This window comes from Planotetraspora sp. A-T 1434, assembly GCF_025420585.1.
Classification (GTDB): Bacteria; Actinomycetota; Actinomycetes; order Streptosporangiales; family Streptosporangiaceae; genus JAOEGB01.
Map to the genome: position 1 here is coordinate 1 of NZ_JAOEGB010000039.1, position 54,335 is coordinate 54,335.

At 68.8% G+C, this 54,335-nt stretch carries 54 protein-coding genes and 1 tRNA gene; 12 read left to right on the forward strand and 43 right to left on the reverse strand.

Annotated elements, in window-relative coordinates; genetic code table 11:
• From N5079_RS32700 to N5079_RS32755, 12 genes are all read right to left on the reverse strand, one after another.
• A partial coding sequence (locus tag N5079_RS32700) for a hypothetical protein (RefSeq protein ID WP_261588066.1) occupies positions 1–237 on the reverse strand: 237 nt, incomplete at its 3' end.
• A 423-nt stretch (positions 238–660) separates the two neighbouring features.
• Positions 661–1,167 (reverse strand): hypothetical protein, encoded by a 507-nt coding sequence (locus tag N5079_RS32705; RefSeq protein ID WP_261588067.1) that lies wholly within the window; start codon positions 1,165–1,167, stop codon positions 661–663.
• Positions 1,164–1,652, reverse strand: coding sequence for a hypothetical protein (locus N5079_RS32710; protein ID WP_261588068.1), 489 nt, complete (start codon positions 1,650–1,652; stop codon positions 1,164–1,166). The genes N5079_RS32705 and N5079_RS32710 overlap by 4 nt, the downstream gene beginning before the upstream one ends.
• Positions 1,653–1,751: 99 nt before the next feature.
• Complete coding sequence (locus N5079_RS32715; RefSeq protein ID WP_261588122.1) at positions 1,752–2,759, reverse strand: ABC transporter ATP-binding protein; 1,008 nt, start codon at positions 2,757–2,759, stop codon at positions 1,752–1,754.
• Positions 2,760–2,903: 144 nt separating this feature from the next.
• Positions 2,904–3,293, reverse strand: coding sequence for a 50S ribosomal protein L7/L12 (rplL, locus tag N5079_RS32720; protein WP_261588069.1), 390 nt, complete (start codon positions 3,291–3,293; stop codon positions 2,904–2,906).
• Between the two features lie 80 nt (positions 3,294–3,373).
• Positions 3,374–3,898 carry a 50S ribosomal protein L10 gene (rplJ, locus tag N5079_RS32725; RefSeq protein WP_261588070.1) on the reverse strand — a complete coding sequence of 175 codons (525 nt, stop codon included), beginning with the start codon at positions 3,896–3,898 and terminating at the stop codon, positions 3,374–3,376.
• A gap of 233 nt (positions 3,899–4,131) precedes the next feature.
• Positions 4,132–4,965, reverse strand: a complete 834-nt coding sequence (locus N5079_RS32730; protein WP_261588071.1) for an LppX_LprAFG lipoprotein — start codon at positions 4,963–4,965, stop codon at positions 4,132–4,134.
• A gap of 295 nt (positions 4,966–5,260) precedes the next feature.
• On the reverse strand, positions 5,261–5,974 hold the full coding sequence (gene rplA, locus N5079_RS32735) for a 50S ribosomal protein L1 (RefSeq protein ID WP_261588072.1): 714 nt from the start codon (positions 5,972–5,974) through the stop codon (positions 5,261–5,263).
• 191 nt (positions 5,975–6,165) lie between these two features.
• Positions 6,166–6,597 carry a 50S ribosomal protein L11 gene (gene rplK, locus N5079_RS32740; protein ID WP_261588073.1) on the reverse strand — a complete coding sequence of 144 codons (432 nt, stop codon included), beginning with the start codon at positions 6,595–6,597 and terminating at the stop codon, positions 6,166–6,168.
• A 112-nt stretch (positions 6,598–6,709) separates the two neighbouring features.
• The gene (nusG, locus tag N5079_RS32745) at positions 6,710–7,486 is read right to left on the reverse strand and encodes a transcription termination/antitermination protein NusG (RefSeq protein ID WP_261588074.1); all 777 of its coding nucleotides are present in this window, start codon (positions 7,484–7,486) and stop codon (positions 6,710–6,712) included.
• A 55-nt stretch (positions 7,487–7,541) separates the two neighbouring features.
• A complete protein-coding gene (secE, locus tag N5079_RS32750; RefSeq protein ID WP_261588075.1) occupies positions 7,542–7,799 on the reverse strand; it encodes a preprotein translocase subunit SecE in 258 nt (85 codons plus the stop codon).
• A gap of 75 nt (positions 7,800–7,874) precedes the next feature.
• Positions 7,875–7,947 (reverse strand) — tRNA-Trp (locus N5079_RS32755).
• 201 nt (positions 7,948–8,148) lie between these two features.
• Here N5079_RS32755 and N5079_RS32760 point away from each other — a divergent pair.
• Complete coding sequence (locus N5079_RS32760) at positions 8,149–9,354, forward strand: pyridoxal phosphate-dependent aminotransferase (RefSeq protein WP_261588076.1); 1,206 nt, start codon at positions 8,149–8,151, stop codon at positions 9,352–9,354.
• 108 nt (positions 9,355–9,462) lie between these two features.
• Here N5079_RS32760 and N5079_RS32765 read toward each other — a convergent pair whose 3' ends face one another.
• The 5 genes from N5079_RS32765 to N5079_RS32785 all read right to left on the reverse strand — a co-directional run bounded on the left by N5079_RS32765 (position 9,463) and on the right by N5079_RS32785 (position 13,964).
• A complete protein-coding gene (locus N5079_RS32765) occupies positions 9,463–10,704 on the reverse strand; it encodes an ATP-binding protein (protein WP_261588077.1) in 1,242 nt (413 codons plus the stop codon).
• Between the two features lie 67 nt (positions 10,705–10,771).
• Positions 10,772–11,872: a hypothetical protein gene (locus N5079_RS32770; RefSeq protein WP_261588078.1), complete on the reverse strand. Its 1,101-nt coding sequence runs from the start codon at positions 11,870–11,872 to the stop codon at positions 10,772–10,774.
• Complete coding sequence (locus N5079_RS32775) at positions 11,859–12,359, reverse strand: SigE family RNA polymerase sigma factor (RefSeq protein WP_261588080.1); 501 nt, start codon at positions 12,357–12,359, stop codon at positions 11,859–11,861. The genes N5079_RS32770 and N5079_RS32775 overlap by 14 nt, the downstream gene beginning before the upstream one ends.
• A gap of 145 nt (positions 12,360–12,504) precedes the next feature.
• Positions 12,505–13,467 carry a PASTA domain-containing protein gene (locus tag N5079_RS32780; RefSeq protein WP_261588081.1) on the reverse strand — a complete coding sequence of 321 codons (963 nt, stop codon included), beginning with the start codon at positions 13,465–13,467 and terminating at the stop codon, positions 12,505–12,507.
• A complete protein-coding gene (locus N5079_RS32785) occupies positions 13,464–13,964 on the reverse strand; it encodes a SigE family RNA polymerase sigma factor (protein ID WP_261588082.1) in 501 nt (166 codons plus the stop codon). Before N5079_RS32785 ends, N5079_RS32780 begins: the two co-directional genes overlap by 4 nt.
• A gap of 74 nt (positions 13,965–14,038) precedes the next feature.
• On the opposite strand from N5079_RS32785, the gene N5079_RS32790 reads away from it, so the two are divergent.
• Positions 14,039–15,067, forward strand: coding sequence for an adenosine deaminase (locus N5079_RS32790; protein ID WP_261588083.1), 1,029 nt, complete (start codon positions 14,039–14,041; stop codon positions 15,065–15,067).
• Between the two features lie 47 nt (positions 15,068–15,114).
• Here N5079_RS32790 and N5079_RS32795 read toward each other — a convergent pair whose 3' ends face one another.
• Both N5079_RS32795 and N5079_RS32800 read right to left on the reverse strand, forming a co-directional pair.
• On the reverse strand, positions 15,115–15,993 hold the full coding sequence (locus N5079_RS32795; protein WP_261588084.1) for a hypothetical protein: 879 nt from the start codon (positions 15,991–15,993) through the stop codon (positions 15,115–15,117).
• A complete protein-coding gene (locus N5079_RS32800) occupies positions 15,977–16,519 on the reverse strand; it encodes an RNA polymerase sigma factor (RefSeq protein ID WP_261588085.1) in 543 nt (180 codons plus the stop codon). Before N5079_RS32800 ends, N5079_RS32795 begins: the two co-directional genes overlap by 17 nt.
• 128 nt (positions 16,520–16,647) lie before the next feature.
• Here N5079_RS32800 and N5079_RS32805 point away from each other — a divergent pair, with 128 nt between their 5' ends.
• Complete coding sequence (locus N5079_RS32805) at positions 16,648–17,379, forward strand: class I SAM-dependent methyltransferase (RefSeq protein ID WP_261588086.1); 732 nt, start codon at positions 16,648–16,650, stop codon at positions 17,377–17,379.
• A gap of 153 nt (positions 17,380–17,532) precedes the next feature.
• Positions 17,533–19,407, forward strand: coding sequence for an acyl-CoA dehydrogenase family protein (locus tag N5079_RS32810; RefSeq protein ID WP_261588087.1), 1,875 nt, complete (start codon positions 17,533–17,535; stop codon positions 19,405–19,407).
• 129 nt (positions 19,408–19,536) lie between these two features.
• On the opposite strand, the gene N5079_RS32815 is transcribed toward N5079_RS32810, so the two are convergent.
• The 4 genes from N5079_RS32815 to N5079_RS32830 all read right to left on the reverse strand — a co-directional run bounded on the left by N5079_RS32815 (position 19,537) and on the right by N5079_RS32830 (position 23,795).
• The gene (locus tag N5079_RS32815; RefSeq protein ID WP_261588088.1) at positions 19,537–19,701 is read right to left on the reverse strand and encodes a hypothetical protein; all 165 of its coding nucleotides are present in this window, start codon (positions 19,699–19,701) and stop codon (positions 19,537–19,539) included.
• Positions 19,702–20,488: 787 nt separating this feature from the next.
• Entirely contained in the window at positions 20,489–21,634 is a 1,146-nt protein-coding gene (locus N5079_RS32820) for an acetyl-CoA C-acetyltransferase (protein WP_261588089.1), read from the reverse strand.
• 147 nt (positions 21,635–21,781) lie between these two features.
• Positions 21,782–22,813 (reverse strand): hypothetical protein, encoded by a 1,032-nt coding sequence (locus tag N5079_RS32825; RefSeq protein WP_261588090.1) that lies wholly within the window; start codon positions 22,811–22,813, stop codon positions 21,782–21,784.
• A gap of 82 nt (positions 22,814–22,895) precedes the next feature.
• Positions 22,896–23,795, reverse strand: a complete 900-nt coding sequence (locus N5079_RS32830; RefSeq protein WP_261588091.1) for a class F sortase — start codon at positions 23,793–23,795, stop codon at positions 22,896–22,898.
• A 250-nt stretch (positions 23,796–24,045) separates the two neighbouring features.
• Here N5079_RS32830 and N5079_RS32835 point away from each other — a divergent pair, with 250 nt between their 5' ends.
• Complete coding sequence (locus tag N5079_RS32835) at positions 24,046–24,579, forward strand: hypothetical protein (RefSeq protein ID WP_261588092.1); 534 nt, start codon at positions 24,046–24,048, stop codon at positions 24,577–24,579.
• Positions 24,580–25,297: 718 nt separating this feature from the next.
• Here N5079_RS32835 and N5079_RS32840 read toward each other — a convergent pair.
• The 3 genes from N5079_RS32840 to N5079_RS32850 all read right to left on the reverse strand — a co-directional run bounded on the left by N5079_RS32840 (position 25,298) and on the right by N5079_RS32850 (position 28,806).
• Positions 25,298–26,053: a DUF559 domain-containing protein gene (locus tag N5079_RS32840; protein ID WP_261588093.1), complete on the reverse strand. Its 756-nt coding sequence runs from the start codon at positions 26,051–26,053 to the stop codon at positions 25,298–25,300.
• A 285-nt stretch (positions 26,054–26,338) separates the two neighbouring features.
• Positions 26,339–27,184, reverse strand: coding sequence for a class F sortase (locus tag N5079_RS32845; protein ID WP_261588094.1), 846 nt, complete (start codon positions 27,182–27,184; stop codon positions 26,339–26,341).
• Positions 27,185–27,471: 287 nt separating this feature from the next.
• Positions 27,472–28,806: a hypothetical protein gene (locus tag N5079_RS32850; protein WP_261588095.1), complete on the reverse strand. Its 1,335-nt coding sequence runs from the start codon at positions 28,804–28,806 to the stop codon at positions 27,472–27,474.
• Between the two features lie 314 nt (positions 28,807–29,120).
• On the opposite strand from N5079_RS32850, the gene N5079_RS32855 reads away from it, so the two are divergent.
• Complete coding sequence (locus tag N5079_RS32855) at positions 29,121–30,266, forward strand: acyl-CoA dehydrogenase family protein (RefSeq protein WP_261588096.1); 1,146 nt, start codon at positions 29,121–29,123, stop codon at positions 30,264–30,266.
• Between the two features lie 50 nt (positions 30,267–30,316).
• On the opposite strand, the gene N5079_RS32860 is transcribed toward N5079_RS32855, so the two are convergent.
• The 4 genes from N5079_RS32860 to N5079_RS32875 form a co-directional block, all read right to left on the reverse strand.
• Positions 30,317–30,478, reverse strand: coding sequence for a hypothetical protein (locus N5079_RS32860; protein WP_261588097.1), 162 nt, complete (start codon positions 30,476–30,478; stop codon positions 30,317–30,319).
• Between the two features lie 39 nt (positions 30,479–30,517).
• Complete coding sequence (locus tag N5079_RS32865; protein WP_261588098.1) at positions 30,518–31,294, reverse strand: alpha/beta fold hydrolase; 777 nt, start codon at positions 31,292–31,294, stop codon at positions 30,518–30,520.
• A 239-nt stretch (positions 31,295–31,533) separates the two neighbouring features.
• On the reverse strand, positions 31,534–33,759 hold the full coding sequence (locus N5079_RS32870) for a SpoIIE family protein phosphatase (RefSeq protein ID WP_261588100.1): 2,226 nt from the start codon (positions 33,757–33,759) through the stop codon (positions 31,534–31,536).
• A gap of 123 nt (positions 33,760–33,882) precedes the next feature.
• Complete coding sequence (locus N5079_RS32875; RefSeq protein ID WP_261588101.1) at positions 33,883–34,587, reverse strand: metal-dependent transcriptional regulator; 705 nt, start codon at positions 34,585–34,587, stop codon at positions 33,883–33,885.
• 108 nt (positions 34,588–34,695) lie between these two features.
• Between N5079_RS32875 and N5079_RS32880 the strand changes: the two genes are divergently transcribed.
• Positions 34,696–35,274 carry a UdgX family uracil-DNA binding protein gene (locus N5079_RS32880; RefSeq protein ID WP_261588102.1) on the forward strand — a complete coding sequence of 193 codons (579 nt, stop codon included), beginning with the start codon at positions 34,696–34,698 and terminating at the stop codon, positions 35,272–35,274.
• An 84-nt stretch (positions 35,275–35,358) separates the two neighbouring features.
• Here the strand turns inward: N5079_RS32880 and pdxH are convergent, their stop codons facing one another.
• Positions 35,359–36,003, reverse strand: coding sequence for a pyridoxamine 5'-phosphate oxidase (pdxH, locus tag N5079_RS32885; protein WP_261588103.1), 645 nt, complete (start codon positions 36,001–36,003; stop codon positions 35,359–35,361).
• Between the two features lie 171 nt (positions 36,004–36,174).
• On the opposite strand from pdxH, the gene N5079_RS32890 reads away from it, so the two are divergent.
• Entirely contained in the window at positions 36,175–37,281 is a 1,107-nt protein-coding gene (locus N5079_RS32890) for a citrate synthase 2 (protein ID WP_261588104.1), read from the forward strand.
• A 24-nt stretch (positions 37,282–37,305) separates the two neighbouring features.
• Here the strand turns inward: N5079_RS32890 and N5079_RS32895 are convergent, their stop codons facing one another.
• Complete coding sequence (locus tag N5079_RS32895) at positions 37,306–40,071, reverse strand: ABC transporter substrate-binding protein (RefSeq protein ID WP_261588105.1); 2,766 nt, start codon at positions 40,069–40,071, stop codon at positions 37,306–37,308.
• A 151-nt stretch (positions 40,072–40,222) separates the two neighbouring features.
• On the opposite strand from N5079_RS32895, the gene serC reads away from it, so the two are divergent.
• A complete protein-coding gene (gene serC / locus N5079_RS32900) occupies positions 40,223–41,335 on the forward strand; it encodes a phosphoserine transaminase (RefSeq protein ID WP_261588106.1) in 1,113 nt (370 codons plus the stop codon).
• A gap of 87 nt (positions 41,336–41,422) precedes the next feature.
• Here the strand turns inward: serC and N5079_RS32905 are convergent, their stop codons facing one another.
• The 8 genes from N5079_RS32905 to N5079_RS32940 all read right to left on the reverse strand — a co-directional run bounded on the left by N5079_RS32905 (position 41,423) and on the right by N5079_RS32940 (position 48,942).
• Entirely contained in the window at positions 41,423–42,043 is a 621-nt protein-coding gene (locus N5079_RS32905; RefSeq protein WP_261588107.1) for a rhomboid family intramembrane serine protease, read from the reverse strand.
• A gap of 291 nt (positions 42,044–42,334) precedes the next feature.
• Complete coding sequence (locus N5079_RS32910) at positions 42,335–43,099, reverse strand: crotonase/enoyl-CoA hydratase family protein (protein ID WP_261588108.1); 765 nt, start codon at positions 43,097–43,099, stop codon at positions 42,335–42,337.
• Between the two features lie 14 nt (positions 43,100–43,113).
• Positions 43,114–43,887, reverse strand: coding sequence for an SDR family NAD(P)-dependent oxidoreductase (locus tag N5079_RS32915; protein WP_261588109.1), 774 nt, complete (start codon positions 43,885–43,887; stop codon positions 43,114–43,116).
• A 33-nt stretch (positions 43,888–43,920) separates the two neighbouring features.
• The gene (locus N5079_RS32920) at positions 43,921–44,265 is read right to left on the reverse strand and encodes an STAS domain-containing protein (RefSeq protein ID WP_261588110.1); all 345 of its coding nucleotides are present in this window, start codon (positions 44,263–44,265) and stop codon (positions 43,921–43,923) included.
• 58 nt (positions 44,266–44,323) lie between these two features.
• Positions 44,324–45,064, reverse strand: a complete 741-nt coding sequence (locus tag N5079_RS32925; protein ID WP_261588111.1) for an energy-coupling factor ABC transporter ATP-binding protein — start codon at positions 45,062–45,064, stop codon at positions 44,324–44,326.
• Positions 45,061–45,825, reverse strand: a complete 765-nt coding sequence (gene cbiQ / locus N5079_RS32930; RefSeq protein WP_261588112.1) for a cobalt ECF transporter T component CbiQ — start codon at positions 45,823–45,825, stop codon at positions 45,061–45,063. Before cbiQ ends, N5079_RS32925 begins: the two co-directional genes overlap by 4 nt.
• Before the next feature lie 67 nt (positions 45,826–45,892).
• A complete protein-coding gene (locus N5079_RS32935; protein ID WP_261588113.1) occupies positions 45,893–46,930 on the reverse strand; it encodes an energy-coupling factor ABC transporter permease in 1,038 nt (345 codons plus the stop codon).
• A 74-nt stretch (positions 46,931–47,004) separates the two neighbouring features.
• Positions 47,005–48,942: a glycosyltransferase family 2 protein gene (locus N5079_RS32940; protein ID WP_261588114.1), complete on the reverse strand. Its 1,938-nt coding sequence runs from the start codon at positions 48,940–48,942 to the stop codon at positions 47,005–47,007.
• Between the two features lie 175 nt (positions 48,943–49,117).
• Here N5079_RS32940 and N5079_RS32945 point away from each other — a divergent pair, with 175 nt between their 5' ends.
• On the forward strand, positions 49,118–49,402 hold the full coding sequence (locus N5079_RS32945; RefSeq protein ID WP_261588116.1) for a YiaA/YiaB family inner membrane protein: 285 nt from the start codon (positions 49,118–49,120) through the stop codon (positions 49,400–49,402).
• A 13-nt stretch (positions 49,403–49,415) separates the two neighbouring features.
• Here N5079_RS32945 and N5079_RS32950 read toward each other — a convergent pair whose 3' ends face one another.
• Both N5079_RS32950 and N5079_RS32955 read right to left on the reverse strand, forming a co-directional pair.
• Positions 49,416–49,919, reverse strand: coding sequence for an ester cyclase (locus tag N5079_RS32950; protein ID WP_261588117.1), 504 nt, complete (start codon positions 49,917–49,919; stop codon positions 49,416–49,418).
• A gap of 39 nt (positions 49,920–49,958) precedes the next feature.
• Positions 49,959–50,387 carry a nuclear transport factor 2 family protein gene (locus N5079_RS32955; protein WP_261588118.1) on the reverse strand — a complete coding sequence of 143 codons (429 nt, stop codon included), beginning with the start codon at positions 50,385–50,387 and terminating at the stop codon, positions 49,959–49,961.
• Positions 50,388–50,631: 244 nt separating this feature from the next.
• On the opposite strand from N5079_RS32955, the gene N5079_RS32960 reads away from it, so the two are divergent.
• A complete protein-coding gene (locus N5079_RS32960) occupies positions 50,632–50,991 on the forward strand; it encodes a DUF1801 domain-containing protein (protein ID WP_261588119.1) in 360 nt (119 codons plus the stop codon).
• Positions 50,992–51,055: 64 nt separating this feature from the next.
• Here N5079_RS32960 and N5079_RS32965 read toward each other — a convergent pair whose 3' ends face one another.
• Complete coding sequence (locus N5079_RS32965) at positions 51,056–51,934, reverse strand: SCO6745 family protein (RefSeq protein ID WP_261588120.1); 879 nt, start codon at positions 51,932–51,934, stop codon at positions 51,056–51,058.
• Between the two features lie 270 nt (positions 51,935–52,204).
• Between N5079_RS32965 and N5079_RS32970 the strand changes: the two genes are divergently transcribed.
• Positions 52,205–54,064, forward strand: coding sequence for an FAD-dependent oxidoreductase (locus N5079_RS32970; RefSeq protein ID WP_261588121.1), 1,860 nt, complete (start codon positions 52,205–52,207; stop codon positions 54,062–54,064).
• Positions 54,065–54,335: the final 271 nt, after the last annotated feature.

Here is a 54,335-nt window from a genome sequence, read left to right on the forward strand (position 1 = left end):
AATGGGACTGATCTCCTCGAAGATCTCTTCGAGACCAGACTGGGCCGGAACGTCCTTGCGCCCGGCCTGGCGAGCCGCCTCGACCCGGCCCTTCCATTTCTCGTTGCCGAGCAGCCAGTCGAAGGACTCGGTCTGCAGGGCGAGAAGGTCGGGAACTTCGAGCGGCTCCTCAATACGTGCGAATGACACGGTACGGGGACCGGCGGGTACGGCGGAGGCGTTGCGCGAGGCTGCCAACAGATGTCCTTCCGAGGGCTCGCGGACTGACTACACGCACGCCAGACGACCAGGACCAAGCATTACTTAGAGAAGCGGTCGTCAAAGGGCAGCGCAAAGGGGCAGTGTAGCCGATCGGCATACACCTGTCCACTCCGCTCTCGCTCTGCGCTCCACGTTGGTGGCAGCATCACCCGTCCGCGCCGAAACGTCAAGCCCGAGAGCCCACATTTCGCCTAACTGACGGGCACCACGCTGGGTGTTTCCCGTCCGCGCCAGCCATGAACATCACTGGATCCAGTCCCTACCCGGGAGCCGGTCCGGGTAACGCTCTGTCACACGGACGGCCCAACGCTGACCGTCGGTCGACGCTGCCGTGCCATGGATATGCCACCTACCCAAGATTCCTAAACCCACTCTTTACTAACAATTGGGTAACGCGAGCTACCGAGCGGGCGTGTCACCGAGGAGCGTGGACAGGCCGGAGACCTTCCAGCCGTCGCCGTCCGTGACCATGACGAGCCGCGCCCTCCCCCGGCTGACCTGCTGTTCCGGAGATCCTTGACCCGTGGCCGCCCTGCTCGTGACCATGTTGACGAAGACGAGGACCCTGACCTCGTCAGGCGTCGCCGACTCCACCCCGGCAGCCGCCACGACCGCCTCCTGGACCGTCTGCCGGCTCCGCGCCTCGGGCGCGAGCGTGGCGGCCAGCCGGCGGTAGTGCCCCGACAGCGCCCCCGTGGCGTGGCTCTCCGCCCGCGCGAGATCCTGGTCGATCGTACGGTAGTCGTACGACAGCATGTCGGCGGCGAAGGTGCGGGCGGCGGCGAGGGCCCCCGAGGCGGCCTCCTGACCGCTCTGGAGGCGGCGGAGGTCCGCGTAGGCCGAATAGACCATGACGGCCAGAACGACGGCTGAGAGCGCCAGCACGGCGATGAGGACCCGTTTCACGGCACGGACTCCGACTGCGAGACGAGCCAGAGGCCGCCGACCTTGCTGACCTTCATGCGCCAGCGGTAGAAGCGCTCCTCGGGGGCGGCGTTCTTGCCGTCCTCCCAGTGGATCACCGCGTCGGCCACGATCAGCACCTCGGCGCTCTGCCGGTCGGCGCCCATGGAGGCCAGCCCGGTCGCCCGGAGAACGCCGGTCTGCACCACCTTGTTCTTGAGGGTCGCCTCCTTCAGGGCCGCTCGATCAGCGGTGTACCGCTCGCGTTCCGGCCCGGTCGAGGTGGCGATGACCCGGTTCATGTCCTCGTCGACGGTCCGGTGGTTCAGCGACAGCATGTTGACCGCGTGGGCCGCCGCCGCACGCACGGCCGCCTGCCGGTCGTCCTCGGCCGCCCGCGCCGAGTCACGGCTCTTTCCCACCAGGACCAGCGCTCCGGCCAGAGCGGCCACCAGGACGGCGAGACCGATGATCAGCGCGCGCCGCACGGTGGCCACCCCCGATCATGTCGCCGGACGCCGGATCCTATCCCGGACCATAGATCAGCAGGCCTGCTCTGCCCATAGGGTCTCAATCCCCGTACGGCTCTAGCCTGCCTGTCCCGGTTCATCGTGGGAGGCGGCGAGACGGGGAGGGCCGGACAGCCAGTCGCGTCCGTGCTCGTCCACGAAGGACCCGGGCGGCGGCGTCACCCCGTTGGCGGACAGCCAGGATCCGGGCGCCCTCTGGGTCCGCCGGACCCGGTCGCCGGTCGGCATGAGCTGCGGCGGGATCGGCGGGAGCACTCCGGGGTCCTGGCCCATCCGGGCCTCGGCCTCCAGCTCGGAGACGTCCTTCTCCTCGGACATGCCGATCGGTCCGTGCCTGCGCGCGTTGAGGAACTGACGCACCACCGGTTCGTCACTGGACAGCAGCATCTCGCGCGGCCCGAACATCACCAGCTCGCGCCGGAAAAGCAGGCCGATGTCGTCCGGAACCGTCCTCGCGGTGTTGATGTCATGGGTCACGATCAGGAAGGTCGCCTCGGTCTCGGCGTTCAGGTCGACGATGAGCTGGTTGAGATAGGCCGTACGGACCGGGTCGAGGCCGGAGTCCGGCTCGTCGCACAGGACGATCTGGGGGTCGAGGACGAGCGCGCGGGCGAGGCCGGCGCGCTTGCGCATCCCGCCGGAGATCTCCCCGGGGAGCTTGGCCTCGGCCCCGGTCAGGCCGACAAGCTCCATCTTCTCCATCACGATCCGGCGGATCTCGCTCTCGCGCTTACGGGTGTGCTCGCGCAGCGGGAAGGCGACGTTGTCGTAGAGGCTCAGCGAGCCGAACAGCGCCCCGTCCTGGAACAGCACGCCGAACAGGCGGCGCAGCTCGTAGAGGGTGCTCTCCCGGCAGTTCGCGAGGTCATGTCCGCCGATCCAGATGTGCCCGCGGTCGGGGCGGAGCAGCCCGACCAGCGTCTTGAGGAACACGGACTTGCCGGTGCCCGAGGGCCCGAGGAGCACCGAGATCTCCCCCGCCGGGAGCGTCAGCGTGACGTCCTCCCATACGACCTCCCGCCCGAACGACTTCGTCAGCCCCTCGACCACGACCTCGACGCCCACGGCCGTCACCTCCCGGACACTCACCGTAGCCGTGCCGTACCGGCCGGGAAGTGGTCTCGCGGTTTCCGGGCATGCGAAAGGGGCGGGCACACCCGGCACCTGGGTGGACCCGCCCCTTCGATGAAGCGTTCGCCTGCGCGCGCGTTACTTGACGGTGACGCTGGCGCCGGCGCCCTCGAGGGCGGCCTTGGCCTTCTCGGCCTGCTCCTTGTTGACCTTGCCGTCGAAGACGGACTTGGGAGCGCCGTCCACGAGGTCCTTGGCCTCCTTGAGGCCCAGGCTCGTCAGAGCGCGGATCTCCTTGATGACCTGGATCTTCTTGTCGCCGGCGGCCTCGAGGATGACCTCGAACTCGTCCTGCTCCTCGGCCTCTTCGGCGGGGGCGGCAGGGCCACCCGGGGCGGCGGCGACCGCGACCGGGGCGGCGGCCTTGACGTCGAAGGTCTCCTCGAAGAGCTTCACGAAGTCGGACAGCTCAAGGAGGGTCATCTCCTTGAAGGTCTCGAGCAGCTCGTCGGTGCTGAGCTTCGCCATGATGGTGTTCCTCCAGTGGATCTAGCAAAACGTGAAAAGGGACCGCGGTGCGCGCTTTCCCCCGCCCGCCTGCGCGGGACCTACTCGCCGGCCTCTTCGCGCTTGACGCGCAGAGCCTCGGCCAGTCGAGCCATGGTGGTGGGCAGCGCGGCGAAGGTGGCGGCAGCCTGGGACTGCTTGGCCTTCAGCGCACCGGCCAGCTTCGCGAGGAGCACCTCACGGGACTCAAGGTCGGCAAGCTGGGTGATCTCGGCCGGGGTCATCGACTTGCCGTCGAGGACACCACCCTTGATCACCAGGAGGGGGTTGGCCTTGGCGAAGTCACGCAGACCCTTCGCCGCCTCGACGACGTCACCCTTGACGAACGCGATGGCGGTCGGGCCCTGGAACAGGTCGTCCAGGACGGTGATCCCGGCACTGTTGGCCGCGATCTTGGTCAGCGTGTTCTTCGCCACGGCGAACTTCGCATTCCCACCGAGAGAAACGCGCAGCTGCTTGAGCTGAGCGACGGTGAGACCGCGGTATTCGGTCAGAACGGCGGCGCTGGAGCCCTCGAACTCACTCTTGAGTTCGGCTACCGCACCGCTCTTCTCCGCCTTCGCCATGGGCCTCCTTCCAGATGTGCCGCCGGCGAAGGCCCAGAAAAACGGACAAGCCCCGGCGCAGGCGCACGGGGCTTGGAAGGACGCGGACGTCCCAAGCTCTCTTCACACCTACGCGGGCCGTCCACTCACGTGGATCCTTCGGTCACCCGGCTACGAACAGCCCGGCGACGACCGGCGGTCTTTGGCAGAAGACAGAATACGTGTCAATCCCTAGGACGCCAAATCAGGCGGCGTCAGCCTCCCAGGCTGATGTTCTTGGGGATCTCCCCGACCTGGTCGGCCGGAGGCGTCTGGATCGTGACGGGCTCGTTGAACGCCTTGAACAGCGCGGTCGCCTTGAACGTGCCCTCCTCCGCCTTGCCGCCGTTCAGCGCGACCTTGCGGGGCAGCCCCTGCGCGTCGATCCACGCGTCGAACTTGACGTCCTTCACGCCCGACAGGCCGCCCTGGAGCCGCGCCTGAGCCTCGGGAGCCAGCAGCTTGACCGCCTGCTCGGTGTCGAACGTGCCCGTGTAGTGCGTGGTGTCCACACCGCCGACCTTCTCGGCGCCGACGGCCTTGGCGTCCTTGGAGGCGGTCAGCAGGGCGACGCTGGTCTTCAGGTCGATCTGCTGCGCCTGGCCGAGGAGCTGGTCGACGTTCACACCCGAGGAGGAGCCGAGCTGCTTGAGGTCCAGCTTGATCCACGGCTTGGTGGCGCCGACGAGGGTCTTGAGCACGTCGAGCTTCACGTAGGCCACATCGCCCTGCAGGACGACCCGGACGCCTCCAGGCAGGCTCTGGCCGCCGAACGTGACCTGGTTGAGCGTGATGTCGGAGGCGAGCTGCGGGGTCTTCTGGTACAGCATGGTGCCCTGAACGTTGCCCGCCCCTCCCCCCTTCGGGCTGGAGAAGTCCACGACCAAGTCGGCCGAGTACGTGTTGACGTCGTCGGCCTTCTGCGCGGTCTGCTGCAGAACCTCGGCCGCCGAGAGCTTCGCGTTGCCGAGAGACGGAGCAGCGGTCGTGCCGCATCCCGCCACCGTTATCGCGGCCACCGCCCCGGCGGCCACCAGAAGTCGGCGCATGTTTTCATCCCTTCGTGTCCCCGAACAAGTGCCCTCGACACTATGCGGCTAACACCCGGGCCGTGCCGATCCAGGAAAACCCGCATCAGGTATGCACAAGCCGTACACATCCGCGTGGCGGGAGCCGTTCATGTGAATTGAGGAAACCTGTGGGCGGGTAAGCGGCGCGGGGCATGGGTGGAAACCGAAAAACCCCTGCCCAGACGGGGCAGGGGTTTTTCAGAGACCTAAATGGCCGTAATAGCCAGATTGGCGGTATTGGCCGCACTGACCGGATTGGCCGTATTGCCGTTGATCAGGCGTCGATCTCGGCGGTCATCGCACGCGTCACGTTCGGGTCCACCGGGATGCCGGGGCCCATGGACGTGGTGAACGTGACCTTCTTCAGGTAACGGCCCTTGGCCGCCGACGGCTTGAGACGCAGCACCTCGTCGAGAGCGGCGGCGTAGTTCTCCACGAGCTGACGCTCGTCGAAGGACGACTTGCCGATGATGAAGTGCAGGTTCGCGTGCCGGTCGACCCGGAACTCGATCTTGCCGCCCTTGATGTCGGTGACGGCCTTGGCGACGTCCGGCGTGACAGTGCCGGTCTTCGGGTTCGGCATGAGACCACGCGGACCGAGCACGCGGCCCAGGCGGCCGACCTTGCCCATGAGGTCCGGCGTCGCGACGACCGCGTCGAAGTCGAGACGGCCCTTGGCCACCTCGTCGATCAGCTCGTCGGAGCCCACGATGTCGGCGCCCGCGGCGCGGGCCTCCTCGGCACGGTCACCGGTCGCGAAGACCAGGACCCGGGCGGTCTTACCGGTGCCGTGCGGGAGGTTGACGGTGCCACGGACCATCTGGTCGGCCTTGCGCGGGTCGACGCCCAGCCGCAGGGCAACCTCGACGGTGGCGTCGAACTTGGTGGTCGCGGTGGTCTTGGCCAGCCGGACACCGTCCAGCGGGCTGTACAGGGCGTCGCGGTCGACCTGCGCGGCCGCGTTCTTCCAGCTCTTGCTGCGCTTCACTTTCGCTCCTCATGGAGTTCGTGGTCCGGGCCGGCGCATTGACCCTGCCACTGTGTCTAATTTGCCTCTTTGCCTCGCCTTCGGCGAGGCGGGCTCGGGCGCCCTTTAGGCCGCGTCTTGCCTCGTCGCGCTTGGTCGCTTCGCTCCCGCGCGCTTCTCAGTCCAGACACGGCCGCGCCCGTCGCGTGTGCCTAGTCGGCGATGGTGATGCCCATGGAACGGGCGGTGCCGGCGATGATCTTCTCGGCGGCCTCGACGTCGTTGGCGTTGAGGTCCTGCATCTTGGTCTCGGCGATCTGCCGCAGCTGGTCGCGGGTGAGCTTGCCCACCTTGTCCTTGTGCGGGTTCGCGCTGCCCTTCTGCAGACCGGCGGCCTTCTTGATCAGCTCAGGCGCCGGAGGCGTCTTCGTGATGAAGGTGAAGCTGCGGTCTTCGAAGATGGTGATCTCGACGGGGATGATGTTGCCCCGCTGGGCCTCCGTCGCAGCGTTGTACTGCTTGACGAATTCCATGATGTTGACACCGTGCGGACCGAGAGCGGTACCGACCGGCGGCGCGGGCGTGGCCTGTCCAGCGGGAAGCTGGACCTTCACCAGCGCCGCGACTTTCTTCTTAGGAGGCATTTGTCCTTCTCCGGGTCTTTTGTCCTACAAAACCCTCACAGGCGGGAAAGCCGGCGCCTGGACCGGCTTCCCTGATGCGTGTGAGGACGACTAACGAGTCTATGCGAGCTGCTCAGATCTTCGAGACCTGGTTGAACGACAGCTCCACCGGGGTCTCGCGGCCGAAGATCGAAACGAGCACCTTCAGCTTCTGCGACTCGGCGCTGATCTCGCTCACCGTCGCCGGAAGCGTGGCGAACGGGCCGTCCATGACCGTGACGGACTCGCCGACCTCGAAGTCGACGGTCGCGGCCGCGGCCTTCGACGTCGCCTTCTTGACTTCCTCGGACGGCTCGGGCGCGAGCAGCTTGGCGACCTCGTCGAGGTTCAGCGGGCTCGGCTTGTTCGACAGGCCCACGAAGCCGGTCACGCCCGGCGTGTTGCGGACCGCGGCCCACGACTCGTCGGTCAGGTCCATGCGGACCAGCACGTAGCCGGGCAGCACGCGCTCCTTGATCGGAGTCTTCTTGCCGCCCTTGAACTCCGTGATCGTGTGGGTCGGCACCTCGACCTGGAAGATGTAGTCCTCCATGTTGAGGGACCCGGTGCGGCTCTCGATGTTCTGCTTCACGCGGTTCTCGTAGCCGGCGTAGGAGTGGATGACGTACCACTCGCCGTACTGGCCGCGGAGCTGACGCTTGAACTCCTCGATCGGGTCGACGTCCGGGAGGACATCGCCGTCCTCGTCGACGACTGCCTCTTCCGCTGCGTCTTCCTCGGTCGAGTCGACGTCACCGTCAACACCGTCCGAGTCGACGGCGGCGGTGTCGTCAACCTCTTCTACGGCCTCGTCCGGCTCGGTCTCCCACTCATCACGGGAGCCATCGACCGGCAGCGGGGACTCGGACACGGGACTCTTCCTCTTTCGATCGGTGACATGACGTGCTGAGACGCCTCGGGCTGGATCAGGATCCGCCGAAGACCGCCAGCACACCCTTCGTCAGCAGGAAGTCTAGTCCGGACACGATCCCGACCATGATTACAACGAAGACGAGGACCACCGTGGTGTAAGTGATCAGATCGTTCCGCCGCGGCCAGATGACCTTGCGCAGTTCGGCGACGACCTGCCGGTAGAAAAGTGCGGGAGAGGTGCGCTTGGCCTTCTTCTCACCGCTTGGCTTGCCTGGCTTTCCAGCGGTCTCGCCGCGGGTGTCGATCGCCACAGTCCTCACCTGATCCGTCGTGTCCATCGCAACTTGCGGCGCGCTTGACGCCATTGGTGCGCGGACCGCACTCCGCAGGGCACGAGGGACTCGAACCCCCAACCGCCGGTTTTGGAGACCGGTGCGCTACCAATTGCGCTAGTGCCCTAAGCCGTGCACCACAATACCCGAGAAACGCGTGGGCTAAGCCGTACGTTCCCCGTCGTGGTCCACTAGTCGGTGAAGTGTACGTGGGAAAGACCGCTTCGTCGAACCGTGCTTTCCGCGCTGGTCAAAGGTACCGCGTGGGACTGTCCGAATCATGGATACCGAGAGGAAACCGATCGGCGGGTCTGGAACGATGGGGGGCATGACCCGACCTCGCATCTCCGCGCGTATCTCCGCGATCTCCGAGTCCGCGACGCTGGCCGTGGACGCCAAGGCCAAGGCGATGAAGGCCGCCGGTCGCCCGGTCATCGGATTCGGCGCCGGCGAGCCCGACTTCCCGACACCCGATTACATCGTCGAGGCGGCCGTCGAGGCGTGCCGGAATCCCCGGTTCCACAAGTACACGCCGGCCGGGGGCCTGCCCGAGCTCAAGCAGGCGATCGCCGACAAGACGCTGCGCGACAGCGGGTTCCAGGTCGACGCGTCCCAGGTGCTGGTGACGAACGGCGGCAAGCAGGCCGTCTACGAGGCGTTCGCCACGCTGCTGGACCCGGGTGACGAGGTCCTGGTCATCGCTCCCTACTGGACGACCTACCCCGAGGCGATCAAGCTGGCGGGCGGCGTCCAGGTCGACGTCGTGACCGACGAGACCACCGGCTACCTCGCTTCCGTCGAGCAGCTCGAAGAGAAGCTGACCGACCGCACCAAGGCCCTGCTGTTCGTCTCGCCCTCCAACCCGACCGGCGCGGTCTACACCCCCGCGCAGGTGGAGGAGATCGGCCGCTGGGCGCTGGACAAGGGCCTCTGGGTCGTCACCGACGAGATCTACGAGCACCTCGTGTACGGCGACGCCACCTTCTCCAGCATCGCGACGGCCGTACCGGAGCTGCGGGAGCGCGTCGTCGTGCTGAACGGCGTGGCGAAGACCTACGCCATGACCGGCTGGCGGGTGGGCTGGCTCATCGGCCCGTCCGACGTCGTGAAGGCCGCGACCAACCTGCAGTCGCACGCCACGTCGAACGTGGCGAACGTGTCCCAGGCCGCCGCGCTCGCGGCCGTCTCCGGCGACCTGTCGGCCGTCGCCGAGATGCGGGCCGCCTTCGACCGCCGCCGGCAGACGATGGTGCGGATGCTCAACGACATCCCCGGCGTCCTGTGCCCGGAGCCGCTGGGCGCGTTCTACGCGTACCCGTCGATCAAGGCGCTGCTCGGCAAGGAGATCCGCGGCAGGCGTCCGCAGTCTTCCGCCGAGCTGGCCGAGCTCATCCTGGAGGAGGCCGAGGTCGCCCTCGTCCCGGGCGAGGCGTTCGGCACTCCCGGATACTTCCGCCTCTCCTACGCGCTGGGCGACGACGACCTGGCCGAGGGCGTCAGCCGCCTGGCCAAGCTCCTCGCCGAAGCCCACTGATCACGCGCCCGTGAGCCAAGGCTTCCAATGCCTGCTGATCACGTCCGAAGGCCCGGGCCACCACTGGCCCGGGCCTTCGCGTGTCCGTACGGCTCCGGGCCCGCCGCGTCAGCCCCACATCACGCAGATCGGCGCGGCGATGATCCTCTCTCCGAGCTCGTAGAGCCGCGAGCCGGTGTGGAGGACCACTCCGGCCACGAACCGATCGCCCAGCTCGTCCCGCAGCCACGCCAGGTGCTTGGCGGCATCCATCCGAGGAGCGGCGCCCGCTTTGACCTCGATGGCGATGACCCGTCCCATGCCGAGCTCGAGAACGATGTCGACCTCGTGCCGCCCTTGGTCCTGCCGTAGGTGATAGATCCGCGGCTTGCTACGACATGTCGGCACTTCGGCACGGAGCTGCTGGGCCACGAAAGTGTCGATCACGCGGCCGAGCAGATCACTGTCACGCACGACGGCCTCGGGACCGGCTCTAAGTAGCGCGGCCACCAGCGCGGGGTCCACGACGTACCGCTTCGGCGACCGGACAAGGCGCTTCAGGCGATTACTGAACCAGGCTGGGATCTTGTCCACGAGCAGCAGGTCCCGGAGAAGCCTCTCGTAGGCCTCACCCGTCCGCGCGTTGACAGCGGCGGATTCGTAGAGCGTCTTGTCGGTCACCACGCCGGCCGTGTTCAGCGCCATCGCCTCGAAATACGCCCTGAGCCGGACGGGGTCACGCCGCCCGTCCAGGCTCTCGATATCGCGAGTGAGCGTCTGCTCGATATAGCTGGCCAGCCACCGCTCCCGTACGACAGGTTCCATGTGGTGCGCCTGCGGAAAGCCGCTCTGGAGGGCCAGATCGATATAGCCGCCCAGGTCGGGCGGCGCCGGCGGCACCACGAGGTCGGTTATGCGACCCTCCGCCAGAAGATCCGCGAACGGCGGGCGCGCGGTGTTCCTGTGGATCTCCTTGACCGCCAGGCCGGACATGTCAACGCGGACCACTCGTCCCGTGCCGGGCCACGTCCGGCCGCCGGAATCGGACCATACGGAGCCGGTGAGAATGAACCGCCCCGGGCTGTAGTCAGCGTCCACGGCCCTCTTCACAGCGCCCAGAACTTCGGGGACGACCTGCCACTCATCGAGAAGCACCGGCTCGCGCAGCCGCCGGAGGGCCGCGTCCGGATCCGCGGCGAAAGCGGCCGTCTCCTGTTCCCGGTCGAGCCGCACGACGGTCTTGACGTGCCGAGCGGCCGTCGTGGTCTTCCCCGTGGCGCGCGGCCCCACCAACATGATCGCCGGGAGGGCCGCGAACGTCTCCTCGATCAGCGGATCCACCAGCCGGGGGATGTAGGGATCATGGCCCACGACCAGCACATTACCAAGATGACCCAGGGTCGAGTACAAAGATGACCCAGACCCGCGGTGCGTACGGCTAACCCGGGTGGATGCTCTGGACGCTCCAGTCATGGCCCAGAGCGGTCTTCTCGTGCTTTCGGTCCAGTCGCAGCGGCGTGAACTCGACCCCGTCCACGGACTGGCTGTACCTCTGCGGGACCGGCCGGATGCCCTCCGCGATCCGCGTCATCTCGCCGGCGAGTGGGGTGGACGCCCAGATCCGCACGCCGAGACCGGGTCTGATCAGCCACATGAGCACCCGTCCCTCATCCCTGTTCGGGTCGTCTGCGACGATCTTGCCTTCATAGGCGGGGAGTCCTCGCACGGAAGCGGGACGCAGGTCCAAGGCCATGTCCTTCGCCGGCCAGGAGACCTGGCGCAGCGTCGTGAAATTCTTCGCCCGGAGCTCATGGACGAACTCCACCCTGACCCTTCGGCCGCCTTCCCCCGTCCATACCCGGCTGAGACCGTCGGGGCCCAGTTCTGTCTTTCCCGACGCGTCACGGAGGCCGTCCGGAATGTAGGTCACGCGCATCCCGTCGAACTCCGGGTCCCACGGCACACGCAGGCCCATCGCGACGCGTTCGAGATCCGCGCCGGCCGGGCCCGAGGTCGTCACCCGCAGGATCAGGCCGTCGTATTCGATCCACATCAGGTCGTCATGCCGGGGCGACATTAGGCCGCTGGACCCCCGGCGGAGCCAGAGCCTGCCCTCCTTGAGATAGCCCCACGCCTGCAGCTCCGTCCAGTCCGCCGGCGATTGGTCCGGGCGGTACACCGTCACCTTGATGGAACTGTCGCCCCGCGCCCATCGGATGGCTTTGCCGCGCAGGCGGCCATCGACGACGTCGAGATTTTCGGGCTCCCCGAGCCCGGAGGGCAGGTCTCGCACCTCGATGCCGTCCACCACGGCACCGACCGTCGCCGACACGACCTGCCGCCGCTCCTGGATCGCGCGATAGGCCGGTACGGCTCCCGCCCCCAGGATGACGGCGACGACCGCGGCGGCCAGGCTCACGCGGGTCGACCTGCGGCGGCGCGAGAGCCGTACGACACGGTCGACCAGGTCAGGAGCCGCCCGCAGGCCGTCGGTCTCCTCGGACATCGCCCGGCGCAGCTCGGTCTCAAGATCCGACATTGCTGATCATCTCCTCGCCGAGCAGCGCGCGAAGCCGTACGAGCGCCTTGGACGCCTGGCTTTTCACCGTGCCGACCGAGCACCCGAGCACCTTGGCGGTCTGGGCCTCGGTCAGGTCCTCCCAGTACCGCAGCACCACCACGGCACGCTGGCGCGGCGGCAGCGCGCGCAGGCCGTTCATGAGCACCTGCCGCAACTCGACGTCGGCCCCCGCGGTCGGCGTCTCAGGCGGCGAGTGTGTCGGGATGACGCGGAGCAGCGAACGGCGCCGCGCCCGGCTGATCGCGAGGTTGACGATGATCCGCCGGACGTAGGGCTCCGGGTCGGCGTCGGCGCGCAACCTGTGCCAGCTCCGGCAGGCCCGTTCGAGCGCGCTCTGCAGCACGTCCTCGGCCTCGCCCGTCGAGCCGCAGGTCAGATATGCGGTGCGCAGCAGGCTCGTGCCCCGGGCCGCGACGAACTCGGCGAACCCGTCCGGGGGGCTCACGCGCTCCCATCCAATGTCATGCCCTCACGTACGCCTGAGGCGGGCGGATGGTTGCCCGCGACATCTCCGGAAGACGCGTGCCGAGCCCGGCACGCCCGTGCGGTCAAGCACAGCCGCGCCAGGCTCGGGCGTCACGCTCAGGAGGTCACCGGGTGGGAGCGACCCCTTCGGCGATCTTCTTGAGCTCGCGGCCGGCCGCGTCCTTGCCGATCTTCTTGGCGTAGTCGGGGCTGATCGCCACCTCGACCGCCAGGCCCGTGCGCTCGGTCCACACGATCGTCAGCGTGCCGCCCTCGGTGATCTTGTCGGGCGCCTCGCCGAGGGGGACCAGGTAGGCCGTCTTGCCGCCCACCTTGATGGCCTCGGCGCCCTGGCCGCGGTAGCCCTTCATCCGGTCGGCGAGCCGGTCCGCGGCGTCACCCTTGTAGACGATCATCTGGACGCTGTACATGCCGGGCTCGAGGCCCGGCTCGACCCACGTCGTCGTGTAGCTCGTCTTGCCGAACCCGTCCTTGCCCGACCACTTGCCCCATTCGAGGCCGTCGGGCAGGTAGCCGACGTGGATGCCGCCGAAGTCGCGCCCGTCGCCCAGGTCGCCGAGATCCTGCGGCAGCGGGTCGGCGGAGGGAGTAGCCGACGGGCTCGCCTCAGGACTGTCCGACTCCACGATGGTGACGGTTATGACCGACCCGGCCGGGGCCTCGGTGCCCGCGGCCGGCTCCTGCGCGGTCACGACCCTGAGTCCCTGACCTTCGGTGAGGGCCTCCTTGAACTCCACCGTGAACCCGGCGTCCTCCAGGATGGTCCGTACGCTCGTCGCATCGGTCCCGATGACGTCGGGGACCACGACCCCGGAAACGGCGGCGGTGTCGGCCGAGCCGTCCCCTGCTCCCGCTGCCGTTTGCCCGTGTCCCGCCGCAGGCGCGTGGCTCAGATACACCGGTACGGCTCCCGCCACGGCCACCGTCAGCAGGGCCGCGCCCGCCGTACGAAACCGGACGACGTTGCGGCGGCTCCGCCGCCTCACGGCCTGCCCCATCGACGGCGACGCGTAGACGCCGGCGACCTGGGACGCCATCGCGTCCTTCAGCGCCTCTTCGACCTTCATGCGGACGCCCCTTCCAGATTTCCCATGCGTGCGCGGACTCTCGCCAGGCCACGGGCGGCCTGGCTCTTGACGGTTCCGACCGAGCAGCCCAGCAAGGCCGCCGTCTCGGCCTCGGACAGGTCCTCCCAGTAGCGGAGGACGAGGACGGCCCGCATCCGGGCCGGGAGTTTCCTGAGCTCCGCGAGCAGGGCGTCCCGCAGGCCCAGATCGGGCGACTCCACAGGCGTGTCAGGCGGATGGGCGAAGGTGATCTCCTGGATGACCTTCTTCCTCCGGGACCGGCTGATCGCGCCGTTCACGACGACGCGGCGGGCGTACGCCTCGGGGTTGTCGTGCCGGATGCGCGGCCAGTGCCGGTAGACCTTCTCCAGGGCGCTCTGCACCATGTCCTCGGCGTCGATCGTGGAGGCTCCGCAGACCAGGATCGCGGTGCGGAGCAGAGCGGTGCTGCGCGCGGCCAGGAACTCATCGAAGGCCGCCTCGTCTTCTTCCGTCATGGGCTCCCCTTTCGCCCGTCCACAACGCGTAAGGCGGGCGCGAGGTTGACAGGCGGATACGGCAGGATATGGAGATGCCGCGCCCACTCGACAAGCTCCCCAAGGCTCATCTGCACCTGCACTTCACCGGCTCGATGCGGCACTCCACGCTCATCGAGCTCGCGCGGGAGCACGGCGTCCACCTGCCCGACGCTCTGGTGCAGGACTGGCCGCCCCAGCTCCACGCGACCGACGAGCGCGGCTGGTTCCGGTTCCAGCGGCTGTACGACATCGCGAGGTCCGTGCTGAAGCGGCCCGCCGACGTCTACCGGCTGCTGCGGGAGGCCGCCGAGGACGAGGCCCGCGAGGGCTCCCGGTGGTTGGAGATCCAGGTGGACCCGTCGGGGTACGCCCAGCGGTTCGGCGGGCTCACCGCGACGCTGGAGCTCGTCCTCGACGCCACGGAGCAGGCGGCCAAAGCCGCGAATATCGGCATAGCTGTGATCGTGGCCGCCAACCGCACACGGCACCCCCTCGACGCCCGGACCCTCGCCCGCCTGGCCGCGCAGTACACCGGGAAGGGCGTCGTCGGCTTCGGCCTGTCCAACGACGAACGGCGCGGACGTGCCCGCGACTTCGACGGCGCCTTCCGGATCGCCAAGCGCGCCGGCCTGCTCGCCGTGCCGCACGGGGGCGAGCTGCTCGGCGCGGCCAGCGTGGCGGAGTGCGTCGACGACCTGGAGGCCGACCGCGTCGGCCACGGCGTCCGCGCCGCCGAGTCGCCCCGCCTCATGGAACGGCTCGCCGACCGGCAGATCGCCTGCGAGGTGTGCCCGCTGTCCAACGTCGGCCTCGGCGTCGCCGAGCGGCCCGAGGACGTGCCGTTGCGGAAGCTGTTCGAGGCGGGCGTCCCGATCGCGCTCGGCGCCGACGACCCGCTGCTGTTCGGGGCGCGGCTGCTGCCGCAGTATGAGCTCGCCAGGCAGGTGTACGGCTTTCGCGACGCGGAGATCGCCGAGCTGGCCCGCCAGTCGATCCGGTCGTCGGCCGCCCCCGATCCCATCAAGAAGGAGCTCCTGGGCGAGATCGACGGCTGGCTCACCGCACCGGAGCTCACCGGCTGAGGGCCGCCCCCGCTCGCCCGATCGGCCAATGACCCGGCGATGGGGTTTCACCGCGCCGAGGCGGCGATGCGGAGCGCCTGATCCCGGCTGGGGCCTTCGAGGCGCAGCCCCACGGCTCCCCGCTGCCAGATCAGCGTGGGAGCGGCGACCCGCTCCTCGCGAGGCGCGCCACCGTGCCGGGGCACGTAGGACAGGCGGTGCGGCTGCTGCACCCACCAGGCCCGCAGGCGTGGGATCTCCTCCGGCCAGGGCTCCCCGAGATCCTTGCGGAAGACCACGCCGAGCGTCCCGTCGAACTCGTCGAGCCGGGCACCGGGCCAGAAGAGGGAAACCACGCGACCGCCGTCGGCCACCCGGACGTCGGCGGGATCGCCGAGCGCGAACGGCACCACGATCGGGAACGCGACGGCGCGCCGTGCCTCGTCCAGCGTGACCCGCCGCTCTCCCGGCAGAGGGCTCGGCACACCGGCTGGCAGAGGTCCGGGCGCGCCGACGCCGATCTCTACTCCGGCGAATCTGAGGACCGATGCGACCGCGGCCCGTCCCTGCGGGGTGGCTCCGATCAGGACGGCCAGAAAGACCGCCAACGCGGCGGCCACCTTCCGCCGCGAGAGCCGTACCCGACGAGACCGCCCGTCGCGCCGCGGCGAACCGAGCGGCCGTGCCTGCCCCGCCCGCGAACCCGATCCGTCGCGCCCTGGCCGGCCGAACCGCCTTCCCGGCCGCGCTGGGCTCTCCGTGTGTGCCGGGCCTTCGAGGCGGGCTCGGACGGCGCGGGCGACGCCGGAGGGAGGAGGCGCGGGGCTGTGCAACGTGTCGCCGAGCGCCCGCAGCTCCGCCTCCAGATCCCCGAACCCGTCACCGGGGCGACCGGTTCCGGAGTGGGCCTGGAAGTCGTCGCCGGGGTGGTCATCGGAGGAGCTCACGGCCCACCTCCTCTCGCAGGCGCCTGAGGCCGCGGAACGTCCGCGACTTCACCGTGCCAAGCCGTACCCCGAGGACCTCCGCGGTCTCCGCCTCGGACAACTGCAGGAAGTACCGGCAGACCACCGCCTCGCGTTCCCGGTCCGGGAGCCCGCGGACGGCCTCGAGCAGACGGGACCTTCCATCCGCGGCGACGGCGACGCCCTCCGGGTCCTCGGGTTCGTACGGCTCCCGCTCCAGGCCGAGCCGCATCGCCAGATCGGCCCGGCGGCCACGCGACCGGGTGAGATTGTGCGTCTCGTTGGCGACGATCCGCAGCAGCCAGGGTTTGAAAGCCGACTCGCGGCGGAAGCTTCCCAGATGGCGGAAGGCTTTGACGAAGGCCTCCTGGACCACGTCCTGGGCCTCTTCACCCGCGCCGAGCAGGCCGGCCGTACGATGCGCGACCGCGCTGTAGCGGGTGACCAGCACCTCGTAGGCGTCAAGGTCACCGGCCAGGGACCGCGTTATGGCCTCGTCGTCGTCCATCACCTGGGTCCATCACCTGGAGGTGAAGCCTAGGAGTGGACGGGCATGCCGTCCAGAGAACGGAGCACCCGCCGGCAGGGTGGGCACTAGACTCTCCAAGACCGTCAGCGCGCGTAAACGAGGATCGTATGTCTGGGTATGACCGTGTAGTCCAGCCGGCGGCTGGAGACGAGGCCCTGGAAAACCACCTGGGTGGGGACGAGGCCAAGAACTACCGGCAGTACGAGTTCGACATGGTCGCGCCGCATGTCGGTCGGTCGATGCTGGAAATCGGCTCCGGCCTCGGCCACTTCGCCGAGCAGTTCCTCCCCCGGCTGGACCGGCTCGTGGTGAGCGACTTCGACCCCTACTGCGTCGAGCAGCTCGAGAAGCGGTTCGCCGACCGCGACGACATCTCGGTGCTCCAGTTCGGCCTGCCGACGGAGATTCCGCTGGCCGACCCGGTGGACACCGTCGTGCTCATGAACGTCCTGGAGCACATCGAGGAGGACGTCGAGGCGCTCCGGTCCCTCGCCAAGGTCACCGCGCCCGGTGGGCGGATCATCATCTGGGTGCCCGGATACATGCAGCTGTATGGAGACTTCGACCGCAAGGTCGGGCATGTCACCCGATACACCCCCGCGACCTTGCGCAAGACGGTCACCAGCGCCGGGCTCGGCATCCAGGTCCTCAAGCCGATCAACTTCCTCGGCGGCATCGCCTGGTGGGCCGCCGTCCGGCGGGGCGGAGTCGGCTACCCGGACCCGAGGCTCGTCAAGATCTACGACAGGACGGTCGTGCCGACGACCCGGCTCATCGAGCGCTTCATCCGGCCGCCCTTCGGCCAGACCGTCTTCTGCGTCGCCCGCGTCCCCCAGTAGCCGCCCGCGTCCCAGCGGTACACCGTGATGTCGAGCCGACCGCGCAGGTCGCAGGCGTGGCCCCGGCCACCCGGCTGTCCGGCCGGGGGCAGACTACTCACGAGTAATAACCCGGCGTAACGTCGAAGTCATCCACCGCCTCAGGAGGCCGCGATGACCGATTACGCCAAGGCACGGGATGTCGCCGAGCAGGCCCGCGAGAAGGAATGGGCCCGCCCCAGCTTCGCGAAGCAGCTCTTCCTCGGAGACTTCAGGCTCGACCTCGTCCACCCCGCGCCGCAGTTGAGCGAGGAGGAGACGAAGAAGGGCGAGGACTTCCTTCGCGCGCTGCGGAAGTTCCTTCAGGTCAAGGTCGACCCGGCGGTCATCGAGCGGTCAGCCGTCATCCCTGACGAGGTGATCAGGGGTCTCGCCGCCATCGGCGCGTTCGGCATGACGATCGAGGAGGAGTACGGCGGGCTGTGCCTGAGCCACCTGTACTACTGCCGGGCGCTCCAACTCACCGCGTCGTACTCCCCCGCCCTGAGCGCGCTCCTGTCGGCTCACCAGTCGATCGGGGTCCCGCAGCCGCTGCGGCTCTTCGGGACGCCCGAGCAGAAGCGGAAGTTCCTCCCGCGATGCGCCCGTGGGGAGATCTCCGCGTTCCTCCTCACCGAGCCCGACGTGGGCTCCGACCCCGCCCGGCTCGCGACGACGGCGGTCCGTGACGGCGACTCCTACGTGCTCGACGGCGTCAAGCTCTGGACCACCAACGGCGTCATCGCCGATCTGCTCGTCGTGATGGCGAGGACAGGTTCGAAGATCTCCACCTTCGTGGTCGAGGCCGACGCTCCGGGCATCACGGTCGAACACCGCAACGCGTTCATGGGGCTGCGCGGCATCGAGAACGGCGTGACCCGGTTTGACCAGGTCCGCGTGCCGGTGGAGAACCTCATCGGCCGCGAGGGACAGGGCCTGAAGATCGCCCTGACAACCCTGAACACCGGCCGCCTCTCGCTCCCCGCGACCTGCGCAGGCACGGCCAAGTGGGCGACGAAGATCGCCCGCGAGTGGGGCACGGAACGCATCCAGTGGGGCCGCCCGGTCGGCGAACACGAGGCGGTCGCCCGCAAGGTCTCCTTCATCACCTGTACGGCTTACGCCCTCGAAGCCGTCGTGGACCTCACCGGACGTCTGGCCGACGACGAGAGCAACGACATCCGCATCGAGGCTGCCCTGGCCAAGCTCTACGGGTCGGAGATGGCCTGGCGCGTCGCGGACGAGCTGGTCCAGGTCAGGGGCGGGCGCGGCTACGAGACCGCCGAGTCGCTGCACGCACGTGGCGAGCGCGGCGTGCCCGCCGAGCAGATGCTCCGAGACCTCCGGATCAACCGCATCTTCGAAGGCTCCACCGAGATCATGCATCTGCTCATCGCCCGGGAGGCCGTGGACGCGCACCTGTCGGTCGCGGGCGAGCTCATCAATCCCAAGGCCGACCTCAAGGCCAAGGGAAGGGCCGCCACCCGGGCGGGCGGCTTCTACGCCAGGTGGCTGCCCGGCCTCCTCGCCGGGCCCGGGCAACTGCCGACGTCGTACGCCGAGTTCGGCGCGCTCGCCCATCACCTGCGATACGTCGAGCGGACCAGCCGCAAGCTCGCCCGGTCGACGTTCTACGGCATGTCGCGCTGGCAGGGGAAGCTGGAGCACAAGCAGGGCTTCCTCTCCCGGATCGTCGACATCGGGGCCGAACTGTTCGCCATCACCGCCGTCTGCATCCGGGCCCAGGAGGACGCCACCGACCTCGGCTGCAAGCCGTACGAGGTCGCGGACACCTTCTGCAACCAGGCCCGGCTGCGCGCCGACGCGCTGTTCCACCGGCTGTGGGACAACTCCGACTTCCGCGATGTACGGCTGGCCCGGCGCGTGCTGAACGGGCGATACACATTCGTGGAGGAGGGCATCCTCGATCCCTCGCTCGACGGCCCCTGGATCGCCCCGGCCCGGCCCGGCCCGGCCACGGCCGAGGACGTCCACCGCCACGTCCGCTGAGCTCGGGGGGGGGGGGCGAGAGCCGCGCAGGCGAGAGCCGTACGAGGCCGTGTGAGACCGTGCGAAACCGGAAAGACCGCCCCACGTCGTGGGGCGGTCTCGTCGTCTAACGGGGATCCTGTGCGGGCATCACACGTCCAGGCACCACATCCAGCCGTGGCCCTTGATGTAGCAGGGGTACCACTCGGGGGCCATGGCGTTCGCCGGGGTGGACAGGACGCCGAAGGTGGTCACGGCGACGGCGGTGGTGGCGAGAACCGCGGCGGAGCGCTTGAGCGTGCGGGTGATCCTCATTGATATCTCCTTGTGTGTCCGTGCTTGTCGGTGACGTGAATCAGTAGACACGGCCACACTTGCCAAGATCTTCACCCTGACTTGGGCCTCACTTGGAAAGCACCATGAGGGCGCTTTCGGCGCCTCGGAAAACCAGTTGGCCGCACGAGACCGCGGTTGTTACGGTCGCGGCATGTGGATTCTCTACGGCGACCGCTGATCGGCTGATCCAACCGATCAGGCAGATGTCATCGATGCGGCCGGCCCATCCGGCTCATCTTGTGTCCGACCTGCCCGGCTGATCGGTCGCGACTCAGCTTTCTGGCCTTGTCCTTCCCGACGCGGCAGCTGAGTGACGGCACCTCGTGCCGCGTTCTCATCCGTTAGGAGATCCCGTATGCATATCCGCGCGTCCAGCAGCAAACCGTCCAGCGCACCGTCCGGCAAACGCGGCAAGGGTCTGCCGCGCACACCCCAGCCGCAGCCGGCCGTACCTCAGCGGCACCTGCCGCAGCCGCCGCGCCAGATGCCCGCCCCGGTGATGCCGGTGCGGCCGATGCGTCAGCCCCGCAGGCTGCCCCGGCCCAAGTAACCGAATAGCCGGCACCAGCCCAACCGCCCGGGGGCGACGCTCCGGCCCAAGGTGCCCCGGGGCGACGCTCCGGCCCAACGTGCCCCGGGCGACGCTCCGGCCCAGGTGAAATGCGGAAGGGCACCCCGGTTCTCCCGGGGTGCCCTTCGAGTCATTCGTACGGCTGCCGCCCTCCTTGAGGAGGCACGCTGCACGCCGCCGTCTCGGCGACTGCGATCAGAGGCGCTCGATGATGGTCACGTTGGCCTGGCCGCCGCCTTCGCACATCGTCTGAAGGCCGTAACGGCCGCCCGTGCGCTCAAGCTCGTGCAGCAACTTGGTCATCAGGATGGCCCCGGTGCCGCCGAGCGGGTGGCCGAGGGCGATCGCGCCGCCGTTCGGGTTGGTCCGCGCCGGGTCGGCGCCGATCTCCGCGAGCCACGCGAGCGGCACGGGGGCGAACGCCTCGTTGATCTCGATGACGTCGATGTCCTCGATGGTGAGCCCCGCCTTCTTCAGTGCCTTCCGCGTGGCCGGGATGGGCGCGGTCAGCATGTAGACGGGGTCGTCGCCGGTCAGCGCCAGCGTGACGATCCGGGCGCGTGGGGTCAGGCCGTGGTCGCGGACGGCCTGCTCGGAGGCGATGAGCAGGGCGCCCGAGCCGTCCGAGATCTGCGACGACGTGGCCGCCGTGATCTGGCCGCCCTCGCGCAGGGTCTTCAGCTGGGCCATCTTCTCCAGCGTCGTGTCGGGCCGGGGGCCCTCGTCGTCCTCGACGCCGTTGAGGGGCGCAATCTGGTCCTTGAAGTAGCCGTTGGCGATGGCCTTGGCGGCCCGCTGGTGGCTCTCGTAGGCGAACTGCTCAAGCTGGTCGCGCTTCAGGCCCCACTTCTCGCACATCAGCTCGGCGCCGCGGAACTGGGAGATCTCCTGCGTGCCGTACCGCTCGACCCACTTGTCGCCGAACGGGAACGGCATGCCCTTCTCCAGCGCCGCCGTGATGCTCGATCCCATGGGGACGATCGACATCGACTCCACGCCGGCGGCGACGACCAGGTCCTGCGTGCCGGAGAGCACTCCCTGCGCCGCGAAGTGAACGGCCTGCTGGGAGCTGCCGCACTGGCGGTCGATGGTGACGCCGGCCACGGTCTCCGGGAGACCGGCGCTCAGCCAGGCATTGCGCGCGATGTCCATCGACTGCGGACCGAACTGCATGACGCAGCCCATGATCACGTCTTCCACGGCGGACGGGTCGACGCCGGTGCGCTCGACGAGCGCCGAGAGAGTGTGAGCGGCCAGGTCGGTCGGGTGGACCGTGGAGAGCCCGCCCTTCTTCTTGCCGACCGGGGTGCGGACCGCCCCGACGATGTACGCCTCTGCCACAGTGCCTCCATAGGAAACCGAGCAATGTTCGGTTAGTGAGAGGTTACATCAGAACTTTCGTCCACGCCTGTACGGGTCCGCTCGCGGGACCCGGGCCGCTCTCACGGGATCTTCGGCCGCTCTGGGCGACTCTGGAGGCGGCCGGGCTCAGGAGTAACGGCCGGGGAGGATGTCGTCGGGTTCGGCGAGTTGGAAGGCGCCCTGATCGGTGGCCATCCCCTGGAGACGGTCGGCGATGGCGAGCGCGACGGCCGCCCGTTCGAGCAGCGCCGTGTCATCTCGCACGCCCTTGCCGTCCTCATCGGTCGCCGCCACGCCGGCGTCGCTCGCGGTCTCCCCGCCATCGCCGGACGTGCTCTCGGCGTCGGTCACCGTTTCCGGCTGGGGGTCGATCTCGGGCCGGGGGTCGATGTCAGCCTCGGCATCGACGTCCTCAGCCTCGGCACCGAGGCCGGACTCGGGCTCGGGCTCGGGCTCGGGCGCGGGTTCGATCGCGGGCGCGGGCGCGGGTTCGATCGCGGGTTCGATCGCGGAGAGCCTGGCGACGACGATCTCGGTGAGGTACGGCCAGCGGGCTCGTGCGGCGGGCGGGATCTTGTGGCCCTCCTCGATCGTGACGACCGTATCCGCTCCCGCGTAGATGTCGGCCACGCCACCGCCATTCACGGCGACGTGCACGATCCCGTCGACCAGTTGTCCGTCGGGCCACCGGTCGGGATCGGCGGACTCGGCCGGCCGGAGGAGCTCTCCGAGCAGGCCGATGGCCTCCTCCGGAGCCGGCGCGGCCGGCAGGTAGACGACAGCGGCCCGGAGATCGCTGTCGCTGAGGTCGGTCGGCTCGCCCTGGCACAGGGACCAGCCGCCGAGGCGGTAGGCGATGCCCTCGGCCAGGGTCTTGTCGAAGAAGTTCACCGGGAGTGGCCCCTCCGCGGCGACGCGGCAGGCCCAGAGCCGGTCCTCGTCGCCCACGCCCAGCTTGGCCAGGACGTCACCGGTCAACTCGAGAGCGGCGAAGATCCTCGACCCTCCCGCCACGATGTCGTCGCCGTCGAGACGGGCATCCGGGTCCGCGAGCTGGGCGATCGCCAGCAGCGTCTTGGGGTCGGGGCGGGCGGGCAGCAGCACCGTCGGTCCTGTGCGCAGCCGGCCCGGCAGCAGGAGATTCGACAACCAGCCCACAGGGCCCTCCTCATGATCGGTCGAAGAGACGATAGCCCCCCGAATCGCGATCCACGAGCCGTTCCGGTAACCCCGATCCTGGTCAGGACTTACCGGCGGCGAGACGCGTGCCGGTCATCACCGCGTAGACGATGACGTTGTCCACGTAATGGCCGGTATTGCGGTTGTAGGTGCCGCCACACGTGATCAGCCGTAGCTCGGCGTTGTCGCGTGGGCCGTACACCCGGTTGGTGGGGAAGGTCTGCTTGTTCGCCTGCTCGACGCCGCCGACGGTGAAGATCGCCACCGTCCCGTCGAGGCGGACGACCTCGATCTTGTCTCCGTTGTGGATCTCATGGAGGCGGCTGAACACGGCGCTGCGAGTTGTGGTGTCCTTGTGCCCGAGCATGACGGCCGGGCCGGCCTCGCCCGCGGTGGGACCACCCCGGTACCACCCGACCAGGTTGGGGTTGCCGATCGGCGGAGTCTCGATGGCGCCACTCCTGTCCGTGCCCACCGATTCGATCGGCGCCTTGATGCCCAGCCTCGGCACGATCAGGCGCTTGGGTGTGGACGGCTGCATCGGCGGAGCCGGTGGCTCGGTCGGCACAGGCGGGGGCGCGGTGGCGACCGCCTGGGTCAACGGCTGTCCGACTCCTCCGGGCCCGACCGTGGGAGCGAGCCCCCCTGGCACTCCCTGCTTCGTCAGAACCGTGCGCTTCATCGGGTCGTACTCGTCCGGAGAGCTGATCATGAAGAGCATCCCGACGACGACGGTCACCACTCCGGCGACGGCCGCCAGGATGAGCACGCCACGGATGGCCTGTGTCCCGCTGACGCGCGGCTCTTCAGGCCGCTGCGGCAGTTGCTGGGGCAGCATGACGGGCTGGTAGATCGGCTGGCCGTACACAGGCTGTGGATAACCCTGCATGCGTGGATCACCGGGCCCGAAGGGCGGCCCCGGCTGGCCGGGCGGGTACTGCCCCGGCGGCGGCGTGCTCATCGCCGGGTCCTAATGCCGTACGGCACGGCGTCGCGCACGCAGCATCAGTCCACCGGTTGCCGCAGCCAAGATCAACGCCGTGCCGCTGAGCACGAGGACACGTCCGTCCGGCCCCATCTCTCCACCGCCGCCCGTGGCCGCCCCACCCCCGGGGGTGTGCGTCACCTGAGTGGTCTTGTGCGGCTTGGCCGTCACCGTCTTGTAGATCGTCCGCGTAGGCCGCGGAGTCGTCGGTGTAGCACTCGCCGACGTGCTGGCAGACGAACTCGGCGTCGTGCTCGTCCCCGCAGCTGTGGTGACCGGAATCGTGGCCACAGCGGGGAGCGTCTTGGCCCCGGTAGTGGCGAGCTTGCAGTCGTACAGCGGCGCGGTTGACGCGGCAACGCCAGCAGTGGCGGGGGTCAGAACGTTGAGCTTGAAGTCCTTGGCTGTGAGCACGATGGACGTGGCACCCGTAGAAGGGGTGACGATCACGGTCGCCACCGGGATCGTCGGGATCGCGGCCTGGGGTGCGATCTCGGTCGTTATCGCAACAGATGGCGACGGAGTCGATACTGCGGCGGTCGCGGTCGTGGGCGCAACCGAAGCCACAACCGTGGGCTGGTTCTCGATCCACTTGCCGCTGGCGATGGCAACCGGCGCGGGGAGCGAAGATCCGGACTCCGGCGCGATCGCCAGGGTGGCCGTGAACTGCGTTCCCACCGTCGCGGTCGCCACCAAGGACGTCAGCGTGACGTTGAAATCGTGTGTCACGGCAGTGCCCGGCGAGTTCGGGGCGGTGTAGGGAGTGCAGCTGTAGGTCACCGACTTGTTGTCGGCATGTGCGCCGCCGATCATTGAGAAGCCACCGAGAAGGACTCCTGCGCTGACTACTCCGGCTGCGGCCGCCTTCTTGGCGATACGACGCCGTGCCTTCGACTTCAGCACTGATCCTCTCCCATTCCAAGTCCCTGCACTAACAGGCGTACCAGCATCCCAGCATACGGTCACGGTTAGGTAGAGATCCTATGGACTACTCCGCTCCAGCGGCGCCTTTCACCATGAATCTGTCATGAAATACCCACAGATTTCTGTCATGGCAGTCAAGGGGGCCCCACCTCTTAACAGGTGTGACCTGCGGCGGAGGGCCGCCTCAGCCGTGCCGTACGCCGCAGGTCGAAAGATCGACGCGGCGGCAGAGGATCAGGCCTCCGGCGGCGGAAACCAGGATTAGAGCCATGCGCGGACAACGAGCCACCCGACATGACCGAAGCCGCCGACGTGATCACCCACGGCAGGAACTGAACCGGCGCCATGGGCCGCACGCGCCGTCACGTGACCCAGCTTTCCCCGAGAGCGCCCCGGAGCAGGCTTCGGACCACCGCTTCCGCTTGGGCCTTACGGTCCCGGGGCTGCGTCTTGTCCTCTCCAGGTTTCGGGTTGTTCAGACGGAGCTTTCAGTCGATCATGGCGATAGTGCTGTTATCCGGGCCGTTTGACAGCACTATCGTCATGATCGACTGTTAGGGGAGTCCCGCCCTTTTCAGAAGCGCGCCTATTTCCCGGACAATGAGGTCGGGTGCGCGGTAGACGTGCTGCTTGGTGTACCGCCGGAGCATCCAGCCCTCGCCGAAGATCTGGTTCTGCCGCCCGACGTCGTCCAGCCAGCGTCGCTCGTGGCCCTCTCCGTCGTACTCGATGGCCAGCTTCATCTGCGGATAAGCGAGGTCGACACGGCCCATGAGCAGGTCGTGGTCGTTGTAGATCTCGTATTGGGAGACCGGCCGGGGAAGGCCGGAACGAACCAGGAGCAACCGGAGCCGGGTCTCCATCGGTGATTCCGCCAGCGGATCGCTGAGGTCGACGATCTCGGGCAGGCGGCTCACCCCTCGGGCACCGGGCCGCCCGGCCGCGTAGTCCAGTAAGGCGGCCGGCGTGAAATGCCGCCGCACACCGATCCGGGCGAGCGCGTCCACGAGCACCACCGCCTCGACGAGATCGGGCTCCCATCTGGCGAGATCAAAGGCGATCCGAATCGGTCTGAGCGCGGGCAGTCGCCGGACGATGACGACATCGCCCTCGTCGAGCCGGGCCGTACGCACGTCGATCCCCCGGCGGGGGCGCATGCTCATCCCCGGAGGAACCACCACCTCGACCGCGTCTTCCTTGGCCGCGCTGAGCAGGTCCGCGCCATGAAGCCAGGCTGCCATCCGGCCCGCTATGGCACCCCCACGCGGAATCAGCAGCGAGGCGGCGGCCGCCCGCACCCAGGGGGTCACCGAAACAGCTTGGTGAACGTACACATCTCGATAAATCCGGACCCATCCGGATCCACGAAGCTGCGCCTTCGTCAGCAAGCCCGCGCGAATCGCGGCGGAGCCCAGAAACGGCCCCTTCGACAACGCGTGGGGAGATCGCGGACTGCGCGGCACCCGCTGAGACTGCCACGGGGCCAAGATCGACGTACGGCTGTCGCCCGAAACGACGTCCATCCGCTAATCGATCATGACAATAGTGCTGCTATCCGAGCCGTTTGACAGCACTATCGTCATGATCGAATGTCGTCACTTCCCTTTGACCGAGGTGAGCGTGGCGTACACGATGATGTTGTCCGTGTAGGAATGCGCCTTGGCGTTGAAGACGCCGCCACAGGTGACGAGCCGCAGTGCGGCCGTGATGGTGTTGCCGTATACCCGCATCGTCGGGAACGCCGTCTTGCTGACCTGCTCCACCCCGTCGACCGTGAAGATGGCGGTCTTCCCGTCCGCGCGCCGCACGGCGATCTTGTTGCCTCGCTTGAGCTCCCTCAGCCGGCTGAAGACGGCCGCCCCTTTCCTGGTGTTCACGTGGCCGAGGATCACGGCCGGGCCCTGGTCGCCGGGGACGGGCCCGAGGCGGTACCAGCCGGTGAGATTGGGCCTGCTCAGCGGGGGCGCCTGGATCTCGCCGTTCTTCTTCACGCCGACCCGGCCCACAGGGGCGAACACCCCGATCGCCGGAATCCCGATCTTGACTGGCCGGCCCGAGGCGGCCTTGCCGGAGGACTTCCCTGTCGTCGATGACGTCGTCAAGGGAGTCGACGATGACGAGGCGGTAGTCGTCGTGAGGGCGAGCGGCGGGAACGGCTGGAGCGCGGGCATCGGCGGCGGCGCCGTCGGCGCGGCGGCCGTCAGCGGCACGCCGGCCCCGCCCGGTCCGACCGTCGGCGGCAGGTAGGCCGCGACCTGACCCGCCTCCTGGATGTTCACCGGCAGCCCCGGTAGAGGGCCGGAATCGCTCTGCGGCGTCGGGGACAGCACGGCGAGCATCCCCACCATGATCGCCACGATCCCGCCGAACGACCCGCCGACCAGCAGCGTCGCAAGGACGGGCCGGGGCAACGGCTTACGCGCCCGCTTTGTACGGCTCACGCCTTCGGCGACAACGCCGCCAACAGGAGTGGCCTGCCCCTGCGCAGCAGCCGGCTGTACGCCCGCCGGAGCGGGGGTTCCGGCAGAAACCGACTCTCCGCCGCCTGGCGTCGCGTTCGCTGCCGGATTTCCGCCGGCTGGCGTCGCGTTCGCCGCCGCAGCCGGATTTCCGCCGGCTGGCGTCGCGTTCGCGGCCGCAGCCGGGTCTCCGCCGGCTGAAGTCGGGTTCCCGGCCTCGGGGGTGGGGGCGTCGCCGTCAGGAGTGGAGTTCATCGTCGTCATCCCCCTCAGACCGTCTCGGACCGGTCACCGGCGTGCGCGGCTCTGCGCCTGAGAAGTGCCACACCACTGAACACTCCGACGAGCAGCATCATGCTTCCCGACCCGACGAGCAGCGGTCCGGAGGCGGCGGTCCGTTCGGGCTCCTCACCCGTCTGGGCCCCGCCCTTCGGCGTGACCTTCACCTGAGCGACGGTCGGTGTCGCGGTCAGCGTGACCGTGGTCGTCGCCGTCGGCGTGGGAGTGCCAAGCACCACCACAGTGGTGAGCTGGCTCTGCGTGTTCGAGGGCGACGGGCTGGGGCTGTGACTGCCAGAGCCCGTAGGAGTCGGACTGCCCGTGCCCGTGGGAGACACGCTGCCCGACGGAGAAACGCTGCCCGACGGAGAAACGCTGGGCGAACCGCTGGCCGAGTCGGACGGGCTTATCGGCGGGCTCGCGGTCCCGCCCACATTGACCCGGATGGCCGTGGGCTTCTTCACCGGCTTGCATTCCGCGCGGAACTGCTTCGGCGCGTCCAAAAGCTGTTCGGTGACGGCTCTGAAGCCGTCCACCATGGCCCACTTGGTGTCGAGCTTCTTCACCGTGAGCGTGTGTTCCTTGTACGGCAGGCCCCGCATGCCCCAAAGCGTGTAGTTTCCCTTGTTCGCGACCAGGACCGGATCGCCGTTGGGCTCCTTGGATCCGTCCGCGGTCGCCGGGATGCCGGGCTCCCCGTCAACGAGGAACTGGACCTGTCCCCCCTGATTGGACTGCTCGGAAATGAAGTCGACGCCCGTCCCGGTGAACTTGAAGGCCGCCTCGGCCCCCATCACCTGGCTGGCGTGCACATCCACATGGACGTCCCCGATGTTGCCGTCCCGGTCGTTGTAGTCCGTCCAGTTCGGACCGTAGGTCACCGCCGGGTCGTCATCGTTGACCACTGCTTCGGACGCGGGCGGGGTGAAGTCGAGCAGGAGCCGACGAGGCACGATCTCGATTTCGCCCTCGGCCGTCGTGGCGACCGCCCCGGAGATCAGGTCGGGCAAGGCCAGTGCGCCCCCATTTTGAAGCAGCGCCTGATCCTTCGACCCGAGGGAGTCCAGCTTGCCCGCCCACGGCCCGTTGATGTCCACCACGCCGGTCGCGGAGACACGGGCGCCCGGCTGGAACAGCCCCGGTGAAAGGAACCGAGTGCCGTCCCTGTAGGCGACGCCCCACTTGACGTCGAGCGGCTGCCCCGCGGTCAGCGCGGTCTGCAGGGTGAGGGTCACCTTCAGGTTCACGCCGGAGGGTCCGGCGACCCCGCCGGTGCAGTTGTAGTTGAGATCGACCTGAACGGTCTCCGCCTTGGCCGAGGTCATTGGCAGTGTGAGGAGCGCCCCTCCTGCCACGCTAACAATCGCGGCGGCGAGGGTTCTCCGCCGTCCAGCTCTCCACCGCATCACCGCGTGCTCCCGATCGCGAAGCCTGCCCGAACAGGCGAAACCACAGTAAACCGAAGGTAGATCTTATGGGGATATAGACGCGGCCCATGAGTCCTTTGGGGCGATGGTGGCGGAGTTGTAATACGACATGGCCCCGAGAACGAGGGCAAACCACCGCCTGGCAATCGACCCCCGAGGACCAGAATCGTATTCTGTTCGCGGCATCAACCTCCGAGCCGGAAGGCGTATCCATGCGGCGTGACCTCTTCGAGGAGGAGCACCTGCTCTTCCGCGACACCGTTCGTGAGTTCCTGGCGCGTGAGGTGGTCCCGCACCACCCGCAATGGGAGAAGGACGGCATCGTGCCCCGCGAGGTCTGGAAGAAGGCCGGCGAGCTGGGGATGTTCGGCTTCGCCGTGCCGGAGGAGTTCGGCGGGTCGGGCATCACGGACTACCGCTACAACACCGTCATCGCCGAGGAGATCATCCGTATCGGGGCGACCGGCCTAGGCTTCTCGCTGCACAACGACGTCATGGCCCCCTACTTCGTGGACATGACCAACGACGAGCAGAAGCAGCGCTGGCTGCCGGGGTTCGCGTCGGGCGAGCTGATCACGGCCGTCGCGATGACCGAGCCGGGGGCGGGCAGCGACCTGCAGGGCGTCCGCACCACGGCGATCAGGGACGGCGACCACTACGTGGTCAACGGACAGAAGACGTTCATCACGAACGGCATCAACTCGGACCTTGTCGTGACCGTCACCAAGACCGACCCGACGGCCGGCGCCCGCGGCACCACGCTGCTGGTCATCGAGCGGGGCATGGAGGGCTTCACCCGCGGCCGCAACCTGGAGAAGGTCGGCATGCACGCCCAGGACACGGCCGAGCTGTTCTTCGAGAACGTCCGCGTTCCCGTGGCCAACCGTCTCGGTGAGGAGGACGGCCAGGGCTTCTTCCAGCTCATGCACAACCTGCCTCAGGAGCGGCTGTCGATCGCGGTCGGGGCGGTCGCCTCGGCGGAGGCGGTCCTTGAGGCGACCATCGAGTACTGCAAGAACCGCAAGGCCTTCGGCAAGAGCATCGGCCAGTTCCAGAACACCCGGTTCGTGCTGGCCGAGCTGGCCACCGAGGTCGAAATCGCCCGCCACTACGTGGACAAGTGCATCCTCGCCCTCAACGCCAAGGAGCTCTCGGCCGTTGACGCCGCGAAGGCGAAGTGGTGGACCACCGAGCTGCAGACCAAGCTCATCGACCGCTGCCTCCAGCTCCACGGCGGCTACGGCTACATGATGGAGTACCCCGTCGCCAAGGCCTGGCTGGACAGCCGGGTCCAGACGATCTACGGCGGCACGACTGAGATCATGAAGGAGATCATCGGCCGGTCCTTCGGCTTCTGACCGCCCTGGAGGCCGTACGGCAAGGGCCGCGCCTGCCGTACGGCTCACGCTCAGCGGAACTGCTGTCCCCAGATGGCCAGCATGACCAGCACGAACACGATCACGACGCCCGCATAGGCCACCGGGCTCAGCCGGAAGAACCTGCGAACCCGGTTCAGCGCCCACGCGAACAGGAACGCCAGGAAGACCAGAAGGATGAGTCCGGGGTCCATGCTGATCAGTATGCGGCCCCATTCCCGCGTGCGCGTGCGCTAGTCACGAGTGCTATCGAGGATCACCTTCGCCACGAGCGCGGGATCGTCACTCATCGGCACGTGGCCGCAGCCGGGCAGCAACGTGACTCGCTGCTGCGCCCACCGCGCCGCCCGTACGGCCTGGCGGCGCGGCAGCAGCCGATCATGCTCTCCCCAGGCGATCGTGATGGGGACCTTGGGCGGGGCAGGGGGCGCGATCCAGGCGAACGACTCCAACGTCTCGTCGAAGCCCGGGCATCCGCGAAGGGCCTCGGCCGCCGCCAGCAGGGCCTGGCTGGAGATCTGGGAAGGCTTGGCCACCAGCATCCCCATCGCCGCCGCCCTGCCGGCTTTCGAGGAGGCCAGCGCGGTCGCGGCCCCAGGCGGAGTGGCGCTCGCCGACGCGCGGAGCACCCGCAGCATGGTCCGTGCGTAGAGGTGCTCGGCCCGGGACCAGAACCCCGTCGGCGACAGCGCGACAGCCGTACGGACAGCCCCGCGAGAGGCGAAGTCCAGCGCGACGTAGCCTCCGAGCGAGTTGCCCGCGACGTGCGGGTCCTTCAGCCCGAGCCGCGTCCAGAACTCCTCGACCGCGACGCCCAGCGTCTCGGCGTTGTACGGCAGGCCGGACGGCAACGGGGGCGACTCCCCGAACCCCGGGAAATCGACCGCGATGACATCGTGCCGTTCCGCGAGCAGATCGAGGACGGGCAGCCAGCCCTGCCGGTGATGGCAGATGCCGTGCAGCAGGACCAGCGGTGAGCCACTGCCACGCCGGTCGTAGGCGAGCTCCATACTTGCGAGTCAAGCACCCGAATCGGCGCAGACCAAGGAACACGCGGGAGTTTTCCGGGAGAAGCGCAGCATGGCGGGACGAGAACCGCAGCGCGGGTCAAGCGAAGCGACCGGCGCGAGGACCGCATGTCCCGGCGAAGCGCGGCGACCACCACATCACACGGGCATGCCGCTTGAGGGGCCACCAATCGGAACGCGTCCAGACACGACCTAACGAGCCTGGCCGGCGAGGACGCCCGTCAGCGGCCGCCGATGGGGATCTCGAACCAGACGGCCTTGCCCTCGCGGGTCGGGCGGGAGCCCCAGCGGTTGGCGAGCTGGTCGACGAGGTAGAGGCCGCGGCCGCCCTCGTCGTTCTCCCCGGCGCTGCGGATGCGGGGCAGTCGCAGGTCCTGGTCGAAGACCTCGACCCAGATGGACTCCTTGCCCCGGCGGAGCCGCAGGGTGAACTCCTTGTCCCCGGCGATCTCCTCTTCGAAGCCCGGCACATCCCAGGACTCGTCGAACGGCAGCGGAGGCCCGTCGAGCACCAGCTCACGGCGCGGGATGCTCGCGCTGGCCGCGTGCAGCACCACATTCGTCACGACCTCGGAGACGAGCAGGCAGGCCAGCTCGGCGCGCTCCTCGGGCACCTGCCAGCTCTCGAACGCCTCGGACGCCATGCGCCGCGCCTCGCTCACCATGATCGGCTGGGCGGGGAACGTCTGCTCCTCGAACTCGAGCTCGGCCCCGACCGACCGTACGACCAGGATGGCCATGTCGTCGTCGATCTCGCCGGGAACGGCGATGGTGGCGACGTCGGCGATGCGCTCGACCGGCTCGGTGGAGATCTTCGCGACCTTGTCGCAGAGGATCTGGAGCGTCTCGTCGTCGCTGAGCGAGGGCCCTTCGGAGTCGCGGGGCGGGCGCCGGTCGACGAGGCCGTCGGTATAGAGCAGCAGGGTCGCGCCCGGAGGAAGGACCCGCGTCTCCTCCTTGTAGACCAGGTCGGCGTGCATCCCCTTGGCGCGGACGCCGAGCGGCTGGCCGACCTCGGTGATGTCCAGCTCGGCGACATTGCCGTCGACGATCAGCAACGGCGGGGCGTGGCCGGCGTTGGCGAACGACAGCTGCCGCGACCACGCGTCGTATACCAGGTACTGGCAGGTGACGATCGGCGGGTTGGTGATGTCGGCGCCGAAGTCGTCGCGCTCGGGCGCGGCGACGATCCGGGTCCACTCGTCGAGGCGGGCGAGGATGTCGGCGGGGGGCTTGTCGTCCTGCGCGAAGGCCCGCAGCGCGGCCCTGAGCTGGCCCATGACGGCCGCGGCCTTGGCTCCCCTGCCCTCGACGTCGCCGATGACGATGCCGACCCGTCCCGCGGACAGCGGGATCACGTCGTACCAGTCGCCGCCGACCTGGGTCTGGATGCCCTGCCCGTGGGACGCGAGCGGGGCCGCCGGGTAGTAGCGGACGGCGATCTCCAGCCCGTCGAGCGACGGGAGCTCACGGGGCAGCAGGTGCTTCTGGAAGGACTCGGCGGTGTGCCGCTCCTCCTCGAAGAGCAGGGCGTTGTCGACGGCGAGGGCCACCCGGGTGGCGATGGCGCCCACGAAGTCCCGGTCGAACGCGTCGTAGTGAGGGGAGCGCCGGTCGGTGAGGTTCGACATGCCGAGGTACATCAGGCCCAGCGTCTCCCCGCGGGCGCACAGCGGCGCGACTATCGCGGAGGTCATGCCGATCTCACCGCAGATGCGTGCGGAGCCCTCGCTGGGGGACGGGTAGCTGACCTGGGAGAAGTCCTCGACGAGGATGGTCTCCTGGCGGCGCAGCGCGGTGTCCGCGTAGTGGCCGGCCGGATACCTGATCTCGGCGCCCACCGGCCTCCAGGTGTCCGGCGGCGGCGACCAGCCGTTCACGTGCGTGGAGACCTTCCGCACCAGCCGGTCGCTCTCCACCAGTTCGATGAAGCAGTGGTCGGCGAACTGGGGCACCAGCATCTCGGCGACCCGGTTGAGCGTCTCCTCCACGTAGAGAGAGCCGGCGAGTCGCTCGCCGATGCGTTCGAGCAGGCCGAAGCGGTCTTTTTCGCGCTCGTTGCTGCGCATCGCCTCACGGGCGGTGATCACGATTCCGGTGACAGACCCGGACTGGTGCCGCAGCGGCACGGCCTGGGCCCGGACGTAGATCATGGTGCCGTCGCCGCGGACGACGTCGAAGGTGCCCTCCCAGACGCCTCCGCGGAGCACGTGCTTGGCGAGCTCCACCGCGAGCGGATGGTCCTTCTCCATGATTCCCAGGGAGAGGAGGGACTCCTTGCCGGAGGGGAGGCCGGGCCTGCCGAAGAGGCGCTCGGCGAAGGGGTTCCAGTAGAGAACGTTGCTGAATCTGTCGGTGACAACCACCGCCATCTCCGCGTGGTCCAGCACGGAACCGGCGGTCAGGTGATCCGCGGCGTCCTGCGACAGATCCCCCCAACGTTTCATCCCTCGACCACCCCCTGGAGACGGATGCTCGCTACGCCGGCCACGGACACTCCTGCAGGGGTTGGGATGTCGCGGGAGAGGAGGGGCTCCCTATGGGGATTCAACCAGGCACAACTCTTTCGGTCATCGCTTGGTGACGAACACGTGCGCGGCGACGTCGCGCGGGAGTTCCGCGAGAGTGCCGTCCGCTTCGCTGTCACCTGTCACCCGCACACCGTCGTCGCTCGCCGCGAGCGTCACCTCGCGTCCGGGTTGTATCCCAACTTGCTTGAGTTTAAGCATCACGGCGGGGTCGCTTTGCACTTGTTCGCTAATTCGGCGCACGACAACCGGGATCGCCGCCGGGCCTGCGAGATCGGCCATAGGAGAGACTGGCTCATCCTTGGTCAAATCAGACTCGGCCACGCCGAGCTCCGCCAGACCGGGGATGGGGTTGCCGTGCGGGCAGGCCCGCGGGTTGTCGAGGAGGCCGACGAGCCGGGTCTCCACCGACTCCGACATCACGTGCTCCCAGCGGCACGCCTCGATGTGGACCTCCTCCCAGGGCATCCCGATCACCTGGGTCAGCAGGCACTCGGCCAGGCGGTGCTTGCGCATGACCCTTATGGCCAGCGTGCGCCCGAGATCGGTCATGCTGAGGTGGCGGTCGCCCTGCACCTTGACGAGGCCGTCACGCTCCATCCTGGCGACCGTCTGGCTGACCGTGGGACCACTCTGCTGCAATCGCTCCGCGATGCGCGCGCGCAGCGGAACGATTCCTTCCTCTTCAAGCTCGAAGATCGTGCGGAGATACATCTCCGTTGTGTCGATCAGGCCGTGTGCGGTCAAAATTCCTCCAGTCCTGTATCGATGCTACGACCCCCTGAGTGTTCGCAGCCGACCCTATTGGGGAAGCGACCTAGGGTGGGAAACATCGGAGCAGAGCGATTCCTTCCGGTGGAGATCAGCCTGCCCGCCCTCCGGGACGCGGCGCGCTGCTGCGAAGGCTGTGACCTCTACCGGAACGCGACCCAGACCGTGTTCGGAGACGGCGCTCCCGACGCCCGCTACATGCTCGTGGGCGAGCAGCCGGGCGACCAGGAGGATCGCCGGGGAGCGCCATTCGTCGGACCGGCGGGCCGGATGCTCGATAAGGCGCTGGAAGAAGCGGGAATCGACCGTGAAGCGGTCTACGTGACCAACGCGGTCAAGCATTTCAAGTTCGAGCCGCGCGGCAAGCGAAGAATTCACCAGAAACCGACGGCGGCCGAGATAGACGCCTGCCGGCCGTGGCTCAACGCCGAGATGCTGCTGGTGGACCCGGCCGTGACACTGGTCCTCGGCGCCACAGCGGCGCGAGCCCTGCTGGGGCCGTCCTTCAGGGTGACCCGGCACCGCGGCGAGCCCGTCCCGCGTCGCGAGGGCGCGTATTACGTGGCGACGATCCATCCGTCGGCGATCCTGCGCGCGCCGGACCGGGACACGGCGTACGCGGGCTTCGTCGCCGACCTCAAGGTCGCCGCCGCGCTCGCGTGAGCCCGTTCAGGGGCGAGGCGCTCGCGGACCCAGGAGCCTCCGGCGAGGCGGTAGCGGATCCGGTCGTGCCTCGCGTGAGCCAGTTCAGGGGGCGAGGCGCTCGCGGACCCAGGAACCTCCGGCGAGACGGTAGCGGATCCGGTCGTGCATGCGGTCGGTCTGGCCCTGCCAGAACTCGACCTCCGACGGCAGCACCCGGAAGCCGCCCCAGAACTCGGGCAGCGGCGGGTCCTCGGGCCAGCGCTCGGCCAGCTCCCGGTAACGCGCGTCCAGTTCCTCCCGCGACCCGACGACGGCCGACTGCCGCGACGCCCAGGCCCCGATGCGGGAGCCGTACGGGCGGGTGTGGAAGTAGGCGGCGGTCTCGTCGCGCGAGAGCCGTACTGTCCGGCCCTCGACGCGAACCTGGCGGCGGATGGGGTGCCAGGGGAAGAGGAGGCAGGCGCGCGGGTTCTCGGCGAGGTCGCGCCCCTTGCGGGACTCGTAGTTGGTGAAGAAGGAGAAGCCCCGCTCGTCGAACCCCTTGAGCAGAACGGTCCGGGCCGAGGGACGGCCCCCGGCGGAGCTGGTGGCGAGAATCATGGCGTTGGGTTCGGGAAGCCCGGCGGCGACCGCGTCGGCGAACCACAGTGTGAACTGCGCCACCGGATCGTCGGCCATGTCGGATTCGAGCAGGGGCTCACCCTCGTAGCTGTGCCGGAGCCCGGGGAGTTGGGAAGCGCTGTCCACGGAACGGTATTGTTGCGCGCTTGGCAGATGTCTGGCGCACCGCCCCCTACCAGGGAGAACGGTGTTTGGGAGGGACCGGGGGCAGACCAGTGACGCCCTGAGGGTTAAATTGACCCGCCGGTATCTCGACATCAAGGCTTTTGACTTCACAAGAGAGGGAGGCGGCCGAGTATGTCCGACTTCAAACCCGGGCTCGAAGGCGTAGTGGCTTTCGAGACCGAGATCGCGGAACCGGACAAAGAAGGGGGCGCCCTTCGTTATCGGGGCGTCGACATCGAAGAGCTTGTGGGCAACGTCTCCTATGGACACGTCTGGGGCCTGCTCGTCGACAACAAATTCCAGCCGGGCCTGCCCCCGGCGGAGCCGTACCCCGTTCCTGTCCACTCCGGTGACATCCGCGTCGACGTGCAGAGCGCGCTGGCGATGCTGGCCCCGGCCTTCGGCTTCCGGCCACTGCTCGACGTGGACGACGACCAGGCCCGCGAGGACCTCGCGCGCGCCTCGGTGACCGCCCTGTCGTTCGTCGCCCAGTCCGCCCGCGGCCTGGGACTGCCCATGGTCCCCCAGAAGCGCGTCGACGAGGCCGAGAGCATCGTCGAGCGATTCATGATCCGCTGGCGCGGTGAGCCCGACCCCAAGCACGTCAAGGCCATCGACGCGTACTGGACCTCCGCCGCCGAGCACGGCATGAACGCCTCCACGTTCACCGCCCGGGTGATCGCCTCCACGGGCGCCGACGTGGCCGCGGCCCTGTCGGGCGCGGTGGGCGCGATGTCCGGCCCGCTGCACGGGGGCGCCCCCGCCCGCGTGCTGCACATGATCGAAGGCGTCGAGCAGATGGGAGACGCCCAAAAGTACGTCCAGAGCGAGCTGGACAAGGGCCAGCGGCTCATGGGCTTCGGCCACCGGGTCTACCGCGCCGAGGACCCCCGCGCCCGCGTACTCCGCCGTACTGCGAAGGAGCTGGGCGCGCCGCGCTACGAGGTCGCCGCCGCGCTGGAGACGGCCGCGCTCGAGGAGCTGCACGCCCGCAAGCCGGACCGGGTCCTCGCGACGAACGTGGAGTTCTGGGCAGCGATCATCCTCGACTTCGCCGAGGTTCCCGCGCACATGTTCACGTCCATGTTCACGTGCGCCCGTACGGCCGGCTGGGCCGCCCACATCCTGGAGCAGAAGCGCACGGGCAGGCTCGTCCGCCCCAGCGCGACCTACGTGGGCCCGCCGCAGCGCTCGGTCAACGACGTGCCCGGCGCCGGCGAGGTCGTCGGCAAGGTCTGACCCACTCCCGGCGCAGGCCTGACGTCATCCCGCCGAATCGACGGCCCGCTCCCCGGAGCGGGCCGTTTCCGGGGCCGTTTCCGGGGCCGTGCCGGTTGGGCGCGCCGTCTCGGGGGCCCCGCCGTTCGGGCGCGGCGTCCGCGCGGGGGCGTCCGGGAGATCTTTACAGAGAGGGTTCACCTCTGACCTCTCCTCGACTCTCAGCCGCCCGCAGCGGACCTTGGGGACGGAGCTCCCCGACTTGGAGTCGGCCACCTTCATGATCGCGATGACCTTGTCGACGGGGTCGTGTCTTTCCGTGTCAGCGAAGTCGATCACCCCGCTCGAACCGTTCCACGCCGAGCTCCCGGAGATGCGGGCGAGCTCGTAGAGGATGTCCCCCTTGCTGGGCAGTGCGCCCGAGCGATAGGCGGTGCTCGCCGCCTGATAGAAGACGCTGACGGCATCGTAGGTGAGGATGAGATTGTCCTCCGACGCCTTGCTGAGCCTGCCCTGCAACAGACCCAGGATGAACCCGGTCGGTGTCGGACCCGTCCGCCACAGCTCCCGGCTCGCCAGGGCCGAGTAGTAGACCTCGACCCGCTTCAGGTCCTGGATCTGCCCGCCGTGGTCGGCGACCACCTTGATGACGTCGTCGCTCGCGAGGACCTTCACCTTTTCCGGACCGCACGACTCGCCCTCGACCGCCCGCAGGAAGTCGAGGAACTCCGGGGCGCGGCCGGCGTAGAAGTACAGATCCGCATTGCTCCTGCACGCGTCTTGGGTGGCCTTGGTGATGCCTCCTCCCTGGACGCTGTAGTACACGGGATCGTGGAGCCTGATGTGCTCCGCGCTCAGCGCCGCGGTGAAGTCGTCGGCCAGGTTGTTCGTGTACTCGTCACCGGGCGACCCGTCCCGGATGATCACCGCTGACGGGGACGCCACGCCGGACAGGAGGTCGTGCCGGGCGAACCTGGCGGCCAGCGTCGCCTCTCTGAAGTTCGTCGGGCCCACATGGAAGTAGTAGGGAGACGGATAGCCCGGGAGGCGGTTGCCGCCGCTGACGTGGATCGAGCCGTCCTGGACGTATCCGAAGCGGTCGGCGGTCGCGGTGGTCCCGACCATCGGGATCTTCGCCGCGTGCAGCACACCGATCCCCTGCTCCACCCCCTCCACGCTCCGCGGGAAGCCCACCACGCCGACCACGTGCGGATCCTGTTCTCCGAGGCCGCTGATCAGCTCGGCGTCGCGTCGCCCCTGGCCGAAGTCCTCGCCGGAGTTCGCGATCAGAATCTGGAGGCGGGGGGTGCTGGTGACCGCGCGCTGGTACTCCTCCATGGCCGTCAGCTCGGAGAGGGCGCCCGCGAACCGGGGGTCCTCCGGCGACGGGTTCTTGATCGAGAACTCTCCGAAGAGGACCACGCTGACATAGGCCCCCGAGTTCCTGGCGACGGTGTTGTTCTGATCGATCTGCTTGACCAACTTTGTGACCGGGCCGCCGAACAGGCCTTCGGGGGCGGGTCCCGTGGCGTTGACGATGCCGATGCATTCCGCACCGATCCGCTCGACCCAGGGCAGGCCGCCGCAGTGCGCGTCGATGTCCTGCTGGTTCCGGATGAGCCACACGGCGGGGCCGACGAGCAGCAGCGCCACCACGGACCAGTAGCCGATCGCCCGCGCCACGCTCGGGTAGAGCCTCAACCGGTAGTCGTCCCCGGGCGGGGTCCCGGCCGCGTCGACGACCAGCCTGAGGCGGGGCACCCGCCGCCGCACCGTCTCCCGCCATCCATCGACCGCCTTCGGGAGTCGTCCCAGCTCCAGCGGCGGCGTCGGCGGCCGCTCGGCGGTGAGCGCCTGCGGCATCGCGGCCAGCACGAGGACCGGGGCCAGCAGCCCCGTCTCCTCTGTGGTCTCCTCCAGGATCCGCAGAAACCTCTCGTTGGCCTCTCCCGGCTTCCTCGCCTCCAGGACCAGCAGGCCGTACAGGCCGCGGCCCCAGCTCGGCCAGGGGATCGGCCACTTCTTGTACGCCTGGTGGAGGTCCTGGCACATGGCATGGACCAGCAGCCGGTCGATGTCCGCCTCGCTCGCGTTGGCCAGGCGGAGCGCGTACCTCGGGAGGCGTTCGAAGCGCTTTCGAGGCAGGTACGGCTGTTGCCTGAACCACCGGTTGAAGAGCGACCCCCGGATGGAGAGCAACGACTGGACCCCGGTGCCCAAAGTGGCCACGAGCACGCCGAGCACCCAGGGGAGCAGGCCCACCAGGTCCGACGGCCCTCCGAACCACCACGCGGCCAGGGTTCCCAGCGGCACCCAGGTGTAGGCCGCCCGCCCGATGAAGTCGACGGCCGTCCTGCGTCCCCGGTCTCCGCCGTACCGGCCCCTCCGCCAGACCTTGAGCCGCTCCTTGAACTCCTCCTGGCCCTTGCGCGATTGCGGATCCGGCGGCCACCGGTTGAAGGAGGTCTCCGAGGCGTCCGCCGCCGGCCGCTCGGCGCGCTGGCGGCGGGCCCACAGAACGAACTGAACGAGCGGGAAGCGCGGCGCGGGCAGGAACGACCCGCCCACCGGCTTGCCCAGCTGCCCCTGCTCCCCCGCCAGGGCCGAGACGAGGTCACCAAGAGTGTCGTGCTCTCCCGATCTGACCGACGCGTGCGGGAGCGAGTCCTCGAACGGCGCGGCGAGCTGCTTGGCGACCTCGGAAGCGTGGTCGGCCTCACCGGTGATGACGAGGATGGGCAGTGGCGCGTCCGCTCGCCAGAAAAACGGCCTACGGACCAGTCCCTCGATGACGCCGTGCAGATCGGGCAATGCGGGGATCCCTCTGAAAGCTGATCGGCGAGCGGGTTCCTATGAAGATCTCAGGGTGGCATCCCGAATCGCGCGTTCGCTATAGATCTCGCATATCTCACATGGCGGACCCGGGTCAGGACCGCCCTCCGGGGTTACTACGCTGGACCACGTGGCTGACATCGTGATTCCCGCTGACATCAAGCCCGCAGACGGCCGTTTCGGCTGCGGGCCCTCGAAGGTACGCCCTGAGCAGCTCGCCGCGCTCGCCGACTCCGGCGCGAGCCTCATGGGCACGTCCCACCGCCAGAAGCCCGTCAAGAACCTGGTCGCCCGGGTTCGCGCGGGGCTGACCGACCTGTTCTCCCTCCCCGAGGGGTATGAGGTCGTGCTCGGCAACGGCGGCACCACGGCGTTCTGGGACATCGCCTCCTTCGGGCTGATCCGGGAGCGGTCGCAGCACCTCAACTTCGGCGAGTTCTCGTCCAAGTTCGCCACGGTCGCAAAGAAGGCGCCCTGGCTCGGCGAGCCGACCGTCATCAAGTCGGAGGTGGGCAGCCACCCGCTTCCGGTGGCCGAGGAGGGCGTGGACGTCTACGCCCTGACCCACAACGAGACCTCGACCGGCGTGGCCATGCCGGTCAAGCGGGTCGTCGAGGACGACTCGCTGGTCCTGGTCGACGCCACGAGCGGCGCGGGCGGCCTGCCCGTCTCCGCCGAGGAGTTCGACGTCTACTACTTCGCGCCCCAGAAGAGCTTCGCCTCCGACGGCGGCCTCTGGCTCGCGCTGTTCTCGCCCAAGGCCCTGGCCCGGGTGTGCGAGATCGCGGACAGCGGCCGGTTCGTCCCCGAGTTCTTCAGTCTCCCGACGGCGATCGACAACTCGTCGAAGGACCAGACCTACAACACCCCGGCGGTCGCCACACTGTTCCTGCTGGCCGACCAGCTCGACTGGATGAACTCCCAGGGTGGCCTGGCGTGGACGACGGCCCGCACGGCCGACTCCGCCTCGCGGCTGTACACGTGGGCCGAGAAGACGTCCTACACCACGCCGTTCGTCGCCGACCCGGCGCAGCGCTCCAACGTCGTCGGCACCATCGACTTCGACGACTCCGTGGACGCCGCGGCGGTCGCCAAGGTCCTGCGGGCCAACGGCATCGTGGACACCGAGCCCTACCGGAAGCTGGGCCGCAACCAGCTCCGCGTCGCGATGTTCCCGGCCATCGACCCGGCCGACATCGAGGCGCTCACAACCTGCGTCGACTACGTGGTCGAGCGGCTCTAGAACCGCCCCGCCGTACGGCTGAGCAGGCCCGTGCCGCATCGCGGCGCGGGCCTGTGGTGTTTCTGTCTTACGACGGCGTGGAGGCCGTCAGGAGGGCCTGCGGCGGCGCAGCAGCCAGGCGGCGAGGACACCGCCGATCAGGCCGAAGAGATGCCCCTGCCAGGAGATCCCCGGCTGGCTCGGCAGGGCTCCCCAGAGGATCGAGTAGTAGAGCACGGCGACGACCACGCCGAGCAGGATGTCGAGGGCCCGGCGATCGAACAGCCCCCGAGCTACGACATAACCGAAATATCCGAAAACGAGGCCGCTCGCGCCCACTGTCAGTGTGTTGGGCGGGCTGGTGAACCAGACGCCCAGACCGCTCACCACGATGATGAGGAGGCTGGCGGCGAGAAACCGCCCGAGCCCCCGGATGGCCGCCAGGAAGCCAAGGATCAGCAGCGGCACCGAGTTGGCCATCAGGTGCGCGAACCCGGCGTGCAGGAACGGGGCGAAGAGGATCCCGGCCAGGCCGTCCGGCTCATGCGCGACGATGCCGTAGCGGTCGAGGCGCCCGTCCTCGACGTAGTCGACGACCTCGATCGCCCACATGGCGGAGACAAGGACGAACATCACGATCGCGCTGCCCAGTGCCCCGCTCAGGAGCCTGGCCGTGCGATCCCGCAGCGACCGGCCGGATGGGGGAAGCCCGGTCCCGGAATCGTTCATGCCTTCACCGTACGCAGTTGCGGTCACGAACGGTCGCTCTGCCCACCCCCGGCGTGATCATGCGCACGTTCCCGAACCCCTGCGCCACCCCGGCGTGATCATGCACACGTTCCCGGACCCGCTGCGTCACCGCTTCGTGATCATGCATACGTTCCCGGACCCCTTGCGTCGCCGCCTCGTGATCATGCACGGATTCCTGGCGACCGCGCCGCGGCGGCCCCCTTCGAGGAGCGACCACGCCCGTTCCCCGCGAGGACCGATCATGCCCTCGCGGGGAACGGGGAAAGGCTGCTACTCGCCCTTCCAGACGGGCGCGCGCTTCTCGGCGAAGGCCGCCGCGCCCTCCATGGCGTCCTTCGAGCCGAAGACCGGGTTGACGATCGCCCCCTGCTTCGCGAACATCTCCTCCCGCGGCCAGTCCGCGGACTCCACGATCACCTTCTTGGTCGCCGCGAGAGCCAGAGGGGCGTTCGCGGCGATCGCGCGAGCCATGGCGAGTGCCCCGTCGAGGGCCTCCCCCGCGGGCGTGATCCGGTTGACCAGACCCAGCTCGTAGAGCCGGGACGCGGGGTAGTGATCTCCAGTCAGGGCGATCTCCATGGCCACGTGGTACGGAACACGCCGCGGCAGCCGCATGATCCCACCCGCACCGGCCACCAGGCCGCGCTTGGGCTCCGGCAGGCCGAACCTGGCCTCCTCGGAGGCGACGACGATGTCGCACGCGAGGGCCAGCTCGAAGCCGCCCGCGAGGGCGTAGCCCTCGATCGCGGCGATGAGCGGCTTCAGCGGCGGGGCCTCGGTCAGCCCGCCGAACCCGCGCCCCTCGACGACGGGCATGTCGCCGTTGAGGAAGCCCTTCAGGTCCATGCCCGCGGAGAACGTGCCGCCCGCGCCCGTGAGGACGATGACCGACACGTCCTTGCGCTCGTCCAGCTCGTCCACGGCGGCGGCGATGCCGCGCGCCACGGTGCCGTTGATCGCGTTCCTGGCCTGCGGACGGTTGATCGTGATGACGGCGACGCCGCCGTCCACCGATACGAGAACCTCGTCAGACACTTGACCTCACTCGGTTACTTGGGCTGGAAGCGGATGCCGCCGTCGAAGCGGATGACCTCGCCGTTCATGTAGTCGTTCTCGATCAGCGCGCGGACGAGATGGCCGAACTCCGACGCGCGGCCCATCCGCTTGGGGAACGGCACGGGCGCGGCCAGTTTGGCCTTGAACGCCTCGGACTCGGGGCCGGAGCCGTAGATCGGGGTGTCGATGATGCCGGGGGCGATCGTCAGGACGCGGACGCCGATCGCCGCCAGGTCACGGGCGGCCGGAAGGGTCATGCCGATGATGCCGCCCTTGGACGCCGAGTACGCCACTTGGCCGGTCTGGCCCTCGATGCCCGCCACCGAGGCGGTGTTGATGACCACGCCACGCGCGCCGTCGGCGTCGGCCGGCCCGGTCTTCGCCATCGCCGCCGCGCCGATCCGCATGAGGTTGAACGTGCCGATCAGGTTGACGTCGATCACCTTGCGGTAGGAGGCCAGGTCGTGCGGAGAGCCGTCGCGGTTGACGGTCCGGGACGCCCATCCGATGCCCGCGCTGTTGACGACGGCGCGCAACGGCTTGCCGGTGGCCACCGCCGCGTCCACGGCGGCCTGCACCGAGGCCTCGTCGGACACGTCGGTCTGCGCGAACACGCCGCCGAGCTCGTCGGCGAGAGCCTTGCCGCGCTCTACGTTCAGGTCGGCGATGACCACGGTCGCGCCGACGCTCGCCAGCTCACGGGCCGTGGCCTCACCGAGGCCGCTGGCACCGCCCGAGATGATTGCTGCTGCTCCGTTCAGGTCCATAGCCGGACCTTAACGCCCCAACCGAATGAAGTTCTACTCGGGGTGGTTCAAAATCGCGGTGTCGACATCGGGGTAGACCCTGATGCGCCGGTCAAGACCGGTCGTGCGGAGGATGCGGGCCACGGGTGCCTGTGGCGCGGCCAGGCAGACGCCGCCGCCCTCGCTCGTGGCGAGCCGCCACGCCTCGATGAGCACGCTCAGGCCGCTGGAGTCCATGAACGACAGGGCTGCGAGGTCGAGGACCAGCGTGGCGCCGTCCTTCGTGATGGCGTCGCGCACCTCGTCCCGCAGGAACGGAGCGGTGAAAAGGTCGAGCTCGCCTTCGACCGCCACGACGACGGCGCCCGAGAGCGAACGGCGCGCGAGCCGCAGCTTCATCGTCGAACCTCCTCCGCGAGGCCCACTTTACTTGCGCATCACCCTCTATGAGCGGACGTCAATGAGCGGATACGGCGAAGCCGTACGGCAGTTCCAGGCGGTGGGCGGCCAAGAGCTCCTCGTCGGCGAGCAGGGAGCGCGTGGGCCCGTCGGCCGCGATCACCCCGCCGGAGAGGATCAGCGAGCGCTCGCACAGCTCCAGCGCGTACGGCAGGTCATGCGTGACCATCAGCACCGTCACGTCCAGACTTCTCAGAATCTCGGCGAGCTCGCGGCGGGACGCGGGGTCGAGATTGGACGACGGCTCGTCCAGCACGAGGATCTCCGGCTCCATCGCGAGCACGGTGGCCACCGCCACGCGCCGCCGCTGGCCGAAGGACAGGTGGTGCGGCGGCCGGTCGATCGCCTCCAGCATGCCGACCCGCTCCAGCGCGTCCTTCACCCTCTGCTCCAGCTCCGCCCCCCGCACGCCAAGGTTGGCCGGGCCGAACGCGACGTCCTCCCGCACGGTCGGCATGAAGAGCTGGTCGTCGGGGTCCTGGAACACCAGCCCCACCCGGCGGCGGATCTCCCGGAGCGTGTCCCCGCGCACGGGCAGCCCGGCCACCTCGACGGAACCGTGACCGGCGGTGAGGATGCCGTTGAGGTGCATGACCAGCGTGGTCTTCCCCGCGCCGTTCGGCCCCAGGAGCGCGACCCGCTCCCCCCGCCCGATGGTCAGGTCCACGCCGAAGAGCGCCTGCGTCCCGTCGGGATAGGCGTAGGCGAGGCTGCTGACCTTCAGCGACGTGGCGGTCATGTGAGGCTCCACGACAGCACGGCCGTCGCCGCCGCGAGGCCGGGAAGGAGCGCGGCGGCCCCCCACTGCCGTGCGGACGCCGGCAGCTCCCGGATCATCGGCATCTCGCCGGTGTAGCCACGGCTCAGCATCGCGAGATGCACCCGCTCACCCCGTTCGTACGACCTGATGAACAGCGCCCCCGCCGACTTCGCCAGCACGGGCGCCTGCCGGATGTCCCTGGGCACGAATCCCCGCGATTCCCGGGCGATCCGCATCCGGCGCATCTGGTCGAGGATCACGTCCATGTAGCGGAGCATGAACGTCGCGATCTGCACGAGCAGCCGCGGCAGCCGGAGCCGCTCCGCGCCCAGCAGCATCATCCGGGGCTCCGTGGTGGCCGCCAGCAGGATCGAGGCGATCACACCGAGGGTCGCTTTGGCCAGGACGTTCCACGCCGCCCACAGGCCCGGGACGCTCAGCGAAACACCGAGCACGTCCACCCGCTCCCCCAGGCCGATGACCGGGATCGCCACCGCGAACAGCACGAAGGGGACCTCGATCACCATGCGCCGCAGGATGAAGGGCGCCGGGACTCGCGCGGCCACCGCCACGCCCGCCAGCAGAAGGGCGTAGACCCCGAACGCCCAGAAGCTCTCACGGGGCGTCGCGACCACCGCGACCGCGAAAGCCGCCGCGGCCAGCAGCTTGCACTGTGGCGGAAGCCGGTGCACGAGCGTGTCCCCTGGCCGGTAGAGCTGGTGATGATGCCCCGCGCTCACCGGTGGCCCACCCTGCGGCGGCTCACATGGCTCACTTCGCTCACGTGGCTCACGTGGCTCACGTGGCTCACGCTGTGACCTTGTGGCGCTGCCTGCGCCGGACCGTGTAGAAGATCCCGCCGCCGCCGGCGACCGTAAGAGCCACTCCCGCGACTCCCGCGAGGCCCCCCGACAGCCGCGCGTCGCCGATCCCCTTGACGCTGTAACCGGCCAGCGGGCCGTTCCCCAGCTCACTCGGCTTCTCGTGCGCGTTGAAGCCCTTGTCGGCGGCCACCTTGTTGAGCCCGTCCGGCGAGTTGGAGGCGTAGAACGAGACGACCCCGGCGAGCAGGAGGGCGACGAGCCCGCCGCCGACCAGGATCGGCCGCAGCCCTCGCCTCGGCGCGGCAGCGGGCCGCTCGACCGGGATCTCCCCGTCGGCCGTCTTGAGCACCAGCGGCGCCGCCAGGCCCCGCGCGCCGTACACCAGGTCAGGGCGTACGGCGAGCACACTGCTGACGGTGAGCGCGGTGATCAGCGCCTCGCCGAGGCCGATCAGGACGTGCACGCCGCCCATCGCCGCGGCCACGGAGGACACCTCGATCGGCGCGGTGCCGCCGAGCCAGAACAGCCCCGTGAAGCAGAGGGCGGCCGCGGGCACGGACACCACCGCGGCCGCGAACGACCCCGCCACCACGGCGGTACGGCCGCGCGGCCCGGCCCGGCGGATCCCGCTCCCGGTGATCAGACGGAAGACGGCCCAGCCGACGACCGTGGTGACGATCGCCATGAGCGTGATGTTGACGCCCAGCGCGGTGAGCCCGCCGTCGGCGAAGAAGAACGCCTGCACGATCAGCACGACGGCCACGCATAACACGGCCGTGTAGGGCCCCACGAGGATCGCGGCCAACGCCCCTCCGAGCAGGTGACCGCTGGTGCCGGCCGCGACGGGGAAGTTGAGCATCTGGACGGCGAAGATGAACGCCGCCACGAGACCGGCCATGGGGGCGGTCCGGTCGTCGAGCTCGCGCTGGGCGCGCTTCAGGCAGACGGCCATCCCGGCGGCCGCGAAGGCCCCCGCGCCGACGGAGACGGGAACGTCGAAGAACCCATCGGGTACATGCACAGCAAGCCCCTCCGAACTGGGTGGATCTGTCCCCAACTCTAGGACATGGAGTTGTAGTTGCAAACAGTTCGCATCTAGCGACGGCGCAGACGGCGGAACATTCGCCGGAGAAGTGTGAGAGGCGTGGCCGCGCGGACCGACGTGCTGAGGCGCCGGTTGACGGCTGTGGCATACGGGCGGGCGGTCCACCGGACGAGGCCGCGCCACCATCGCATGGTGCGCCCGAGCGTCTCGGGACCGCCGACCTTGACGGGGAACCGGGCGGGCGGACCGCCCACGTCGAGCTCCAGGTAGGCGTCCCACGTCCCGGCGTCGAACCCGCCGGTCTCCGCCGTGAACGTGTGCGGCCCCGTCGCCGTCACGGCCGCGCGCCGCTCCCGCCCCGACGCCCGCTCCCGCCAGACGAGATGCCGTACGGCTGCCGCACCCGGCGCGTCACCCACGTGCACCTGGCCCTCGACGCGCAGCCTCCGCCCGGCCCACTCGGCGCGCGTCAGCCGTACGGAACCGGGGACGCGGAGGAGGCGGCCGCCGACATCGAGGCTGAGATTGCCGTGCGATCGGGTGAGAAAGGGCACGACGACGACACCGGACGCGAAGCGCGGAGGGGGCGGCCGCACCCCCGGATCACGTTCGGACCCCAGCCGCGCCAGCCGCCGGACGCCCTCGCAGTGAACGGCGGCATGGACGTCCCACACGCCGGCGGGGAGCGAGGTCACCTCGAGGGCCACGCTGAACAAATCGGCGACGCCGGTGACGGCCGCCGGCCGTTCCTCCCGGGACGTGCGCTCCCGCAGCACGAGGCCCGCCTCTCCCGGGAACCCGGTGAGCGCGGCAAATCCGGAGACGGCCAGGCGGTCGCCGTCCCACTCCAGGGCCGTCAGGCGATGCCGGAGCGGGGCCGTCTGGACGCCTGCCAGCCGTACCAGCCTGGCGAGGTCGCGCGGCGCCGCGGCCCGGAGCCGGTCGGCGGCGTCCAGGCGGTCGAGCACTCCCTGGGTGAGCCACTGGGAGCACAGGTCGGCGACCTCGATGGCGATCTTCTCGCGGGTCGCCTCGTCGGCGGCCAGAAACGGCGCGCGGAGTTCCGGGAAGACGTCGAGCTTGAAGTGCCGGAGGAGCAGGCGATCGCGGAGCGGTCCAGGCGGGACATGCCGCGCCATCAGCTCGATCGCGGTGCGTACGGCCCGCAGGAAGGCGAGCGGATCCCGGCCGGGGCGGGAGGGGAGGTGGTAGCAGTCCTGATCGGCGACCACGGACAACACGTCGGCGTCGCAGTAGGCATGGCAGTAGGCGTGGGCGGCGAAGACCATGTCCTGGCCCGTCCGGAGGCTCTCGTCGAACCGGATCCGGTGCCGCTCCAGCATGGCCCGGCGGAAGAGCGCGGAGCAGGTGAGGACGTCGTAGGCGGCGCCGCCGCGTGAGGCGCCGCCCAAGGTCACCCGGTCGGCGTCCTCGTGGAAGGGGAAGTCGCGTGGGCGTACGGACCGATCGCCGGGCTGCGCGACGATCCGGCCGAGAACGATGCCGGAGCCGTTCCTGTCGGCCATCGCCACCATCCGCCGCAGCGCTTCCGGGCCGACGAAACCGTCGGCGTCGCAGAAGAAGACGTACCGGCCCCTCGCCTCCGCGAGGGCGCGGTTGCGCGGCCTGCTCGCGGTGCCCCGGTGATCCTCCTCGATCACCCTGATCACGCTCGGGTGATATGCGGCGTAGAGATCGAGGAGCGCCCTGATGTCGACGGACGAGCCGCCGTCCACGATGATGATCTCCTTGCTCACCCGCTGAACGAGCAGGGACGTGAGGCACCGGTCCAGATTCGCCCGGCAGTCGAGACTGTCCCGGCAGCCGGGATTCTCGCGGCAGCCGGGATTCTCGCGGCGGTCGGGATTCTCGCGACGGTCGAGACTGTCCCGGCGGTCGAGGTGAGGACGGCGGTCGGCGTGCGCGCGGCAGTCAGGCGCCGGCACAAGGATGCTGACGTCGACCGGATGGTCACTCTCCGCGTTCATTGGTTTTCATTATGTGACCGAACTGCAACGTCACGGGCCGCTTCCACTATCCGGCCCGCCAGATGTTCGTACCAGGCGAGCACGTCACGCACGCCGAGGGCGGGGGCCGTACTCATGGGTAACTTAAGTAGTCGCGCTCAGGACGCGGGCCGTGACGGCGTCGACGATGGGACACATGACTCGACCGGTGAAAACCACAACGACAACAGCGTTCTACGCGCAAGCCGTCATCTCGTTCGGGCTGTCCCTCGCCGCCCTGGCGCTGGGCATCGCCTACCTCCCGGTGACATCGTGGGTTCGCTCGTTCCTGGCCATCGGGCTGCTGTACGTGGTGACCTCGGCTTTCACACTGGCCAAGTGCGTCCGGGACCGGCAGGAGGAGGCCGCCGTCGTCAGCCGGGTCGACCAGGCCAGGCTCGACAAACTGCTCGCCGAGCACGACCCCTTCAAGAACGACTGAGCAAGGCGCCGCCTCAGCTGCCGGCTTCTGAAACGAGGTGGACGCCGAGCTGGGCGTATTCGTCGAGCGCGTTGAAATAGGCACGGTGGTTGACGATCAGGCCGTTCTCCACCTCGCTCACGCTGCACCCCCGGAGCGTGATGTGACGGCCGGTCGCCGGGATCGTCTGGCCGTCCGGCATCAGGAAGTCACCCTTGTGCGTCGCCGTCAGCGTCCATTCCGTGATGGCGAGGTCATCGGCGACCACCTTGGCCACAATCCTGAACCGCAAATCAGGAAAGGCGCTGAACAGATATTCGAAGAAGGAGACGATCTGCTCACGCCCCTCCGCCATGCCGCCGGAAGCGATATAGACGGCGTACGGATCAAAGCATCGCGCCAGCGCGCCGAGGTCGTGATCGTTCAGAGCGCCGAACATGCGATCGGCGACCTCTCGGACGTCATACATCTCGACGGCCCCCTCTCCCGCATAGAGCCACGCTAACAGGGGGCGCGCAAAGACGATCTCACCCGCCACGTCACGGCCGGGCGCTTCCCGCCGTGCGCGGAGGGCTGATCACGTTTCGGGTGAGTCCAGCTTGGCGCCGAGTTGGGAGTAGAGCTCCATCTGGTCGTAATAGACGCGCTGGGTGGCGACGAGGTCGTCTTCCACCGTGAAGACCCAGCAAGATCGCATGCTGGTGTTCTTGCCGGTCGGCTCCAGCATCTCTCCGGAGGGCAGCAGGAATGGTCCCGTGTGCGTGACCGTACTGGACATCTCGACTACCACCAGGTCGTCGAATGTGTTCTTTTTCCAGATCATCACGGACGCATTGGGAAAGGCTTCCCAGGCTTGCGCGTGGTAGGCGGCGATCTCGTCGCGACCCTCGGCCACCCCCTGAGGCCCGACGGCGACGGCGTTCGGGCTGTAGCAGCGGACGACCGCTTCAAGATCGCGATTAGTGATCGCGGCCATCAAACGGTCCACCACCTCGGCATCCGACATCGACGGCTCCCCCTTTCCCGCACCGCCAATCAGGTCTCGCTCTGGCAATCACAGTACCGGCGTCCTGGTAAAGCGCCCGGTCAAGGGGACCCTTTACCGGGACGCGAAATCACGATCTCCACGCACCGCGCCCATCACCGCAGGTCTTCAGCTTCGGCGGCACGGCCAGTGATCGCCACCCGCCGCCCAGGAAGAGCACGTTGGAAGATTGCGCCCTTTGCTGTAATGACTTAACATCCACAACGTGATTAACACCGAAAAGGTAGACGACTTTATGAGCAAGCTCGATCACCCGTTCAAAGCGGAGATCGAAGCCGTGCGGGCCGTCATCATGGGAGCGAGTCCCGGAATAGAAGAAGACATCAAATGGGGAGGTCCGTCTTTCTACTACAAGGAGGACATGGCCTCCATCAATCCGAGGGTGAAGAACTACGTGCCCATAATCTGGCACAAGGGCGCGCTGCTGAGCGACGACTCCGGCCTGCTGGAAAAGGGCCCCAAGGGGAGGGCTTACATCAAGTTCCACTCCATGGCGGAGATAGAGGCCAACAAGGCGGTATTGACCAAGCTGATCAACGACTGGGTAGCGCTCATGGACGAATGAGTGCACGGCGGCCAGGCCCGATGCGGCGGGCGTCGCTGTACGCGAGTGATCGCCGCCTGGCTCCTCATTCGGGCGCCCGTACGGTTCCGATGCCCAGAGTGCTGACCATGGGCAGGATTCCCGACTCGAACACCGCGCCCAGCACAGGCTGGTTGAGCTGGGCGAGCCGTTCGGCCAGCTCCGGTCCGAGGGCACGCCACGGCCCGGCCGCGAGCTCGTCGGTGGTCCGCTCGACCTGGTCACGCAGCGCCCGGCCCGCCGAGGTGGCGACACCGTCCGCGTCGACCAGGCCGCGGGTGGCCAGCCGGTCACGGGCGGCCGCCCATTCGTCGGCGTTCCATCCGCGCCCCGCGAAGTTCTCCACCGGGGCGGCGCCGACAGCGGCGAAGGAGACCAACGCCTCGCACGCGTCCAAGTTCGCGGCCGCCAGAGCGGCCAGGTGGCCGTCGCCTCTGTGCTCGCGCAGCACGGTGTACGCCTGCCACAGCGCGAGGTGCGGCTCATCGGGCCAGGGCAGGTCGAGGTTGGCGGCGGCCAGCGGCCGATGGGCGACCCCGGCGCTCTCGGCGGCTCTTACGGCCAGCTTGGCGGCTTCGGCGATCTCCGGCATGGCGATTCTCTCGCCGAGAAAAGTGCGGAAGGTCCGGTCCATCGCCCGCAGCCGGGCGTCGAGCACCTGCTCGGGCCGTGCCGTGGCCCAGATCCCCGGCACGTACTCGGCGATCATGCTGGGGCTGAAGCTGTAGTAGGTGGCGGCGACCAACTTGGGCCCGGCCGCGCCGAGCGGTGCCGTACGCCAGGCGAAGTAGCTGGGCCAGCGCGACTCGATGTCGTAGCCGAGTTGCCCAGCCTCGTCGAAGGCCTGGTGAGAGAAGTACAGGGCCGCGTGCACCGGCTCGATCTGGTGCCACATCTGCCGCGCCAGCTTGGAAAATGTGGACATCACACACCTCAATCATCACTGTCTAGTTTGAGTACGCCAGTGACTCTAGGTCGGAAGCACATCACTGGTCAATCCCAAATAGCTGGTTAAGGCCGGCGCCGCGGCTTCCCGCCCGGCCCTGGTCCCCGACCCGCGCCACTTATCCGGAAATCTGCGGCGCTCTTGACGATTGCCTGGTACACCATTTGCTCGCCCTTGGCGCGTCGCGTCGCGCCTGGTGAGGGCTGCTCCGAAACTGCCTCCGGTAACTGTCTCGGAGGAGGAGAGTTCGTGGTCACAATCGACCGGCGTGGGTTCGCGAAACTGGCCGGCCTGGGCGCCGTGGGATCGGTGATGAGTCCGGCCCTCGGCGCCGCATCAGATACGGTCCCCGCGTCGGCGGCGCGGGAGCCGTACGGAGGAGAGCGCTGGCAGACCTGCCTGCGGGTGGCGCGCGACCTCCTGCTCGTCGAGGAGGACGGGACCGACCTCAAGCACAGGTACCTCCAGATCCTCATCGACAAGGGCCTGCCGAAGGCCCGCACACCCAAGAGGGTGCTGATCGTGGGAGCGGGGATCTCCGGTCTCGTGGCCGCGACGCTGCTGAAGCAGGCCGGACACCAGGTCACGCTCATCGAGGCCAACGGCAACCGGATCGGCGGCCGGATCAAGACCTTCCAGACGGGGTTCAGCGACAGGCTTCAGTACGCCGAAGCGGGGGCGATGCGCATTCCGGACTTCCACCCGCTCACGCTGGCGCTGATCGACAAGCTCGGGATTACCCGCCGTCCGTTCTACAACGTCGACGTGTCGCCCGGGGCCGTGCCGAGCGGGCCGATCCCACCGGTCGTGTACACCTCAAGGAAGGGGGAGGTGTGGCGTTCCGGCCCGTCAAAGGGGTCGTTCACGGCTCCGGAGCGCATGAACCACACCTTCATCCACGTCAACGGAATCACGCAGCGGCGCGATGAGTACGCCGCCAGCCCGCGTAAGATCAACGCCTCGTTCGGCCTGAAGGACGGCAGGTCCGCCGCCCAGATCCTCGACGAGGCACTCGACCCCGCCAGGGACTACATCTCCGTCGCGAAGTCCGGAGGGCGGATCGACAAGCCGCTGCCGGAGCTGATCGAGGGCTGGGCCCGGTTGCTGTACGACTTCGACGGCTACTCGATGTACGGCTACCTGAAGGAACACGCCAAGCTCGGCGACGAGGCGATCGACGCCATCGGCACCCTGGAGAACCTGACCTCCCGGCTGCCGCTGTCGTTCATGCACACGTTCCTCACCCGCAGCCTGGTCAATCCGGCGGTCAGCTACTGGGAGCTGGCGGGAGGCACCCGGGAGCTGCCGTACAAGCTGGAGCCCGCCCTCCGGGACAACCTGCACATGGACCGCAGGGCCGTACGGATCGACACCTCCGGCCGGGGCGTGCGCATCTCGACGGTCAGCGAGACAGGCAGCACCGAGTCGAAATTCGCGCCGCAGGTCCGACGTGAGACGTTCGAGGGCGATGTCGCGATCATCACGGTTCCGTTCTCCGCGCTGCGCCACGTCGAGATCGCCCCGGCTCTCTCCTACCCCAAGCGACGGGCGGTGATCGAGCTGCACTACGACTCGGCCACCAAGGTGCTCCTCGAGTTCCGCAAGCGCTGGTGGGAGTTCACCGAGGAGGACTGGAAGCGCGAGTTGGGCGCCGGCTACCGCCCCGGGCCGGTGACCCACGTGGCGGGCGGCGGGTCGGTCTGCGACAACGCCAACCGGTTCATCTACTTCCCTTCACACCGGATCCCGGGCAGCGAGGGCGGGGTCGTGCTGGCCAGTTACTCGTGGGCGGACGACGCCACCCGCTGGGACTCCATGGACGACGACGAGCGGTACGGCTACGCCCTGCGCGGGCTTCAGGAGGTGCACGGCGACCGGATAGCGGAGTTCTACACCGGCCGTGGCCAGACCCAGAGCTGGATGCGCAACCGATACGCCTTCGGCGAGGCCGCGGTCTTCACGCCCGGCCAGATGACCGAGATCCACCCGAACATCGCCACAGCCGAAGGCCCCCTCCACTTCGCCGGCGAGCACACCTCGCTCAAGCACTCCTGGATCGAGGGCGCCCTGGAGTCCGCGGTACGGGTGGCCCTGGAAATCAACGCCTAGCACAAGGCCCCTGACCACGGAAACTCCTGGTCAGGGGCCTCAACACGAGAGCCGCCCTGGGGAATCGAACCCCAGACCTTCGGCATCGTAGTGGGCATTTTCTCTGATAAGGCGCAAGCGCATCGTCCACCCGTTCGTGGGGATCACGAGCTCACCTGCCTGACCCAGTTCAACGAGGACGGACGGCAGCGCCTGCTCTGGTTCGGCCCTCCGCAGGACGCGGCCCGCCGTCGAGCCACTCGCACTACTGGCCGTCGTCGGCGCCCAGGAC

Coding starts and splice junctions, on each gene's coding strand:
- N5079_RS32730 (WP_261588071.1), bottom strand. CDS start 4,965: ATGCGCCGACTTCTGGTGGCCGCCGGGGCGGTGGCCGCGATAACGGTG.
- N5079_RS32810 (WP_261588087.1), top strand. CDS start 17,533: ATGACCGATTACGCCAAGGCACGGGATGTCGCCGAGCAGGCCCGCGAG.
- N5079_RS32915 (WP_261588109.1), bottom strand. CDS start 43,887: ATGGACCTGAACGGAGCAGCAGCAATCATCTCGGGCGGTGCCAGCGGC.
- rplJ (WP_261588070.1), bottom strand. CDS start 3,898: ATGGCGAAGGCGGAGAAGAGCGGTGCGGTAGCCGAACTCAAGAGTGAG.
- N5079_RS32785 (WP_261588082.1), bottom strand. CDS start 13,964: ATGACGGAAGAAGACGAGGCGGCCTTCGATGAGTTCCTGGCCGCGCGC.
- N5079_RS32955 (WP_261588118.1), bottom strand. CDS start 50,387: ATGTCGGATGCCGAGGTGGTGGACCGTTTGATGGCCGCGATCACTAAT.
- N5079_RS32805 (WP_261588086.1), top strand. CDS start 16,648: ATGTCTGGGTATGACCGTGTAGTCCAGCCGGCGGCTGGAGACGAGGCC.
- N5079_RS32800 (WP_261588085.1), bottom strand. CDS start 16,519: ATGGACGACGACGAGGCCATAACGCGGTCCCTGGCCGGTGACCTTGAC.
- rplL (WP_261588069.1), bottom strand. CDS start 3,293: ATGGCGAAGCTCAGCACCGACGAGCTGCTCGAGACCTTCAAGGAGATG.
- N5079_RS32920 (WP_261588110.1), bottom strand. CDS start 44,265: ATGAAGCTGCGGCTCGCGCGCCGTTCGCTCTCGGGCGCCGTCGTCGTG.
- N5079_RS32965 (WP_261588120.1), bottom strand. CDS start 51,934: ATGTCCACATTTTCCAAGCTGGCGCGGCAGATGTGGCACCAGATCGAG.
- N5079_RS32830 (WP_261588091.1), bottom strand. CDS start 23,795: ATGAGCACGCCGCCGCCGGGGCAGTACCCGCCCGGCCAGCCGGGGCCG.
- N5079_RS32780 (WP_261588081.1), bottom strand. CDS start 13,467: ATGAAGGTCGAAGAGGCGCTGAAGGACGCGATGGCGTCCCAGGTCGCC.
- N5079_RS32770 (WP_261588078.1), bottom strand. CDS start 11,872: ATGTCGGATCTTGAGACCGAGCTGCGCCGGGCGATGTCCGAGGAGACC.
- N5079_RS32905 (WP_261588107.1), bottom strand. CDS start 42,043: ATGAACGATTCCGGGACCGGGCTTCCCCCATCCGGCCGGTCGCTGCGG.
- N5079_RS32760 (WP_261588076.1), top strand. CDS start 8,149: ATGACCCGACCTCGCATCTCCGCGCGTATCTCCGCGATCTCCGAGTCC.
- N5079_RS32945 (WP_261588116.1), top strand. CDS start 49,118: ATGACTCGACCGGTGAAAACCACAACGACAACAGCGTTCTACGCGCAA.
- N5079_RS32860 (WP_261588097.1), bottom strand. CDS start 30,478: ATGGACCCCGGACTCATCCTTCTGGTCTTCCTGGCGTTCCTGTTCGCG.
- N5079_RS32940 (WP_261588114.1), bottom strand. CDS start 48,942: ATGAACGCGGAGAGTGACCATCCGGTCGACGTCAGCATCCTTGTGCCG.
- N5079_RS32870 (WP_261588100.1), bottom strand. CDS start 33,759: ATGAAACGTTGGGGGGATCTGTCGCAGGACGCCGCGGATCACCTGACC.
- N5079_RS32855 (WP_261588096.1), top strand. CDS start 29,121: ATGCGGCGTGACCTCTTCGAGGAGGAGCACCTGCTCTTCCGCGACACC.
- rplK (WP_261588073.1), bottom strand. CDS start 6,597: ATGCCTCCTAAGAAGAAAGTCGCGGCGCTGGTGAAGGTCCAGCTTCCC.
- N5079_RS32865 (WP_261588098.1), bottom strand. CDS start 31,294: ATGGAGCTCGCCTACGACCGGCGTGGCAGTGGCTCACCGCTGGTCCTG.
- N5079_RS32815 (WP_261588088.1), bottom strand. CDS start 19,701: ATGAGGATCACCCGCACGCTCAAGCGCTCCGCCGCGGTTCTCGCCACC.
- N5079_RS32925 (WP_261588111.1), bottom strand. CDS start 45,064: ATGACCGCCACGTCGCTGAAGGTCAGCAGCCTCGCCTACGCCTATCCC.
- N5079_RS32790 (WP_261588083.1), top strand. CDS start 14,039: ATGCCGCGCCCACTCGACAAGCTCCCCAAGGCTCATCTGCACCTGCAC.
- N5079_RS32850 (WP_261588095.1), bottom strand. CDS start 28,806: ATGACCTCGGCCAAGGCGGAGACCGTTCAGGTCGATCTCAACTACAAC.
- N5079_RS32890 (WP_261588104.1), top strand. CDS start 36,175: ATGTCCGACTTCAAACCCGGGCTCGAAGGCGTAGTGGCTTTCGAGACC.